Here is a 50,557-nt window from a genome sequence, read left to right as displayed (position 1 = left end):
TTTGGACAAATTCTAGTGCTTTTTTACAACTCATTGTAAATAATCCTTTTTAAATAACGATAGTATCGAACTTAGCTTAAGTTTTCAGCAACCCATTTTTTTCATTAAGCCTTAATTTATAAAATAAATTTTTAGTTTAGTTTAGTTTAAACTATTTTTAGTTTTTTAATTTTTCCAAATTTCTTTCTTTCATAGAATATACTTGCTTATTAGCAAATTCAAAAGTTATATTATTTATGGAATTAACATTTTCTTTTGTAGCAATAAGAATTTTATTTTGATGCTTTTCAAATACACCAATAAAAGCTAAATATTTTGAAATTGGGAATATTACTTCTGTATTTTCTGTTCCAAAACCGATTCCGTAAGGATTAGATTTAACTGAAGAAATTAAAGATACTGGATAATCTGAAGTAATAAATTCACCAATACTCTCATTTGATACTATTAGATACCAATTTCGTTGGAGTAAAATATAATTTAGACAATCTAATGTATTTAATTCACTTTGAATATGCACTTCTTGGTTAATTTCTAAATTATATCTATTTTTATCTTCTGTAAATGCTTTTTGTTTTTCATAAGGGATAATATATCCTTCTTTGATAGCAGCTTGACGGCACTGGTCTAAATATATCTCTTCTGAACTCATTGTCATTTCAATGAAATTATCGGCTATTTTTTTATAAAAATCATCAAATAAGCTTCTCGTTTTTGGATTACGAAGTGATACAAGTGTTATAAAATAAATGATATGATTGAATTGTTTTTCATCTGGATAAGATTTACTTTCGATAATTTCTCTAAAACTTATAGATAATTGACCTTCAATTTTTGCTAGTTCATCTTCAATAATATTTGGATTTTCTGTGTTAGAAATACGATTAAAATCTCTTTGTGAAGCTATATTTCTTGAGTTAGATTTAAAACATTTATTAAGTGTTTTATCATAAACATATAAATTTTGTTTTGCTCCATCAGACTTTGTAAATCCTTTTAAATAAAATTGTGAAATATAATGATGGTTTCTAGTAACAGACATTTTATAATCATTTCGTTTTATATAATAATTTATTATATTAAAGATAATATCTAAAAAGTATTAAAAATTATGATAACCTATTATTTCTTAGTTTCAAACTCTTTTTTTAACTCTTTCAAATCATCAAGATTTTTTTCTGATTTCTCAATAATCTCTTCAACCATAAGTCCAAGCATAACAGTTTTATATAAATTTGGTCTATCTTTTTTCCAGTTATAAATAGTTTTTGTGTTAATTCCTAAATATCCAGCTATATCTCTTATTGTCATTTTCATAAATAAAATCCTTTTTTAGGGATTAATCTACAAAATACAACAATGATAAAACAACATAGTAATATTTATAACAAATATATATTATTTAAGTAAATGTTACAACAAATTAAAATACAATGTTGTAATTATTCTATGATTATATATAAAAACAAGGAATATTTATAAAACAAGGAGATAAAAATGCATATAACAAAAAGGACTAAAATATCATTAGCTCAACTTTTAGATAAATTAGATAAATCAGATTTAAAATTATTATTTGAAAAATATGAGATGGATAATGATTTCATAAATGTAGATGATATAAAAAATATAGTTTTATCATCTACTGATTTAAGTGAATTGATAAAAGAAGTTATTGAAAGAAAACAAACTTTTAGAAATAAAATAATTACGAAATATCCTTTTGATGATAGATTTTCAGATTTTGAAAAATATCTATTTTTGGATGGATATAAAATTGAAAATAATTCAATAATACAAATTGAGCCAACTATTGATGGTGTTGTTGCTTTTGAAGATGAATTAACAAAAGAAATAGATAATTCAACTTTTTCAAAAAAAGATGAAATAAAAAGATTGATAAATGAGTCAGCTGAGGCATTTAAAAATAGTGATTTTAACGGTTGTTTATCAAAAGCAAGAATATCTTTAGAAACTATTGTAAGAACAATTGCTATTGATAAATATAGTAATACAGATGATAGATGGGCTAATGCTTTAATTAATTTAAAAACAAATGGTTTTTTAGCTCAAAAAGAGGAAGAATTATTTGCTAAAGTTTATAAATTTATAATTGATGCTTCACATATTCATTTAGGATTTACAGATAAAGAATATGCAAGATATGGTAGAAACTTAGCTATGTCTAAATGCTATTACATTATTAAAATCTACAAACAAAATTTTTAAGGATAAAAATTGAGAAGTATAAAATATATTTTGGTATCTACTTTAGGTATCTTTATTTTTAGTGGTTGTAGCAGTAAATATCCTATAACATATAATACTAATCCAACGGGAGCAACAGTTATGTGCAATAATGTGAATAAGGGATATTCTCCAGTAACATTATATTATGAATTAGATGATGATAGTAAAAAATATAAATCAATGAGAACTGTACCTTGTACTGCATATTGGGTAAGTGGAGTAGAAAAAGATTTTTCAAATATATGGGATTTAGATGAATTTCCATCAGGAGTAATGGAAACATTAGAAAGAGGAAGAGGAGAAGGTTATGATAGAGATGTGCAATTCTCATTACAAGTTCAACAGATGAAAGCTCAACAAGCCCAAGCAGAAGCTTTACAAAGACAAGCAAACTCACAATCTTTACAACAAGGATTACAAAATTTTAATAATTCTTTAAATCAAATGAACCAACAATCAAATCAGATTTATAATAATTCAATGCAACAAATGAATGATGCTAATAGAAATTTCAATAATTCAAATCAAAAGAAATACTACTATATGCACCAAATGGCACCAAATTTATACTATGTAAAATAATCTAGCTATTTTTAGCTAGATTATAAAAATATCAATTGTGAAGCATTGATAAAAAAATATAATTTGCTATAATCGTACTTATTTTAATGGCAGGAGTTTTAGATGCATACAATTAAATTAAAAGTAGGCGATAGTATTTATAATCACTTGATGTTTTTTTTGAAAAATCTTAAAACAAATGAATTAGAAATCATAGAAGATACACAAAGTAAAAAAGATAATGAACTTTGTGATATATCAAAACTTTCAAACAAATCTCTTGAGAATATATGGGAAAATAAAGAGGATAAGGTTTATGATAAGTATAATTTAGCTTAGGCTTGATTTTTTAAAACCAGTTTTGCAACACAGCCATTTTTTCCATCTTTTCTATTTTTTATAGATATTTCACCATTTAAAGCATCACTTGCAATTTTTGCCAAATAAAGCCCAAGTCCAACACCATTTTTAGAACCCATTTTCTTAAACGGAGCGAAAACATCTACACTTTCATCTATTCCGCTTCCCTCATCAATAACTTTTATAACTATTTTTGCATCTGTTTTTTTTAGTTTGATTAGTATTTTATGGTTATCTGGAGTAAATTTTATAGCATTTTGCACAAAATTTTGTAAAATCTGATTTAAAAGAGTTACTCTTATTGAAGTATTTAAAGTAGAGACATTTGAAGTAAAAATAGTATCTATTCCTCTTTGATTCGATAGCATTTTATAATCATTTGTTTTTCTTTTTATATAATCAACCAAATCTATTTCGCAAGGACTCTCAAATTGAGCTCCTTCAGTTCTTCCAATATCCAAAATAGAGCTAATCATTATATTCATATCATCTATTTGTTTTATTGTAAGTCGCAAAGCTTCTTCATATTCTTCTTTGCTTCTCTCTTTTTTTAGCATTAAATCATTTTTTAGTTTCATAACTGCAAGTGGAGTTTTAAGCTCATGAGCAATTCCCACAAAAAGCTCTTTTTTAAACTTCACATAAGTAGCTATTCTATTTGTAAGTGAGTTTATAGAGTTTGCAAGAGTCAAAAATTCATCTGGTAAATCTTTTGTGCTTATTGGAGATAGTGTTTTTTCATCCATATTTGATAGTTTTTTATTTATTTGCATAATTGGTTTTAAAAGAGATTTTGAAACAATCAAAGAGTATAAAAGCATCAAAATAAACCCTGGAATTGCTAAAAGAAAAAGGTTTTTAAAAATAATCGAATATAAAAGATTTCTCTCAAGTGTTATATCTTTTGTAATTTGTAAGGCTGAATTATCTTCAAATGGATATATTATTCTTAAATAATGCTCATCATTTTTTGTAAAATTTGAAAACTCTATTTTTGTTTTTAGAGTATAAATAATCTCAATAGATTGAGATTGAGTTTTTACTGGCTTAAACTCATCTTTTATATAACTTTGTTTAATTTTTTTTGCTTGATAAATTAAATTTTCTTGGATATTGTCATAAAAAGAGTTTTTTGCATATTCATAAAAGATAAAAGATAGGATAATGATAAATAAAGAAGAAGCAACTATAAGTTTTCTATAAAACTGTTTATAAATGCTTCTACTTTCCATTATTTGTTTAGTTTAAAGATTATTTGTCTTCTGCTTGATTTGGATAACAAAATCTATAACCTCTTCTTCTAATTGTTTCAATAGTTGAAATATTTAGAGGTTTATCCATTTTTTGTCTAATTTGGTTGATTGCAACTTCAATAACATTTGGAGTTACAAGTTCTGGTTCTTCCCAAATTGCATCAAGTAGTTGTTCTTTACTTACGATTTGGTCTCTATGTCTAGCTAAGTGAGTTAAAACTTCAAAAGGTTTACCTTTTAACTCTATCTCTTCTCCAGCATATTCAATTTTTTCTTCATCTGGATTAATGATTAAATCATCAATCTCAATGATATTTGTTCCACCAAATCTTAATCTTGCTTCAATTCTTGCTAATAAAATATCAAAATCAAAAGGTTTTTTGATAAAGTCATCTGCACCAGATTTTAGAGCTTCAATTTCGCTCTCTTTGTCGTCTCTTGCTGAGATTATTACAACAGCAGTTCTTGAACTTCTATTCTTTACAATTTTACAAAGCTCTATCCCGTCTCCGTCAGGAAGCATCCAATCTGTTAAAACTAGGTCGTAGTTTCTAATATCTATAAAATACTCAGCATCTTTGTAATTTTCAGCAGTATCAACTTGATAACCAAAATCAGTTAATCCTTCTTGTAAAGTTCTGTTTAAAGTAATCTCATCTTCAATAATTAAAATTCTCATAAAAATCCTTAAGTTAAATTTAATCTTAAATTTGTTCGCAAGTATATCATAAAAATTTCAAAATTTAAAGCTTTTTTAAGTTAAATGTTAAAAAATGTAAATATCTTTAAAAATATATATTTAAAAGCTGGTTAAATAAACTATTTATTAACTCAAAATAGATAAAATACCGCAAATTAATTTCTAAGGAACAAAATGAAAAAAATAGTTACAAGCTTTGTAGCATCGTTGGCTCTATTCTCAGCTTTAAATGCTGCAGATATTTATGCAACTGTTGATGGGGAAAATATTACAAAACAAGATATTGAGATGATTATTCAAGACCCAAGAGTAGATCTTGATAAAATTCCAGCAGAAGCTAGAACACAAATTGTTGATCAAGCTATCAACAAAAAATTATTAGCAAAAAAAGCAATAAAAGATGGAATTGAAAAAGATCCACAATATGCAGAAGCTATGGGAAAAATCAAAGAAGATTTAGCATTTCAAGTTTGGCAAAAAAATGAGGTTGATAAACTAAAATTTAGTGATGCTGATAAAAAAGATTTTTATGAAAAAAATAAAGAATCATTCAACATTCCAGAAATGTTCGAAGCAAGTCATATTTTAGTTGATAGTGAAGCTGAAGCTCAATCAATTATTAATGATTTAAATAAAGCTTCAAATAAAGAGGCAAAATTTGCAGAATTAGCAAAAGTTAAATCAAAAGACCCTTCAAAAGCAAATGGTGGATATTTAGGTAAATTTGCAGCTGAACAAATGGTTCCAGAGTTTGCAAATGCAGTTAAACTTTTAACAAAAGGTGGATACTCAAAATCTCCTGTAAAATCTCAATTTGGTTACCATGTAATTTTATTAAAAGACAAAACAGCAGGAAAAGTTTTATCTTATAATGAAGTTGAAGGAGAAATAAATCAAATTCTTATAGGAAATAGCTTTGGTAAAAAAGTAAAAGAGCTTATTGATAGTTTAAGAAAAGATGCAAAAATCGTAATTAAATAAGGAGATTAAATGGGTGTTTTAAATGTTGTAAATGCTGGGGTTTTAAGTGGAAGCGAAGCAAAAAAACTTTTCTCTTATGCAAAAGAGCAAGGTTTTGCAATACCTGCAGTAAATGTTGTAGGAACTGATTCAGTTAATGCTGTACTTGAAGTTGCAGCAAAAGTAAAATCTCCTGTGATTATTCAGTTTTCAAACGGTGGAGCAGGATTTTATGCAGGTAAGGGTTTAAAATCTAGCGATGCAGCCGTTTTAGGAGCTATTAGTGGAGCTAACCATGTTCACACTATGGCAAAAGCTTATGGAATACCTGTTATTTTACATACAGACCACGCAGCTAGAAAACTTCTTCCTTGGATTGATGGGCTTTTAGAAGCTGGAAAAGAGCATTTTGCAAAAACTGGAAAACCACTTTTTACTTCTCATATGTTAGATTTAAGTGAAGAGAGTCTTGAAGAAAATATTCAAACATGTGCTTCTTATTTCAAAGTTATGAAAGAGCTTGATATGATGATTGAAATTGAGCTTGGAATTACTGGTGGAGAAGAAGATGGAGTTGATAACTCAAATGTAGATAACTCTTTACTTTATACACAACCAAGTGAAGTGGCTTATGCTTATGAAGAACTTAGTAAAGTTGGAGAGAATTTCACAATAGCTGCAAGTTTTGGAAATGTTCACGGTGTTTATAAACCAGGAAATGTTGTACTTAGTCCAAAAATCCTAGATAACTCTCAAAAATATATTGAAGAAAAATATAAAACAGCTTCAAAACCTGTTGATTTTGTTTTCCATGGTGGAAGTGGATCTGATTTAAAAGATATTAGAGATGCTATCTCTTATGGTGTTATTAAAATGAATATTGATACAGATACACAATGGGCATTTTGGGATGGTGTAAGAGCTTATGAGGCGAAAAATCACGGATATTTACAAGGTCAAATTGGAAATCCTGAGGGTGATGATAAACCAAATAAAAACTACTATGACCCAAGAAAATGGTTAAGAGCAGGGCAAGAAACTATGATAGCTAGACTTGAAACTGCATTTAGTGATTTATTAGCACTTAATAAAAATTAATAGACAAACTTAAAACATTTTTGTATCTATTTGTTACAAATAGATACAAAAAACTTCAAATAAAACCTCCTTTGTATAGATGTTACTATAATGCTACCTTCTTAAGTTAAAGTTTTGATACTTAATATCAAAAAGGAGTTATTATGATTTATGAAAGACCAAAATATCAAGATAAATATGAAAATTTTATAGGTGGACAATGGATTGCACCAATAAGTGGCGAATATGTTGAGAATATCTCTCCAGTTGATGGAAAATTACTTACAAAAATTCCAAGATCAAATGAAAAAGATGTAGATTTAGCAATCGAAGCTGCAAAAAAAGGTTTTGAAGAGTATAAACACTATTCTGTTGCACAAAGAAGTGCTTTATTAAATAAAATTGCCGATATTGTCGAAGCAAATCTTGAAACTCTTGCAGTTGCAGAAACTTTGGATAATGGAAAAGCAGTTAGAGAGACTTTAAATGCCGATTTACCACTATTTATAGACCATTTTAGATACTTTGCATCAGTAATTAGAGGTGAAGCTGGAACAGTTGCTGATTTAGATGAAAATACAATTTCACAAGAGATTTATGAACCTTATGGAGTTGTTGCACAAATTATTCCGTGGAATTTCCCACTATTAATGGCTGCTTGGAAACTAGCACCTGCAATTGCTGCTGGAAATTGTGTGATTTTAAAACCAGCTAGTTCTACACCACTTTCAATATTACTATTTTTAGATTTAATCAAAGATGTATTACCAAAAGGTGTTATAAATGTAATTAATGGAGCAGGTGGAAAAATAGGAAAATATCTAGTAACAAATCCAGATATTAAAAAAGTTGCATTTACGGGAGAAACAAGCACTGGTCAAGAGATTATGAGATATGCAACGCAAAATATTATCCCATCAACACTAGAACTTGGTGGAAAATCTCCAAATATTTTCTTTAAATCAATTATGGATGCAGATGATGAATTTTTTGATAAAGCAATTGAAGGTTTAGTTCTGTTTGCATTTAATAGTGGTGAAGTTTGTACTTGTCCATCAAGAGCACTAATTGATGAAGAAATTTATGAGCCATTTATGAAAAGAGTAATTGAAAGAGTTAAAGCTATAAAAGTTGGAAATCCACTTGATACAGAAAATACAATGGGAGCACAAAATTCTCTTGCACAAAAAGAGAAAATTGCAAAATATTTAGGTATTGCAAAAGAGGATGGGGCTGAGTGCTTAGTTGGTGGAAATATCTTTAATTCAAAAATAAACCCAGATGGTTTTTATATAGAGCCAACTATTTTTAAAGGGCATAATAAGATGAGAATTTTCCAAGAAGAGATTTTTGGACCAGTTTTATCTGTAACTACATTTAAAGATGAAAAAGAGGCAATTGAAATAGCAAATGATACTATTTATGGGCTTGGTGCTGGTGTTTGGTCAAGAGATGCACATCAAATTCATAGAGTTTCAAGAGCTGTTCAAGCTGGAAGAATTTGGGTAAATTGCTACCATTTATACCCAGCACATGCATCTTTTGGTGGATATAAAAAATCTGGAATTGGAAGAGAAACTCATATGATGATGTTAAATAATTATAGACAAACTAAAAATATTTTAACTTCATTTAACACAAAAGCTTTAGGGTTTTTTTAGAATTTTAAAATAAATAGGGGCTTTTTGCCTCTATTTTAATTTTTGAAAAACAAATAAGTGTTCGTGCATAATTAATAAAAAATTTGCTTCTTTACTTTTATTTACCCAAAATCCAGTAGCTTTGCAGTTATGTTGGTGTTTTATAATATCTTCTTTTAAAGTAAATCCATTTTGTAAAAATCTTTGCATTACCATAAAAGCTAGTGGTTGATACATTTTATTTCTTCTTGTATCGCCTATTAAAATTGCACAATATCTGTTTGGTTTTAAAACTCTAAAAAGCTCTTTTATAACTTTTTCATACTCATCACAAAACTTTTCTAAATCGTGAATATTTGATAAATCCTCAGCTATTTGTTTTTCGCTGTATTTTATAATATCTGCATAAGGTGGGTGGTTTAGTATAAAATCTATGCTTTCATCTTTTAGTATAGATAAATTTCTACTATCATTTAGCAAAACTTTTATTTTTGGATTATGTTCGCACTCAAAATTTAAGGCTTTATTTGTAAGTTCTATTGCATTTGGATTTATATCAAGAGCTAGTAAATTTCTATTTAAAAGTTTGCATTCAATTGCAGTCGTTCCGCCACCAATCATAGGATCTAGTAGATAGTCATTTTCATTTGAATATCTTAAAATCAGATTTCTTACAACTTCGGGCGACCAATTTCCTCTATATTTTGAGTTGTGAGTTGCCCAATTTCCCCGTCTTCTAAAACTCCAAACTGTTGTACACTCTTGCTCGAAATTTTCTGGGTTTAATAGTTTTATTTTAGCCATTATTATCTACCAAAACAAAATACTTATTTATATCTTTTTCTAAAATATGTTCAATAGAGTAGTCAATTATATTTTTTGAGTTATTTTTTAGATAAGTTTCAAACTCTTCTTTATTTTGAAAATCAACTAAAAGAATATTTGAAAATTCACTAATCTCAATGTCATTTAATTTTTTGGAAAAATACATATCCCAATTTTTGCTACCTTGAAAAACAAAATTTTCTGTTTGCTCAAACTCTATATTAAGAAATTCATCAACTGGTAAAGAGTAGAGATTTTTAAATGCTGTTTTACTCACGATTAATCCTTTGATTTTAGTGAAATTGATATTTCCAAATTTAGATAATCCAATATCTTTAACAATGTTTTATTTGTCAAATTTGTACTTCTAATTGCTTGATAAAAATGAGCCCTTTCCAAATTTAAAGCTTTATAAACATCACTTGGTTTTAGCTCTTTTTTTATTAGTTCAATTTTAATATCTTTTTCTAGCATAATTATATCTCATTTTTTATTAATTGTAAATAATTTTATATACAAAGTATATTCTTTTATTTACAAATTTCATTTAAAATACCATTTTTTAGCATTTCAAGATTTATTACATAATCATTGTGATTAAAGGTTTCTTCCAAAGAACTTTTTGCCTTATTCCAACCTAAACCATCTGTTATCCAAATAAATGTTATATTTTGTGCTTTTAAAAAATTATGTAAACTTACATACTCTCCAGCAGTAGCTTTAAGTTTCGAACCACCACCACTATAATAGTTTACTTCAATTAAATATAGTTTGTTTATATTTTTGTCATATAGTGCAAAATCAAATCTTCTACTATTTTTATCAATTTCTATATCATAGTTAAAAAACTCTTTTATTCGTTTTTGTGTTGCTTGAGAAATAAATGAGAAGTTTTTATTTTTGTTACAAAATGTATTAAGATATTTTTCAACTAAATTTTCCATTAAATCGCCAGTTCGATTTTTTCTTGCATTTGTGTCAAATCCTACTTCAACACCTATGCAATAATCAACTAGATTTTTTACAGATTTATTTTCAAAAAAATCTTTTAAACCACTTTCATTGAAAAATATGAGTAACTCTTTTTTTATATTTTCATTTAACTCATCATTAAAAATATAGTGTTTGTTTTGTGGAATTAAAGTTTCCATATCTGTAATAATTGGAGTAGTTGATAATTTATCACTTCTAATTGCAACTAAAATAGGAAGTATTTTCCTAACCTTTGGATACTCTTCTAGCAAAGATAAAAACTCTTCTTCTATGTTTTCTTTGCCTAAGAGATAGTTTAGTAAATTTAACTCTTTTTCTATTTTTTTTACATTTATTTTTACTTTTTCAAAATCTGTAAAATAGTTCCAAGTAAAAATAGAATTTTGCAAAGTATTTACTAGGGTTCCAAAATTAGACATTTAAAATACCTTGATATAACATCTCTCTACCAGCACCAGACCAATAAGTTAAATCTTGCTCAATAAAAAACCATCTAAGCAGTTTAAGTAACAATTCATATTCTAATCCTACAATAGGTAAATTAGATGTATAAAGTAATGAATTATTATAATTTTTGCAATTAAAAATTACTTCGATAGCATTAAGTAAGTTATTCCATTCTTGTATGCTTAAACTTTGTTTTTTGGAAATTAAATCATTAAAAATAAATTCATGTGCAGGTGGTCTATCATTTCCATTACCCCATAAAAATTGATTTTCTATATAAATTACAAAATCACAACCCTTATTTAATCTTCCTGGTCTCTCTAAATATATTCTATCGCCATTATTTAATGTTTCAACAAAGTATCTATATTTCGTTGCAATTTTTTCTGAAGACCAAATTTGTAACAAAAATTGTCTAATACTACTTCTTGTTGTATAATTTTCTATGTTATATAAATTAACATCTAGTGAATTATCATTTCTTATCATAAATTATTCCTCCAAAATTTTAATTATAATCTCACTAATCTTTCCACGACCTTCACTTTTGCTATTTATAAATCTATTTGCAAGAATCTCAACTATTTCAAAATCTTTGTACAAGTTTTTTATAAACTCTGTATCAGAATTACTGTGCATTACATTACACCCGATCATACTCAAATTTTTAAAAACTTCAAAGAGTTCTTTTTGCTCTTTTTCCAAAAAATCAAACTCACTATAAGATGTAAAACTAGAAGTTTGTGTAAGTGGATAGTAAGGTGGATCAAAATAAACAAAATCGCCTTTTGAAGCATGTTTTAAAACCTCTCTATAACTAGTATTTAAAATAGTTACATTTTTTAAAGCAAAACTTGCATTTAAAATTACTTCATAATCGCAAATATTTGGTTCTTTATAACTTCCAATTGGAACATTGTTTTGATTTTTTTTATTTACTCTATAAAGCCCGTTAAAACAAGTTTTGTTTAGATATATAAATCTTGAAGCTCTTTGTACATCGCTTCTTTTTAAAAAATCTTCTTCTCTATCCCAAGCCCTAATTTCATAGTACTGTTCTTTTGAGTGATTTTGTTTTAAAATTTCAAGCTCTTTTATAAGTTGAGTTGGGCTATTTTTTACAACATTATAAGCATTTATAAGTTCACTATTTATATCAAATAAAAAAACCTCTTTATTCTTTAAAAGTCCCAAAGAGTAAAGCTCAAAAAACAAAGCTCCACCACCAACAAAGGGTTCAAAATAGTTATTGAATTTTTTTGGTAAAAGTGGAATAATTTGAGATAAAAGTCCTCTTTTCCCACCTACCCATTTTACAAATGGTTGAAAAGTTCTATTTTTTATTACTGGACTTGTCATTTTTTCTCTTCATTAGTAACTAAAGCTAGATTATTTAAGCTATATTTTTGAAGTAAATCAAGAACTTTTACAACTCTTTCGTAAGGTACTTTTTTATCAATTCTTACTATTATAGCATTATCTTTGTTTTTTATCTCTTTTAGATTATCTTCCAAGGATTCAAAAGAGACTTCAATCCCTTTGATTGCTAATTTATTGCTACTTAGTTCGATAAAAACTTGTTCAGATTTTATCTGTATCTCTTTTGCATTTGAACTTGGTAAATCAAGCATAAGAGCAATTTCCTCTTTTTTGAAAACACTTGTAACCAAAAAGAATATAAGTAGGATAAAAACAACATCAATAACAGGTGTTAAATCAAGACCTAATGGCTCTCTTCTTTTCATCTATTCTTCTTTCCCAACTAACTCTTTTTTAGCCAAAACTTCAATCGTATCAATCATAGAAATAAAGTGATTATAGGCAATTTGATGAGGAATAGATACGATAATTCCAGCAATTGTTGTAATTAAAGCAACAGCAATTCCACCTGAAAATATTGTTGGGTCTCCCAAACCTTTTGCTGTTATATCTTCAAATGAGATATAAATCCCAACAACAGTTCCCAAAAGACCTAAAAGTGGTGATATGATAGCAATATTTTTTATAATTGTAAGTCCTGTTTCTAATTTCTTTATTTCATACTCTATTTGAGCAGAAGTGGAATTATTTGGTTTTATTTTTTGTTTGATTCTTGCTATGATTTGGTGTTTTCTAGGAACAGTAAAGAATTTCCAAATTATTATTGTAAAACCAATGATATTTAAAAATATCAAAATATATACTATTACTCCACCTTTATCAGCATACTCTAAAAAATTCATTTAAAACCTTTATAAAAAATTCTGATATTATATTGAAACTTTAATTAATATGGTGATTTATGGATTTTTTAAACTCAAAAATATCTGAAGTTTTTTTAAACAATCAAAAATATTTTATAAAAAGAGATGATTTATTGCATAGTGATTTCTCTGGAAATAAAGCTAGAAAGCTTTACTACTTTTTAAAAAGTGATTTAAGTTCTTACAAAAAAATCATCTCTTATGGTTCAGCTCAATCAAATGCTATGTACTCTTTATCGGTTTTGTGCAAATTAAAAAATCTAAAATTTGACTACTATATAAAGCATTTGCCAAATTATCTAAAAGATAATCCAAGCGGAAACTATAAAGAAGCATTAGAAAATGGTATGAATTTAAAAATCGGAGAAATTCCTAAAATTTTTAAAGAAAATGAGTTATTTATTGTTGAAGGTGGAGCAGTAAAAGAGGCAAAATTTGGAATAGAGCTTCTAGCCAATGAGATAAAAATTTGGGCAAAAGAGAAAAATATACAAGAGCAAAATCTAAAAATCTTTTTGCCAAGTGGAACAGGCACAACTGCACTATATTTGCAACAAAATTTACCTTTTGAAGTTCTTACATGTTCTTGTGTAGGAGATGATGAGTATCTTAAAAAGCAGTTTTTAGAGCTTGAAATTGAAAATTTTCCAAGAATTTTAGAAAAAAACAAAAAATACCATTTTGGAAAACTTTATAGTGAATTTTATCTTAAGCATTTAGAATTAAAAGACCAAACAAATATAGAGTTTGACCTACTTTATGATAGTTTAGGTTGGATTGTTTTTGAAGGCTATGTAAAAGGTCTAAAAGAAAAAGTTGAAAATATAGATGATTACATATTTTTATATATTCATCAAGGTGGAGTTTTGGGTAATGCTACTATGATAGAAAGATACAAAAGAAAATTTACTAATATTTAGATATAATCCTCGAACTATTGAAAAAAAAGATTGAGAAATGAAAAAAAATAATATTATTTTAATTGGATTTATGGGTGTTGGAAAAGGAACACTAGCACGAGCTTTGGTAAAAAAAAGCAACTATTTTGCTATTGATACTGATGATTTAATCGAAAGTATGGAAAATAGAAGAATTAAAAAAATCTTTGAGAGGGATGGCGAAGCTTACTTTAGAAACTTAGAGAAAAAAACAGCTCTTTGGCTTGAAGAGAGTGTAGAAAACACTATTATTTCAACAGGTGGTGGCTTTTATAAACAAGAAAATATCCAAAATATTGGAACTGTAATTTATCTAAAATCATCTTTTGAAGGGGTTTTAACAAGAATAAAAAAAGCTCCTAATGCAAAGGCAAAGATTAAAAAAAGACCACTTTTAAAAAATAAAAAAGAGGCTTTAAAGTTATATAATCAAAGAAGTGTAGAGTATGAAAAAGTTGCAAATATTATTGTAGATGTTGAAAATAGAGATATAGATTTAGTAGTAAATGAAATTTTAGGAAGAATAGATGAAAATAATTAATTCACAAGATAAAAACTTTGCTTTAGAGTTTGATACTATTTTAAGCAGAGCAAAAAGCGATATAAAAGGTGTTTCACAAATAGTGCAAACTATTATTGACGAGATTATTGAAAATGGAAATGAAGCTTTAAAAACACATATTCAAAAATTTGATAAATGGGAAGTAAAAAGTGATGATGAACTTTTAATCTCGCAAGAAGATATGAAAAAAGCATACGAAAATATTGATGAAAACCTAAGAGCTTCACTTCACACAGCACACGATAGAATAAAAGCATATCACGAAAAACAACTTCCAAAATCGTGGCTTGATTTTGAAGACAACGGTACAATATTAGGGCAAAAAGTAACTCCTGTTGATAGAGCAGGGCTTTATATTCCAGGTGGAAAAGCAGCATATCCAAGTAGCCTTTTAATGAATGCAATTCCAGCAAAGGTTGCAGGAGTTAAAGAGATAGTTGTTTGTACTCCAACTCCAAATAATGAAGTAAATGAACTTTTACTTGCAGCTTGTCACTTATGTGGAGTTTCGAAAGTTTATAAAGTTGGTGGGGCTTCAGCAGTCGCTGCTATGGCTTATGGAACACAAACTATAAAAAAAGTTGATGTAATAACAGGGCCTGGAAATATTTTTGTAGCAACAGCAAAAAAGATGGTTTTTGGAGAAGTAAATATTGATATGATAGCAGGTCCAAGTGAGATTGGAATATTAGCTGATAGCAGTGCAAATGCAAGATATGTAGCATTTGATTTACTTTCACAAGCAGAACACGATGAGATGGCAAGTTCAATTTTAATTACAACTTGTGAAGAGTTAGCACAAAAAACTAGCTTTGAAGTTGAAGAGATTTTAAAATCTCTAAGCAGAAAAGATATTGCACAAAAATCAATAGATGATAGAGGTGCTATTATTGTGGCTAAAAATATGGAAGAAGCACTAGAACTTATGAATGAAATAGCACCTGAACACCTAGAAGTTATGACACAAAACCCTTTTGAGCTACTACCATATATAAAACATGCAGGTGCAATCTTCTTAGGAGAAAACACACCTGAACCAATTGGTGATTATATAGCTGGTCCAAATCACACACTTCCAACAGGAAGTACAGCTAAGTTTTATAGCCCTTTAAATGTGGAAAACTTTATGAAAAAAAGTTCAATTATTAGTTTTTCAAAAAAAGCAATAGAAGAGCTTGGTGAATCATGTGCTTTATTAGCTGATACTGAAGGTCTTGAAGCACATGCAAAAAGTGTTAGAGTTAGGTTAGAAAAATAATGAGTAAGTTTAAAGATTGGTTTACTGAAGATGATGATGACATCTTTTTTGGAAGCCCAAAATCAAAATTTTTCGATATTATGGAGCAAACACATAGAGATTTACTTGAAGATGAACTTGATAAGGTTTTTGAAAAATTGGCAATTTTAGAACTTATGATTAGTAAGGATAAAGAGGAAGATTTTGATATAAATTTATTTTTACAAGAGTTTAAAAATAAAAATGAAGATGATGTAAACTCTATGAAGAAAGGACTTTATATGGAAATTTCTGGGGAGATTATTAGTAGGTTGGATAGTTAAGTGGAAGTTTTAGAAAAAGTAAAAAAACAAATAAGAAATTTTGTAGAAGTTTGTTCATATCCAAAAGCTTTAGAGTTGCTTGAAAAGCTCTCTACTGGAAAGATGTTAAGATCTAAACTAATTCTTAAAATTGCAGGTGAAAATGAAGAGAGCATAAAACTTTGTGCAGTTGTTGAGATGATTCATGCAGCTTCACTTCTTCACGATGATGTAATAGATGATGCGGACACTAGAAGAGGAAAGCCAAGTGTAAATGCACTTTATGATAATAAAACTTCAATAATGTTTGGAGATATTTTATACTCAAGAGCCTTTACAGAGCTATCTCAAATGGATAAAAGAGTTGCTTACCATGTATCAAATGCAGTTACAGAGCTTAGTATTGGAGAGATGATGGATGTTGATTTAACAAACTCTTTCAATACTTCTTATGATACTTATTTGACTATGATATATAAAAAAACAGCATCACTAATAGAAGCAAGTGCTAGAAGTGCAGCAATTTTAGCAAATCTTGATAGCCAAAAGTTTGCAAATTATGGTAAAAACTTGGGTTTGGCATTTCAAATGATAGATGATATTTTAGATATTACACAAGATGAAAAAACTCTTGGAAAACCAGCAATGCACGATTTTAAAGAGGGAAAAGTAACTATTCCATATTTGTATTTGTATGAAAGAGTTGAAGATAAAGAGTACTTAAAATCTCTATACAAAAAGGATTTAAATTCAAGTGAGATTTTATGGATAAAAGAGCAGTTAAATCTTACAAATGCTTTAGAAGATTCTATAAAAGAGGCTAGAGAAACTGGACTTTTAGCAATTAACTCTATAAAAGATGAGAAAAATAGCAGTGAACTTGTAGCTATTATGAAAGCTATGATAGAAAGAGAGTTTTAAGTATGAGTTATTTAGTAATTAGCTTTTCTCATAAAAATATAGATATAAAACAGAGAGAAAAATTAGCTTTTAATGATGAAGATAAAAAAGATAGATTTATAAAACAACTTTTAGATTTTAACTATACTAATGAAGTTGTTTTACTATCTACTTGTAATAGAGTTGAAATTATTACAAAATCTTCAAATATTAAGCTAAGTAGTAGAGATATTATTGAAAAATTATCAAGTTATGCAAATCTTGATTTTGATTTTTTATATGATAGAGCTGATATTTATGATGGAGATGTAGCTGTTCATCATCTTTTTTCAGTTGCTGCTGCACTTGATTCTTTGGTAATTGGAGAAACACAAATTGTAGGACAACTAAAAGATGCTTTTAGATTTTCTCAAAATAAACACTATTGCAGTGAACATATTAGTCGAGTAATGCACTATGCTTTTAAATGTGCAGCACAAGTACGAACTGCTACAAGTTTAGGAACTGGTTCTGTTTCAGTTGCTTCAACAGCGGTTGCTAAAGCAAAAGAGCTTATAGGAGATACAAAAGGTGTAAGAGCTTTAGTTATTGGAGCTGGTGAGATGAGTGAATTAGCGGTTAAACATCTACTTAGTGCAGGTTTTAGTGTAACTATTATAAGTAGAGATATGAAAAAAGCACAAACTTTAGCTGATACTTTTGATACAAAAGTAGAAGTTGAACCATATTCAAATCTTGAAGATTTACTTGAAACTTCTCCTGTTATGATAACAGCAACATCTGCTCCTTATCCAATCATTACAAGTGAAAACACTCCAAGCTCTAGTATTAGTAGATATTGGTTTGACATAGCAGTTCCAAGAGATATAGATGAAGATATATCAATGTTTGATTTGGAAATTTTTGCTGTTGATGATTTACAAGAGATTGTAAATGCAAATATGACTCAAAGATCTGCTCAAGCAAAAGAGGCTTATACAATAGTAGGAAGGGCTACTTTAGAGTTTTTTGATTGGCTAAAAAACCTTGATGTTGAACCTGTTATAAAAGATTTATACTTAAAAGGTGAACATATAATTGATAAAAAACTTAAAAATGCTATAAAAAAAGGTTATGTTCCAAAAGAGTATGAAGATAATATTAAAAAACTTTGCCAAACAATTTTAACTGAATATCTTCATAATCCATCAAAACAGTTAAAAAATATATCAAAAAACCAGCAATGTGATTTGGTAACTCAAACAATACAAAATATGTTTACAAAAACAGCAAATAACATAGACACTTTAAAGTGTGAACACTTAGCAAAAAATTAAAAAAATATAGGATGATTTAAATGAAATTTAGTAGATTTTTTATTCCAACAACAAAAGAGACTCCAAATGATGCCTCTTTACCATCGCATCAATTTTTAGTAAGAGCTGGATTTGTATCTCAAACTGGAGCTGGAATTTATGATTTTATGCCTTTAGGAAAAATTGTATTAGATAAAATTAGAAAAATTGTAAAAGATGAAATGGACAATGCTGGTGCTTGTGAAGTGCAGTTTGGTTTTGTAACACCACTATCTTTATGGGAAGAATCAGGAAGAGATTTAACAATGGGTTCTGAGATGCTAAGATTTAAAGATAGAAAAGGGACAAACTTTGTTTTAAGTCCTACAAATGAAGAATCAGTTGTAAATATGGTGAAAAATAGAATAACTTCTTATAAAGATTTACCACTTCATCTTTATCAAATAAATACAAAATTTAGAGATGAAGCAAGACCACGATTTGGGCTTATGAGAGGTAGAGAATTTTTAATGAAAGATGGATACTCATTTCATTCTAGTGAAGAAGATTTAGTAAGAGAATTTAATCTTATGGAAGAAACTTACAAAAAAATCTACACAAAACTGGGGCTGGATTTTAGAGTTGTTGAAGCTGATAGTGGTGCAATTGGTGGAAGTGGAAGTAAAGAGTTTCATGTAATTGCAAGTAGTGGAGAAGATACAATTGTTGTTTGTGATAAATGTTCTTATGCAGCAAATATTGAAGCTGCAAAAAGAAGTGCAAAGAAATATGATTTTTCAAATGGAGCTTTAGAAAAAGTAGAGACTCCAAACTGTCAAACAATAGAAGAAGTTGCAACTTTTTTAAATGTAGAAAAAGAGCAAACTATAAAAGCAGTTATAAAAAAAGCTATTTTTAAAGAGGGTTCAAAAATAGTTGTGTTTTTTGTGCGAGGAAGTGATGAACTTGAAGAGACAAAAGCTGTAAATAGTATTGATGCTTTAGAGTTAATAGATGCCACTATTGATGAGATAAAAGATGCTGGTTTATGTGCTGGATATTGTGGGCTTGTAAATTTAGCAAAAGATACACTTTTTGTAATAGATTGTGAACTTGAAAATGCAAACTCTATGGTTTGTGGGGCAAATGAAGAGAATTTTCACTATAAAAACTTTGATTTAAATTCGCTTGAAAATGTTGTTTATAAAGATTTAATAGCAGTTAAAGAGGGCGATTCTTGTTCTTGTTGTGGTGGAAAACTATCATATACAAAAGGAATTGAAGCTGGGCATATTTTCCAACTAGGAGATAAATACTCAAAAGCTATGAATGCAAATTTTTTAGATGAACAAGGAAAAACAAAACCGTTTATTATGGGATGTTATGGAATTGGAGTTTCAAGACTGGTAGCTGCTGTTATTGAGCAAAATCACGATGAAAAAGGTTGTATCTGGACAAAAGAGACAGCTCCATTTATGGTAGATATTATTGTATCAAACTCTAAAAAGGAGGAAGAGGCATTTTTAGGAGAAAAGCTTTATAAAGAGCTAAAAGATGCAAATGTTGAAACAATTTTAGATGATAGAATAAATGCTAGATTTGGTTTCAAAATGGGCGATTTTGAGCTTATTGGTTTCCCTTATGCCATAATTGTAGGAAAAAGAGCTAGTGAAAATATAGTTGAATTAGTAGATAGAAAAACTTTAGAAAAACTAGAAATTAGTGCTAATGAAGTTGTTTCTAAAATTTTAGAATTAATTAAATAAAAAGGTTGTTTATGAATACAGAAGCTAATGTAGAAAAAATTGTTGAACAAAATGTTGAACAAATAACAAGAGATTTTAAATCTCTTATTCCAGATAATATTGTTGAGTTAGCTATAAGCTACTCTATTTCAATTCTTGTTGCACTTTTAATATTTTTTATTGGAAAGTGGTTTTCAAAAAAACTTACTCAACTTTTAGGAAAAGTATTAAGAAAAGTTGATGGAATAGATGAAACTTTAGTTAAGTTTTTAGAAAATATCGTTTATTACTCTCTTATTACAGTTGTAATAATAGCTGCTTTAAATAAATTAGGTGTAGAAACAACTTCATTCTTAGCAATTCTTGGAGCTGCTGGTTTGGCTATTGGTTTAGCTTTGAAAGACTCTTTGGGAAATTTTGCTTCAGGAGTTATGATAGTATTATTTAAGCCATTTAAAGTTGGAGATAGTGTTACAGCTGGTGGAGTTAGTGGAACTATTACAGAAGTTACAATATTTAATACAGTATTTTTAACAGCTGATAATCAAAAAATTATTGTTCCAAATGCTTCTATTACAAGTGGAAGTATCACAAATGTAAATGCAAATAATACAAGAAGAATTGATATTGTTGTTGGAATATCTTATGAAGATAATATAAAACAAGCAAAAGATGTTTTAACAAAAATTATTGGTGAAAATCCTAAAGTTTTAAAAGAACAAGGAGTTGGTATTTCAGTTGCAGATTTAGCTGAAACTTCTGTTAAATTGGGAGTTAATGTTTGGGTTAATACAGGTGATTATGCAAGTACTAAAGCAGAACTTTTAGAAGATATTAAAACAAAATTTGATGAAGTTGGAATTACAATTCCATATCCAAAAAATGTATATCAACAAATCCAAAATTGATATACCAGAAATTCTAATTAACATCTTAACAGCACTACAAAATAGTGGTTATAAACCATATCTTGTAGGTGGTTGTGTAAGAGATTTTTATTTAAATAAAGAGATTAAAGATTTTGATATTGAGATTTTTAATCTAAACTCACTTGATAGCTTAAGCTATATTTTAAAAGATTTTGGAAAATTAAATTTTGTTGGCAAATCTTTTGGAGTTTTAAAATTAAGTACTAAAGATTTTGAATTTGATTTATCTCTTCCTAGAACTGAGCAAAAAATAGGAAAAACTCATAAAGATTTTTTAGTAAAAACAGACTCAAATCTCACTTTTAAAGAGGCTTCAAAAAGAAGAGATTTTACTATAAATGCAATATATTATGACTACTTTACAAATTCATTTATTGACCCATTTTTTGGACTTCGAGATTTAGAAGATAGAAAAATAAAACATATAGATGATAATACTTTTGTAGAAGATAGTTTAAGAGTTTATAGAGCTATAGGTTTTGCTTCAAGATTTGATTTTGAACTTTGTGCAGATACAAAAAAATTATGTAAAAAAATGGTAGAAAATGTTGAATTAAACTTTCTTCCAAAAGAGCGAGTTTTTGAAGAGTTAAAAAAGTTGTTTTTAAAATCACAAAAACCAAGTATTGGATTGAAGCTTCTTGATTATTTTGAAATATTTTCTATAAATTTTAAAAACTTTTATAAAAGTATTGATAATCTAGCAGAAATTTTAAGAGAAAAAAATATTGAAGATTTTAGGAAACTATATCTTTTTTTTACAATGATTTTAAAAAATAGAGAAGAAAAAGAGATATTTGATTTTCTAAATAAGATTACAAATGATAAAAAATTTATAAATAATATTTTAATTTTATGGAAAAACTCTACAAGCTTAGATGAAAAAAGTTTAAAAAGATTATCCTTAGTTTTAAATTTAGAAGATTTAATTTTTATTGAAGAGGCTTTGGAAACAAATAAAATTCAAGATATAAAAAAATTAGCAAAAGATTTGGATATATATTCAAAGCCTTTAAAACTTTTTATTTGTGGAAAAGATTTAATAAATCTTGGATTGAAAGAGTCAAAAGAGTTTAAAGATATTTTAAATTATTCTTTAGATTTACAAATAGAAAATAAGCTAAACAAAGAAGAAATAATAAAAATACTTATAAATAAGTACAAAATTAAAAGCTTTTAAAGTTAAATATCTATAGAATCATAGACTTTCAAAAAAGGAGATAAATATGAAAAAAATTCTTTCAGTTGTTGCAGCTTTAGGTTTAGCAACATCACTTTATGCAAATCAAAATACAGGTTGTGGACTTGGTTCTATAGTAATTAAAAACCAAAATTCAACAGTATTACAAGTACTTGCAGCAACAACAAATGGAACTTCAGGAACTCAAACTTTTGGTATTACAAGTGGAACTTCAAATTGTAGTAAACCAAATAATTTTGTTTCAAATGATAAACTTCACAAATTTGTAAATGAAAATATGGATGAGTTGGCTATGGATATTTCAACTGGTAAAGGTGAAACTTTAAATACTCTTGCAGCTTTAATGAATATCGAAAATAAAGATGAGTTTGCTTCAAAATTACAAGCAAATTTTGCAGATATTTATTCAAGTGAAAAAGTAAGTTCAGCAGAAGTTATAGATAGCATTGCAAAACATATCTAATTTTATAAAATTGGGGTTTAAATTTTTTATATTTAAACTCCTTTTTTTTAGCTCTCTTTTTTCAAGTAATATTGAAAACTTTATTGAAGAAAATAAAATCTTTGAAAACTCTTATTGGTCAAAACTTTTGCACTATCGTAATGGCGAAAGCCAGATAGATTCAAGTAATTTTTTTGCATCGCAAAACGGAAAAAATGATTTAAAAAAAGAGTTACTTGAGACTATAAAATCTTTGAAAACTGGTAAAAATAATATACTTTGTAGATTTCCTCTTAGAGTTTCTTGGTTAAAAGAGCAAATTCCTGAATTAGAAAAAAACATAAATACTTATACTTGTGAAGATTTAGATAAATATTTAGAAGTTACAAATGCAAAATATGTAACTTTAGTTTTTCCAACTTCTCATATAAACTCTCCAGCTTCTATGTATGGACATACTTTTTTGAAAATTTCAAGCGATAAGAATACTCCACTTATCTCAAATGCTATAAATTATGCAGCAAAAACAGATGAAAAGAATGGACTTATTTATGCTTATAAAGGACTTTTTGGGGAGTATGAAGGACGATACTCAATTTTGCCTTATTATGAAAAGATAAAAGAGTACAATAATCTTGAACAAAGAGATGTTTGGGAGTATGATTTAAATTTAAATGAAGATGAAATTAGAAAATTAACACTTCATGCATGGGAGTTAAAAGACTCTTATGCTGACTATTTTTTCTTTAAGGAAAACTGCTCTTATGCTATTTTATGGCTTTTAGAAGTTGCAAGACCAAGTCTTGATTTGGTAAACAATTTTTTATTTAAAACAATTCCTCTTGATACAATAAAGCTAATTTCAAAAAACAGTTTAATAGAAAGTTCAAATTATAGATATTCAAATATGAAAAAAATGAAATATATTCTGGATGAAAAGATAGAAAATAAAGAGTTTGTAAATGAGTTTTTAAAAGAAGATAAAAGCTTAGAAGAGAGCTTAAGTAGAAGTGATAAAATTTCATATTTGGATTTAAAAAGTACTTACTTGCAATATGAAAGAGCCGAAAATAAATTGGAAAAAGATGAATATACAAAGAGATATTTAAATATTTTGAAACAAAGAAGTAAGTTTAAAGAGCCATCAAATTTTGATATTAAAGAGCCAATAAATCCACTAAATTCTCACGATTCTGCAAGAATAAGTCTATTTTATACTTCAAATGATAGTTTTTTATTTGGTATAAAACCTGCATATAATGATATTTACGATATAGAAAATGGCTATTTAGAAGGTGCTTATATAGATTTTTTTGATTTAAATTTAAAAAAAGAGAAAAATAAGGATTTAAAATTAGATAGATTTACTCTTTTGAAAATCAAATCATTAGCATCCCAAGACCTACTTTTTAAACCAATATCATGGGGAATAGATGCTTCTTTTGAGAGATTTGATAATGAACTATTTTTTAAGATAAAACCAGAAGTAGGGCTTTCATATACTCTATTTAATACAATTTTTTACTCAAACTTAGCAACAAATATTTTATATAAAGCAAAAGAACAATATATCTCTCTTGGTTCTACTATAGGTTTTGTAACAAATAGTCTTGAAAAGATAAAATTTGGAAGTTCTTTTTCTTATGATAAATACGATAAAAGGTTTGAAAATAGAGTTTTTGAAGCTTTTTCAACTTATAGTTTAGATAGAAACATTGCTTTAAATCTAAATTATAAAAATGATAATTTAGAAAAAAAACAAGATATTCTTAAATTTGGTATTTTTTACTATTTTTAAGGTTTATATATACTGTTTTTACTTCCATTTACAATATGAAAAATCATAACTTTGTATTTTTTTGAGTAATATTTTAGTAGTAAATGTTGTAAAGTTGGTTCAATAGATGGAATAAACCAAGCATTATTTGATATTGCTATCATATATTTTGTATCGTTTAGGTTTTCAAAAATTTTATCTGTTGTTGCTTCATAGCAAATAGCATTTCTAAACTTTTCTCCTTTTACTATAAAATCTGTTGGCATACTAGCTTTGCTATAATCACTCGCACCACCATAAAAAATATTATTTATAATATCAACAATAAATTTTGGAAATGGTATCTCTTCTCCAAAAGGAACAAGAACAACTTTTTTTGCCACTTCATAATTTCCTCCAAAAAAGTGATAAGAAGCATTAAAAATCTCCTTGTTTTCTACATATAAAGAGCCTACAATAATATCTATATTGTAAGAAAGTTCCAATAATCTCTCCAAAATTTCTGATTTTCTATTTAAAATAAATGCAAATGCAGTTTCAGGTAAAACAACCAAATCTTTTTTCTCATTTATAGCATTTTCTATTATTTTAAAATTATTTTCTATTAAATCATTTACATACTCTTTTTGCCATTTTAAATCCTGATTTATCATCATTTGAGGCATTTGTATATTTATTTTTGGTTCTTCTAAATTGATACTTCTTGAAAAATCAAAAGCAAAAACTAGTAAAAAAAGAGGAGCAAATCTGAATTTTTTTAGGTAAATAAAAAGTCCTAAAGAGCAAACTATCAATAAAAAAGCTATTTTAGAAGTGCTAAAATAAGAGTCCACAAAGAGAAGTTCAAATTTCATCCAATTAAATCCAAATGGTGAAATAAAAGTAAAAATAAAAATAGCAATACTTCTAAAAATTAGATTATCAAAGAGAGCAAAAAGATAAAAAATTATTGCAAAAACTATTCCAATTCCTAAAAGAACAAGTGGAAAAATATATGTCAAATCATAGTATTGAAGGCTTACAGCCATCCAGTTGCACCAAAAAATTCCTGAAAAAAATCCAGTAGCTAGTAGAGCTTTTTTGGGAATAGTCAAAAGTAAATAGATAGCAAGAATACCCAAAACTGAATTTATTATTTTTATTTCAAAACCAAAATGGCTTAAATAGATAAAAGCAGAGAGCATAAAAGCTGTTATGAAGCCTTTTATTATATTAATTTTGTTAGAATAATAGGTTTTTAATAAAAACATTATAAACTACTTTTTAAAAGGAATTTTAATGGATCAAAGTGCAGATATTTTAAGCTCATTGTTACCTCTTGTTGCATTATTTGCAATTTTTTACTTTTTAATTATTAGACCACAGCAAAAACAAGCAAAAGCTCATAAAGATATGATAGCTGGTCTTAAAAAAGGTGATAAGATTGTAACAAATGGTGGCTTAATGGTTGAAGTTGTTAAGGTTGAAGAGACTTACTTTTTAATCAAAAACAGCGATAATTCAGAGATGAGACTAGCTAAAGAGTTCGTTGCTAGATTAGTAACTGAATAAATTAAAATAAGATATGATTTTTCATATCTTATACTTACAAATCTCTTATTTTAAGGATTAAAATTGAAAATTTTTAATTTCAAACTCGTTATTTTTATAATTAGTATTATTTTTGGTGTTATTTTTGCTCTTCCTTCTTTACTTCAAACAGATTATGGAAAGAAAGTAAATCTAGGGCTTGACCTTCAAGGTGGATTGCATATGCTTTTAGGTGTAAACACTGATGAAGCAGTAACTTCAAAAATGAAATCAATAGCAACAGCAGTTAAATATTTTAGTGATGATGAAGAACTTTTAATTGATGGATTAACTGTTGAAAATTCAAATGTTGTTTTCTCCGTTTTAGATAAAGATGAGATGCCTAAAATGGATAAAATGTTAAGTGAAATTAGTGGTTTAGAAATCTCTAAAGATAACTTAGATTATAAAGTTAAACTTTCAGATGAAGAGGTTTTAAAAACAAAAGATTATGCAGTTGCTCAAGCTGTTGAGACTATTAGAAATAGACTTGACCAATTTGGGCTTTCTGAACCAACTGTTTTAAGACAAGGTGAAGCTGATATTGTTGTTCAATTACCTGGTATTAAAACGGCTGAAGAAGAAAAAGCAGCAAGGGATTTAATCTCAAAACCTGCAAATTTAGAGTTAATGGCAGTTGATGAAGATAAAATGGATCAAGTTTATCAAATGACTAGTTCACAAGCTTCATCTTATGGTAATTTAATACTAGAAGATATAAATGATTCTAATAGAAAATATTTAGTTAAAGAGATACCAATTTTAGATGGAAATCAAATAGTGGATGCTCAAGTTGCTTTTAGCCAATCAAATCAACCAATTATTAACTTTACACTAAATAGTGCAGGAGCTAGAATCTTTGGTGATTTTACTGGTAAAAATGTAGGAAAAAGACTTGCAATTGTACTAGATGGTAAAGTTTACTCAGCTCCAAATATAAATGAGAGAATTGGTGGTGGAAGTGGGCAAATTAGTGGAGGATTTACAGTACAAGAAGCTGGAAATGTAGCTATTGCTTTAAGAAGTGGAGCATTATTAGCAAGTGTTAATTTACTTGAAAAAAGAAGTGTTGGACCATCTTTGGGAGCTGATAGTATAAAAGCTTCTATGATAGCTTTAATCTCTGGAACAGCTTTAATATTTTTATTTATGATAGCTTATTATAGAAGAGCAGGAGTTATTGCAAATATTGCTTTAATAGCAAATATTTTTATTCTTTTAGCGGTAATCGCCCTTTTTGGTGCAACTTTGACACTTCCAGGTATGGCTGGAATTATTCTTACAATGGGTATGGCAATTGACTCCAATGTTATTATTAATGAAAGAATAAGAGAAGTGTTAAGAACAGGTGCAAGTGTTCATAAAGCAATTGAAGATGGATACTCAAATGCTCTAAGAGCTATTGTAGATGCCAATGTTACAACACTTTTGGTTGCAATTGTTTTATATGCTTATGGAAGTGGTGCTATAAAAGGTTTTGCAGTTACTATTTCTATTGGAGTTTTAACTTCAATGCTTACTTCAATAGTTGGAACTCACGGTATTTATCAAGCAATTTTACCAAAAATCGCAAAAGATAAAAACAATAAAAAATGGTTTGGAGTAGCTTAATGGAAATTTTTAATAATAGTAAAACCTATGATTTTATGAGTAAAAAAGTGCCTTTTCTGGCTATTTCTGGAATTTTAATTATAGCTTCTATTTTTTTATTGCTAACAAGAGGTTTGAATTATGGAATAGACTTTGTTGGTGGAACTATAGTTCAAGTTAAATATGAGCAAACAGCTCCAGTTGATAAAATTAGAGAAGTTTTAGAAGGTACTAGATATTCAAGTTCAACTGTAACAGAGTTTGGTGGACCTTCTGAGGTAACTATTAGATTTACAGGAAGTTCGAGTGATGTTACAAATGATATTAGTGATGATATGAATAAAATTTTAGTTCCAACAGGAAATTTTGAGATTAGAAAAATTGATATGGTTGGGGCAAAAGTTGGAGCAGAACTTAGAGAAAAAGGGATTATGGCACTTTCTATGGCTCTTTTATCTATGCTTATTTATATTGCTATAAGATTTGAGTGGAGATTTGCTGTTGCTTCTATAATAGGTCTTATTCATGATGTTATCATTACTTTAGGACTTATTAGCCTATTTAAAGTTGATGTAAACCTTGATATGATAGCAGCGATTTTAACTGTTGTTGGATATACAATCAATGATACTATTATTGTAAATGATAGAATTAGAGAGACTTTACAAACAACAAAAGAGAAAAATTTTGATTTACTTATAAATGATTCAGTTAGTAGAACTTTATCAAGAACAATACTAACATCTTTAACAACACTTTTTGTTGTTACAACTATGCTTATTTTTGGTGGAGAGATTATTTATGCCTTCTCATTTGCCTTATTTGTTGGTATTATTATAGGAACTTATTCATCTATTTTTGTAGTTTCACCATTTATTAAGTTTTTAGGATTTAATACAGATAATTATAGAAGTAAAGAAGCACAAAAAGATGCTAATAAAAAAGAGAAAGAGAAACTTAGAGCTATGTATGAACAAGGAAGAGTTTAAATTTAAACTCTAGCCTTAAAATTAAAAAAAGGAGATAAAATATGAATTCTATAAAAGGACTATTGTCAATATTGATAGTTTTATTAATACTTACAATTATCGTATTTATACAGATTTTATCTCCCAAAAAAGAGCCAAGGGAGATAAATAAAAACCCTAGCTCTATTCAAGATAGAAAGAATGCTCTAAAAGAGGTTTTTAAATAGTCTCTTTTTTGAGTAAAAGAAAACAAAAATATGCACCAAAAAAACTAATAGGCGAAACAGCATATTTATAAATAATATCTTCATGACCCATATAAGCTATAAAACTAACTAAGAAAATAAAAATCATAATCTTCAAAGATATATCTATGTAATTATTTAAAATATCTATTTTTAAATATTCAAGTTTTGTTAAAACTACAACTAAAAAATATAAATTAATAAGCAAAGATATAAAAGAAGCTTCATAGTTTATATTGTTTATAATATTTATTATTTGTATTCCAATAAATATTAAAACAACCGAAATTGAGCCATATTTGGCTAAAAATTCTAGTTCAAAAAACTTCTTTAAACAACACTTTGAAGTTGGCCAAAGAAGTCTAAATTTCTTATCTTTCATCTCTTATCTTATCAAAAATAGATTCAATATCAAGCTCACCAGCTTCTTCAAAGTTTTTCATAGTACGAAGTTCAAATACAACAACTTTTTTATCTCTTAAATTTGAAGAGTTACTTGAACCATATCCAGAAGAAAATAGTTTATTTTTTGGTATATTGAGTCTTACTAGTTCTCTAATTACATTATTTGCTCTTGCAGTTGATAAGTCTAAAGCATCTTGATATTTTGATTTTTTAACTTCGTTTTCATCTGCATAACCTTTTACATTTATCTCCGTATCACTTGGAAGAGTTTCAAAAAGCTTCGCTAATCTTCTTAAAAATGCAGGAGCATGTTCATTTGAAATATCAGCTCTTCCTGAATCAAAAACTAATTGAGCAGGAATTGTCATAACAGTTCCTTCTGAAGACTCTATAATGTGACCACCCTTAATTTTTTTATTTTCAAGCTCATCAAGTTTAGAATAAGCTTCTAATATCATCTTTTGACCCTCTTCTGGATCATCATTAGGATCATCTGTTTTTGACTTCTCAGTTTGTTCACTATCTTTTAAAGTATCAGCAGCAGCATTAAAGTTATAAATCTTAATAAACTCATCTTTTAATGCTTGTTGTTTTTCAATATTAGCTGATGCAAGGGCATATAAAGCAATAAATAATGCTAGTAAAAGACTTAAAAAGTCTGCATAAGGAACGGCCCACTTCTCTCCACTAGGACATTCACATTTAGCCTTTTTTTTAGCCATTTTATCCCCTAAATGGCATTGCAGTTATCATTTTTGTAAGTTTAAGTTTTAACTCACCTGGTGCATCACCTCTTGCCATTCCTTTAACAGCAGCCAAAATTAGCTGTTGCTCTTTTATTACTAAGTGAGCTTTCGCTTTTAGTTTAAATCCCCAAGGACCTAAGAATAAATATGAACCACCAATTCCCATAACCGTTGCAGTAAATGCTCCAGCAATTCCAGCTGCCATGGCTGGAGGATTATCAAGCTGTTGTAAAGCACCAATAAGACCAAAAACCGCTCCAACAAGTCCAATTGTAGGAGAAGTCTCACCTGCATGAATCCAATAGTGTGAAGCTCCGTGGTAGTAGTGTTCAGTCTCTTCAATAATAGGTTCTAAACTCTCTTCTATTTGCTCCTCTTTACTACCATCTACAACCATACTTAAAGCCTCTTTTAAGAACTCATGGTTGATATTTTGAATATCTTTTTCCAAAGCTAAAACACCTTGCTTTTTTACAACAATAGCATACTCAATCAGCTCATCAATTCTTGTTTCAAAGTTTATAGGTAATTTTTTAAATATGAATTTAAACTCTTTAAAAGCAGCTTTTACAAAATGTGCTTCAGTTGCTGTTACAGCTGCTAACATAGCAGTTGGAATAACGATGATAAATGAGGCAATATGAAGAACCGCAGCAGGATTTCCTCCCTCTAAAATAACCCCTATTGAAATAGAGCTTAAAGATCCTATTAAACCAATTAGTACAGATATATCCATATAATTTCCTAAAAAAAAATTGTATAGATAATATCTAAAAGAAATTAAAAAATAGCTGTAAGAAATTAACTAAATTAAGCAAAGAGATTTTTTATCATTTTTTGGCTAATATGTTTACCTTAATTTGGAAAACAGATATAAAAAAGGATGCAAAATGAATTGGGGAAAAGTTACTTTTATTTTCTTTACTTTAATGTCTCTTACAACAACAGCTGGTTTTTTGTATGAACAAAATGTAATAGCTTTATTTGTAGCAGCAGGTGTTAATTTAATCTCTACAATTTTAAAAGTGGGTGTTAAAAATCTTTTGTCAGCTGAACTTTTGGCTAGTTCTTTAGTTGCAGATTTACATCTAATTCCTGCATTTTTGGTATTTGTATTTTCTGGAAATTTAAAAATAGTAATAGCTTTAGCAATTGGTGCAATAATTGCAAACTTATTTTCAGTTGCATTAACTTTGATAGAGAGTGCTAAAAGTAAAGAGAAGGAAGAGTATTAATGGAATATAACTCAAAAAATATTGAAAAAAAATGGCAAAATTTTTGGCAAGAAAATGGCTCTTTTGAACCAAGTGAAGATTACAAAAAAGATAAAAAATATATTTTAAGTATGTTTCCATATCCAAGTGGAAGAATTCATATGGGTCATGTTAGAAACTACTGTTTAGGCGATGCTTTTGCAAGGCATTTTAGAAAAAATAACTTTAATGTTTTACACCCAATTGGTTGGGATAGTTTTGGAATGCCAGCTGAAAATGCAGCTATTAAAAATAAGCTTCATCCAAAAAAATGGACTTATGAAAATATTGATTATATGAGAGAAGAGCTTAGAGCTTTAGGATTGTCTTTTAGTAAAAATCAAGAGTTTGCAACAAGTGATGAGCTTTATACAAAATGGGAACAAGAGTTTATTATTAAAATGTATGAAGCAGGAATTGTATATAGAAAAAATGCAACTGTAAATTGGTGTAATGATTGTCAAACAGTTTTAGCAAACGAGCAAGTAGAAGATGGTTGTTGTTGGAGATGTGATAATGAAGTTGTTCCAAAAGATATGCCAGGATATTATATAGCTATTACAAAATATGCTCAAGAGCTACTTGATGATTTAAAAACTTTGGAAAATTCATGGCCATCACAAGTTTTAACTATGCAAGAAAACTGGATAGGTAGAAGTGAAGGATTAGAGTTTAAATTTGAGTTATCAATGGATTCAAGAGTAAAATTAAATAGAGTATTTACAAAATATTTTGTATTTACTACAAGACCTGATACTATTTATGGTGTTTCATATTCAGCTCTTGCACCTGAACATCCAATTGTAAAATATATAGTTGAAAATGAACTTTTACCAAAAAACAAAATAAATGCAATTAAAAATATGCAAAAAATTCCTGAAAGAGATAGAGGAACTTTAGAAAAAGAGGGAATTGACCTTGAAATTGAGGCAGTTCATCCATTAACTGGGCAAACTATTCCAGTTTGGGTTGCAAATTTTGTTTTAAGTTCTTATGGAGAAGGTGCTGTTATGGCAGTTCCAGCACATGATCAAAGAGATTTTGAATTTGCAAAAAAATATGATTTACCAATAAAACAAGTAATTGTAGGAGTTGATGGTTTAATAGAAAAACAGACTGAAGCTTATACAGATGATGGAGTTTTAATTGATAGTGAGAGTTTTTCTGGACTTAAAAATTCTGATGCAAAACAAGCTATTATTTACCATTTTGAACAAAACTCTTTTGGTATCAAAAAAGTAAACTACAAATTAAGAGATTGGGGAGTTTCAAGACAAAGATATTGGGGAGCTCCAATTCCTTTTGTTCATTGTGAAGATTGTGGATTAGTTCCTGAAAAAATAGAAAATCTTCCTGTAGCACTTCCAGAAGATGTTGAAATAACAGGAGAAGGAAATCCGCTAGAGCTTCATCCTACTTGGAAAAATTGTTCTTGTCCTGAGTGTGGGAAAGAAGCAAGAAGGGAGACTGATACACTAGATACTTTTGTTCAATCTTCTTGGTATTTTTTAAGATATGCAACAAATTATAAAAAGTGGAAAAAAGAGGGAATTTCTGAGAGCGATAGTTCATATTGGATGGATGTTGACCAATATATAGGTGGAATAGAACATGCAATTTTACACCTTTTATATGCAAGATTTTTTACAAAAGCCTTAAAAGATTTAGGATATACACAATCTAGTGAGCCATTTAAAAGACTTTTAACACAAGGTATGGTTTTAAAAGATGGTGCAAAAATGTCTAAATCAAAAGGAAATGTTGTAGATCCTGATATGATTGTTGATAAATATGGAGCTGATACTGCAAGATTGTTTATTTTATTTGCAGCACCACCAACAAAAGAGCTAGAGTGGAATGATAGTGCAGTTGAAGGTGCTTATAAATTTATAAAAAGATTTTATGAAAGAGCAAATAATGTAACAAAATCTGGAGTTGGAAACTTTAGAAATATTGAACAAAGTTCTTTAAATAAAGAGGAAAAAGAAGCAAGAAGAAAAGTTTATGAAGCTCTTGTAAAATCAAATGAAGTATTTAATAAAACTTATGCTTTTAATACTTTAATTGCATCTTGTATGGAGGCTTTAAATGCACTTTCAACTCAACAAAATGAGGCTGTTTGGGCTGAAGCTTACTATATTTTAACAAATATTTTAGAACCAATAATTCCTCATGCTTGTTGGGAATTATCAAATAGATATTTTGAACTTAAAAATTTTGAGAACTCTTTAGATATAAAAGATGAAGTTTTCACAAAAGATAGCATTATTCTAGCTGTTACAATAAATGGTAAGAAAAGAGCTGAAATTGAAGTAAATCCAAACTTATCAAATGAAGAGATTTTAGCTTTTGCAAAAGAGAGTTCAAAAAAATGGCTTGAAAATGCAACAATAATTAAAGAGATTGTTGTTCCAAATAAGCTTGTAAATTTTGTAATCAAAGGATAAAAAATGAGAGTTTATAGTGGTTTTTTAGTTTTAGTTTTTACAATAATTATTGGATTGACTTTTAATGCTTGTGGATATAGACCAAGTGCAAATTATGCCAAGCAAGAGATGAGAGGAAATGTTTTTGTAAAACTAGATGTTAGTTTAGAAGACCCTAAAAACTCTGTTTTAGTAAAAGATGCTGTTACAAAAATCTTAATTCAGAAAATTGGTTCACAAATGGTTGATAATGAAAATGATGCTGATGTAGTAATGAACTTAGGTATAAATAGTGTATCTATGAGTGTTTTAAGCTATTCTGGTGGATTTAATCAGCAATATAATGCAACTGTTTCTATTGGTGTAAAATATTTTAGAAAGGATAATAACAATAAGGTAAAATCTTTTACAGTTATTGGAGAACATGATTTTGCTATTGAAAGGGGAGCTAGTATAAATGACTCTCATAGATTTAGTGCAATTACAAAAGCAAGTGATAAAGCTGTAACAGAGATTTTATCAAGAATTGCTGTATCTTCTTTTAAATAATATGAGTTTAAAAGAGTTAAATTTAAAAGAGTTTTTGGAACATAAAACTCTTTACTATGATAAAATTGATTATAGTTATATAAAAAAATCTGCTGATATTTTACTTTCGCACATAAAACTTCCTTTTACTATTCATATTGTTGGAACAAATGGAAAAGGAAGTACGGGAAGATTTTTAGCTTTTTATTTGTATAAAAATGGCTATAAAACCCTACATTATAGCTCTCCACATATAAAAGAGTTCAATGAAAGAATTTGGTTAAATGGAGCTGATATTTCAAATGAAAGCTTAGAAATAGCTCACAAATTTCTACAAAATATTTATGATATAGAACTTTTAGAGAAACTTACATATTTTGAATATACAACTCTTTTGGCTTTTTTTATAAGTAAAGATTGCGATTATTTAGTGCTTGAAGCTGGGCTTGGTGGAGAGTTTGATGCTACAAATGTAGTAAAAAATGATTTAAGTTTAGTTACAACTATAGGACTTGATCATATCTCTTTTTTGGGTGATACTCTTGAGAAAATCGCAAGAACAAAGATGCGTTCAGTTGATACAAATATGATTATAGGTTTTCAAGAGTTTGATGAGGTTTATGAAACTGCTTTAAAAGTAAAAGATGAGCTAAAAAAAGAGTTTAATAGAAATATAGAGATTCTAAAAGTTGAAGATTTTAAAATAGATTATGAATTTACTTTTGCTAACTATTTAAAAAGAAATTTAAGCCTTGTTTTAAAGGCTTTAGATGAGTTAAATATAGATATAAATCTTGAGATTTTTAATCAAACTCCACTTTTTGGAAGATGCCAAAAAATAGGAAATAATTTAACTATTGATGTAGGACACAATCCACTTGCAGCAAAGGTTTTGTTAAAAGAGTTTGAAAATAAAAAGATAAATTTAATCTATAACTCTTATGCAGATAAGGATTATAAAGAGGTTCTTACAATTTTAAAACCTATTATAAAATCAATATTTATAATAGATTTAGAAGATAAGAGAATTGTAGAAAAAGAGAAATTAATAGAAGTAATAACAAATCTAAACTTAGAAATTAAGAGTAGTTTTGAAATAAAAGAAGATGAAGAGTATTTAGCTTTTGGATCTTTTTTGGTAGTTGAAAAAGTTTTGGAATTGCAAGGCTCATGAAAACTCTTGAAGAAGAATTAAAAGAGCTATATTTACAAAAACAAGAGATAGAATCCAAAATTCTACTGCTAGAAAACTCTATAAAAAATGAAGCAAGAATAGAGCAAAAAGAGTTCACAAAACAAGAAAAAATTGAGATTTTTAGAGAACTTTTTGTAAGTCGTTTTGATATATATGCAAAAAAATGGAAAAATAAAGATGGTACAAAAGAGGGTTTTAGCCCTGTAACTGCTACTTTTATGGGAGAAGATTTTTTACCACTTACAAATAAAGAGTTAGAAGAACATTTAAGAGGAAATATTTTTTTAGCTTCATATTTAATAAACAAAAATCAAGAGTGTAAATATGTAGTTTTGGAGCTAAATAGTGAAGATGTTTTCAAACTTCAAAGAGCTTTGCATGAGTTAAATATTCCTGTTTCTTTCTCTCTTAGCTCTTATAATTCCGTTTTTGCTTGGATATTTTTTGAAGATAGTATTAGCTCAAAAATCTCATATAGTTTTTTATACTTTTTACAAAAAAAAGCAAATATTAGTGCAAAGTTTTATCCAAATAGTGAGTTTGCAACAAGAGAAAAACTAGGAAATTATATAGAACTTCCTTTACAGCTTCTTTTTAGAAATAAAAATCGTACAGTTTTTTTGGATATTAATACAAAAAAAATCTACAATGACCAGTGGAACTATTTGGCAAATGTAAAAAAAGCCTCAAAAGAGCAAGTATATAGTTTTGCACAAGTTATTAGCTCTAAAAATGTACAAAGAGATTTGAAAAATATAGATTTTCCTATAAATAACTTTTTTGTAGAGCTTGAAAGTGGAATAAAAATAGATATTAGCAATTTCTCAAAAAGTTTTATATCTAAGTTAAAATCCTTTGCAAGTTTTGAAAATCCACAAGTAAAACTTCTACTATCTTTGAGAAAACCACTATATAATACTCCAAAATACCTAAAAGGATATGAAGAGAATGCAGGTTTTTTAACTCTTCCAAGAGGTGTAAAAGATGAGCTTTTTTCCTATTTTAAAGAGAATTTACTAAATTTTTCTATAAAAGATAAAAGGGTTTGTGAAAAAATAGAGACAAAAGAGGTTTTATACACTTTAAGACCTGAGCAAGAAGATTCTATAAATGAGATTTTAAAATATGATAGTTCTATTTGTGTAGCACCACCAGGGTTTGGAAAAACTCTAATTGGAGCAAAGATTTTTGAAAAAAGAGCTGTAAAAACTTTGATAATAGTAAATAAAAATATGTTGCTAGACCAGTGGATTAGTCGTTTTGTGGACTATTTTGGATATAAAAAAACAGATATTGGATTTTTAGGAAAAAGCAAAAATACTTTAAATAAAAATATAGATGTAGCTACAATGCAAAGTCTTAACAACTCTTTTGAGCTTATAAAAGAGTACTCACAAGTAATCGTTGATGAGTGCCATCATATTCCAGCTCTTACTTTTGAGCAGATAATTAAAAACTTCAAAGGACGATATATCTTAGGGCTTAGTGCAACTCCAAAAAGAAAAGATGAGCTAGACCCGATTTTATATCAACAATTAGGAAATATCTCTTATGAATACAAAAAGCCAAAAACTCATACAAATAGGCTTTTGGTTGTAAGGACAGAGTTTACAAGTAGTGCAGATAACTACTCGGCAATTATAAATGAACTTGTAATAAATGAAGAGAGAAATAAGCAAATAGTTGAAACTATAAAGCAAAATATAAATAGGAAAATTCTTCTTTTAAGTGATAGAATAGAGCATTTAAATATTTTAGAAAATATGCTAAGAAATGAGAATATACCTTTTGTAGCAATTCATGGAAGCCAAAATAAAAAAGAGCAAGTAGAAAATATGCAAAAGGTAAAATCTAGCTCTTTAATACTTGCAACTAGCTCATTTTTTGGTGAAGGGATAGATTTTCCACACCTAAATACAATTATTTTTGCAACTCCTATATCTTTTTATGGAAGATTAATACAATACTTAGGAAGAGTTGGAAGAGGAAATCAAGAGTGTTTGGCAATAGATTTTTTAGATAGTAAAAACCCTATGCTAAACTCAACTTATAAAAAAAGGCTAGAAGGCTACAGAAATATGCACTATAAATAATAATTAATTATAATAAAAATAAAACTCTTATATATAAATATTTATTATATTTTAATACTCTTTTTTATACACTAAAAATATTTTTTTATTTAGGAGATTATTATGAAATTAGGAAAAATTTTACTTGCAAGTTCTTTACTTTTTAGCTCAGTTTTTGCAGCTGAATTTATAGGATATGATGCTTTAAGTAAAAATTTAAAAGCACAAGAAAAAAAAGATGGAAATCTTGCAACTACTCAAGAAGTTAAAGATGCTTTAGCTTCAAAAGATTGGGCTGTTGTTGATGTAAGAACAATGGAAGAGTGGGCTGCTGGTTCTATTGCTGGAAGTATGAGAGTTGGAAGAGAAGCACCTGAAAAAGCTCTTGAAAATATAGTTTTAGATGATGATGATAAATTTGTAAAAACAAAATTGATTGTTGTTTGTAATACGGCAAGTAGAGCGGTTATAAATGCTCAAACTTTTAGACAAATGGGTTTTTCTGATGTTAAAGTTTACGGAATAAATCAATGGATTGATGAGTGTAATCCTGTTGTTACAAAATATAGTGCTGCTGAAAATAAAGAGGGTAAAAAAACTAAATTTGGTGGATACTATGCAGAACACTGCAAAAAATAGATAATTTTTTAATCTTATAAATTTTATGATAAAATCTCCTTAAATAAGGCTAAGGAGGTTTTATGAATAAGTCTGACATTACAAATATAATCACAATTTTAATTATGGCATATGGTTATTCAAATGATAATAATATCATTTTTATGGTTGGTCTTTTTGCTTTTAGTGGAGCAATTACAAATACTTTAGCAATTCATATGCTTTTTGAAAAAGTTCCTTTTTTATATGGAAGCGGTGTAATTGAGAGTAAATTTAAAGAGTTTAAACTCTCTATAAAAAACCTTTTGATGGAGCAATTTTTCACAAAAGAGAGATTAAATAATTTTTTTCAAGATGAATTAAATAGTGCAAAAACAAATATTAATTTTGAAAAAATATTACAAAATACAGATTTTTCACCAGCTTTTGAGAGTTTAAAAGCTTCTGTTATTGAATCTCCTTTTGGAGCAATGTTAGGAATGTTTGGTGGAGCTTCAGCTTTAGAACCTTTAAAAGAACCATTTGTATCAAAATTACAAAATTCAATAATTGAAATATCAAAAACAGAAACTTTTCAAGCAACATTAAATGAAGCCCTAAAAAATGAAGAGTTTACAAATGATATTTATAATAAATTATCTTTGATTGTTGAATCAAGACTAGAAGAATTAACACCTAAAATGGTTAAAGATATTGTACAAAATATGATAAAAGAACATATGTTTTGGTTAGTTGTTTGGGGAGCTGTTTTTGGTGGATTAATAGGACTTATTGGGGCTTTAGTTTAATAAAAAAAGATAAAGTTTTTATGTGTAATATGTAAAAACTTTATCTTGAGTATTATTTTCTTCATCTTTTGTAGAATTTTTTAGTTCTTCAAGCTCTTTTTCTAAGTTATTTTTTTCATCTTCAAGTTTTCTTATTACAGCTTTTAAAGTTGCAATTTCATTGTGTAAAATATCATTTCTTTTTTTTAAAATAAAGGCTTCAGTTTTTGATTTTTCAGCATCTTCCATGGCAAGACGACTTAATAATTCATAGTTCATTCTAAAAATCCTTATTAAATAATAAAGATTATACAATAAATAGCCAATTTTTGCTAGTAATTGGGCATAAAACTTTTATATGTTAAAATCTAATAATTTTTTTTAAGGTTTTATAATGGATACAATTGATGTTTTAGTTTTGTTGGATGTTGTTGGTTTAGAAGATGTAGAAAAGTTTGAAAAACTTGTAAAAAGAAAGAGTTTTAAAGCGGTTGAAGGAGAAGATTTTGTATATACATCTAGCTCTACAACTACACTTATTACAACAAAGACTTTTATTTTACAAATTTTTAAAGAAGCTTTGGAAAAAGCAGGATTTGAAAGTGCCTCTTTGGTTTTCTTACTAAATGAAACACCCTATCCAGCGTATACTTATGATAAAACTACAAATGATTTTGAGCTAATAGAAAATAAAAAATAGAAAAGAAGAATAGTGAAAAATATATATGAATTTTTAAAAGATTTAAAAGAGCAAAAAAAACTAAAAGATTGCCAACTTTTAATAGTAAATGATGATGCCCAAGCCCAAACAGCTTCAAATATAGTCTCTTTTTTAGGTTTTAAGCCTTTTATTCTAAGTGATTTTAGAGCAAATTTCAAAGATGATTTGCTCTCTTTTAGTGATGAATTGCAAGATATTACAAAAGCTTTACAAGATTTTTACACTTATAAAAAAGAGGATAAAATCCTTATTTCACCTTTACGAACTATCTCATTTCCTATGCCGAAAAAAGAGTGTTTTGATGAGTTTAAAATCTCTTTTGCAGATAAATTAAATCTACAAGATTTTAAACAAAAACTCTACTCTTGGGGTTACTATTTTGTAGATATTGTAACAAGTGCAGGAGAAGTGTCTCTAAGAGGTGATATTTTTGATATTGCACCACTTGGAAGTGATTTTGGTTATCGTGTTAGTTTATTTGATGATGAAGTTGAAAGTATTAGAATTTTTGATATTGAAGATCAAAAATCGCAAAAAGAAGAGCTAGAAAGTTTTACAATAACTCCAGCTTTTTTAGCTTTAAGTGAAGATAGCTTTGAAGATATAAGTTCTAAAATAGAGTTAAGTTCTAGTGATGCTTTTGTAAAAGATATTCACTCTTTGGGATTTTGGTATTTAGATAATTTAGCACACTACTTGCCACAAAATATGAACTCTTTTATTACTCAAGAAGCCTTAAATGAGCTGGATGAAGCCTATATTTTTGAAGAAAAAAGACTAAACAAGGATAAATTTCTAACTCTTCCTCAAATTTATTCAAGTAAAAATTATAAAGAGATAAGTCCTTCAAATATAAAAGAGTTTATAAGTTTTCATAAAGATAAAAAAATTACTTTAATCTCTACTAGCGAAGCAAGATTAAAGGCTCTTGATATTCCACTTGATGACAAAGCTATAAAATACCACTTTAGCGATGAGATAATAAATTTAATGAGTGGTGATGAACTAATAATTTCTCTAAACAAAGAGGTAAAGAAAAAAAGAAAAAAAAGAGTTAAACTGGTTGTTGATGAGCTTGTACTTAATGATTTTGTAGTTCACGAAAAACATGGAATTGGAATTTATAAAGGAATAGAACCAGTTACTATTATGGGTGCAGTTAGAGATTTTGTGGTAATTCACTATCAAGGAGAAGATAGGCTTTTAATTCCTGTTGAAAATATTGATACTATTGATAGATATGTTGCAGATGGCGAAAGCTATGCTATTGTTGATAAATTGGGTCGAGGAAGTTTTACAAAACTCAAGGAAAAAGTAAAAGATAGACTTTTTGAAATCGCAAATGATATTATAAGACTTGCAGCTGCAAGAGAGCTTGTAAATGGAATTAAGATTTTTATAGATGAAAATCTAATGCAAAAATTCAAAAATAGCTCTGGTTTTTCTTACACGAAAGATCAAACAAGAAGTGTAAATGAGATTTTTGCTGATATAAGTAGTGGAAAAGTTATGGATAGGCTTTTGTCTGGAGATGTTGGTTTTGGGAAAACTGAAGTTGCTATGAATGCTCTACTTGCAACTATAAATGCAGGTTATCAAGCTGTTTTTGTATGTCCTACAACACTTTTGGCATCGCAACACTATCATAGTATAAGCAAAAGATTTAAAGAATTTGGAATAGATGTTTTCAAACTAGATGGAAAAACAAGTGCAAAAGAGAAAACTACTATAAAAAAAGGTTTGGAAAGTGGAGATATAAAACTTGTTATTGGAACTCACTCTCTTTTGGATATAAAAAGTGATAATTTAGCACTTGTAATAGTTGATGAAGAGCATAAGTTTGGAGTAAAACAAAAAGAGAAATTAAAAGGTCTTAGAGAAGATGTGCATATTTTCTCTATGAGTGCAACTCCAATTCCAAGAACTCTTAACCTAGCACTATCAAAACTAAAAGGAATGAGTAGCTTACTTACACCTCCTAGTGAGAGATTAGGAGTGCGAACTTTTGTAAAAGAGTATAGTGATGCACTTATAAAAGAGATAATCTTAAGAGAAAAAAGAAGGGGTGGGCAACTTTTCTATGTTCACAACAATATAGCTTCAATTGAAGCAAAGAAAAAAGATTTACTTGAAATAATGCCAAATATCAAAATAGAGATTATTCACTCTCAAATTAAAGCAAATGATACTGAAAAAATAATTGAAGCTTTTGAAAACAAAGAGTTTGATATTTTACTTGCAACTTCAATAGTTGAAAGTGGAATCCACCTTCCAAATGCAAACTCTATAATAATCGACGGAGCAGATAGATTTGGAATAGCAGACCTTCACCAGCTAAGAGGAAGAGTTGGAAGAAGCAACAAAGAGGGATATTGCTACTATGTGGTGGAAGACAAAAGCAAAATCACACCAGAAGCTATAAAAAGGCTTGTTGCACTTGAATCAAACTCATATTTAGGAAGTGGTACGGCTCTTGCTCATCAGGATTTGGAAATAAGAGGTGGTGGAAATATAATTGGAGCTGAACAAAGTGGACATATAAAACAAATTGGATATGGTTTGTATCTTAAAATGCTTGAAGATACTTTGGCAGTACTAAGTGGTGAGACAAAATCAAATGAGAAAAATATTGATATAAAACTAACAATTTCTGCTTATATTTCTGAAGATTATATAAGTGAAGATAGAATAAGACTAGAGCTTTATAGAAGATTAAGTCGTGCTTCAAGTAAAGAAGGCTTATATGAAATTGAAGAGGAGATGGAAGATAGATTTGGAAAGCTTGATACTCCCACAAAACAGTTTTTGGATTTGATTTTGATAAAAATTTTAGCTTTACAAAAAAATATAACTCAAATTAGCTCTTATGAGATGAATATCACTTTTGTAAAAGATGATGGAACAAAAGAGAGTATAAAATCAAGAAGTAAAGATGATGACGATATTATAAATGCTACTTTGGAGTATTTAAGAAAGTAAAAGATAAAGGAAAAAAATGCAAGATTTAGAGTTCCTTGAGTGTCAAAAAGATGATATAAAAGAGGTAGTAAATATAGTAAATGAAGCTTATAGAGGTGAAAAACCAAGCAAAGCTTGGACTGGAGAGGCTCATTTATTAGGTGGAAAAAGATTGGATGATGAAATGCTAGAAGAGATTTTAAAACAAAAAGATACAAAAACTTATGTAGCAAAATTGCAAAATAAAATAATAGCAACAATTCAAACAAAACTAGAAGAAAACAAAATTCATATAGGGCTTTTTGCAGTTGAGCCAAATGTCCAAGCAAGTGGAGTAGGAAAAAAACTTTTAGAGTTTGCAGAAAAAACATCTTCAAAACTTTGGAATAAAAATAACTTTATTATGGAAGTAATATCTAGCAGAATAGAGCTAATAGAGTACTACAATAGAAGAGGTTATGAAAGCACAAATACCTATATAGATTTCCCAAAATCAGAGCTTTGGATAGTTAAATCAAATGAAGATTTAAAACTTTTAGTGTTAAAAAAGGTAAAAAATAGTATATAAAATGCCATATATTTTTCTTCTTATACTATTTTTATCACTAAACCTTTTTGCAAAAGATATAAAAACTATTGATTTCCAAGGCGATATAGATTTGCTTTTAGGAGATTTCTCTAAAAAAAACTTAGAAAAGGTTTGTAGTATTTCATATCCAGTATTTTATAAATTTTGGAAAGAAGACCCAATTTACAATAAAAATGATATAAAGGTTTGTGAAAGCTTACTAGAAGATTATTTTGCTAGTTTTGGTTTTTATAAAGCTTTAATCTCTTCAAAAATAGAGAATGAAAAAGCTACTTTTGATATTAAAAAAAATGAAGCTATAAAAATAGACTCAATAGAAATTGTTGATGAGTATAAAAATATTATTGAAGTAAAAAAAGATGATATTTTTGTAGCTTCAAATTTTACAAATTCAAAGAAAAATATTTATAAATACTTGGGTGAAAAAGGCTATATAAAAGCAGAATTAGATGCAAAAGCTTATGTTGATTTGGATTTATATAAAGTAGATTTAGTATATAAAGTTACAAAAAACGAACTTCAATATTTTGGTGATATAAATATAAAAAATAGTGCAAAAGTGGATAGTTCTTTACTTGAAAAAAATATTGCTTTTTTAAAAGGAGATGTTTATAGCACGACAAAAGTGGATAAAACTTATGAAAATCTATACAATTTTGGAATATATAAATATATTTCAATAGAGCCAAATTTAGATACAAATAACAATATTGTACCTATAAATATAAATTTAGTGCAAGGTGATTATAGAGAGACAAGCTACGGTTTTGGTTATGATACAGATACAAAATTTAGAATTAAAGCACAATACAAAAATGAGAACTTTTTAGGAAATCTAAAGCAATTTACCATTGGAGCAAAGGCAAATAGTGAAGGTTATGAAATTTATAATAATCTTTACAATCCATATTTTATAAGAGATGATATATCTTTTAATAATGATATTTCTTATGAAGATAAAGATTATAAAAGTTACTCTCAAGATAAATTAGAGGAACAATTATCTTTTTCAAAAGAGTTTTTAGATTTTAAACATACAGCTGGTGTTTTGCTTCAATACTCAAAAATAAAATCTAATTTACAAGAGTATAAAAGTGGGAATTATCTTTTAAACTCTGTTTTTTATGAAGCTATTTTAGATGAAAGGGACGATATTTTAAACCCAAAAAACGGATATTATCTCTCTTTTTATATAGAAAGAGGAACAAAAGCACTAGCTAGTGAGATTGATTATATAAAAACTTTAAGTGAATTTAGATACCTAAAAACTTTTGATAAATTCTCAAGCTCTTTTAAAACAAAAATAGGAACTTTAAATAAAGATTTACCAATATTTAAGCACTTCTTTGCAGGTGGAGATTATAGCAATCGTGGATATTCTTATCAAAAAGTTGGAAAGAAAGACCCAGATGATAAGCCTTATGGTGGGCTTTCTATGATTGATAGTAGTATTGAGTTTGAGTATGCTTTAAAAAAAGATTTGGGTATTGTAACTTTCTTTGACTCAACAATGCTAAGTTTAGAAACAAATAAATTTAGTGATACATTTTACAACTCTTACGGTGCTGGAATTAGGTATTATACACCAATTGGACCACTTAGAGTTGATTTTGGAGTTCCAATAAAAGATGGTGGTTTTGTATTTCACATAGGAATAGGGCAGGTATTTTGAGAGGTCTAAGAACTTTAAAATATATATTTTTTACGATAAGTATTATCTTTATTTTTGCCTTTTTGTATATTATAAATTCAAAAGAATTGACTAAAAAAGCATTTGAATATGCTAGTTTAGAACTTCCAATAAAATATAGCAAGATAGAAGGAAGCTTATATACAGGAATAAAGCTTGAAAATTTAAACTATGATGATATGATTGAAATAGAGAGTTTTTATATAAAACCTAGTCTTATATCACTTTTAGTAAAAGAGATTTATATCTATGATTTAAAAATAGAAAAAATAACTTTAGAAGATAAATTATTTTCTTTTATAAATGAAGAAAAAGAGGAAGAAAACCAAGAAAAAGATAGCAATTTTAATATTCCATTTTCTCTATTTATAAAAAACCTTAATGCAACACTTTATGATTTTAACTATGAAGGACAAAATTTAGAGAAAATTGAATTAAAAGTAAAAAATATTAGTTCAAATCTCAAAGATACTATAAGTGCAGATATTTTTGCAAATATAAAATCAAATTTAGCAAATATGCAAGTAGATATAAATTTATCAAAAAATATCTATAAAATAGAGTCAAAAATAGATTTAAAAGAGTTTATTCAAACAAAATTGCTATTAAAAGCAAACGGGGATTTTGAAAAAATAGATTTTAATATAAATTCTGAAGCTTTAGATTTAAAAGATATTGATAATAATTTAGATATAAAAAATTTAAATCTTATAGGAAATTATGATATTAAAAACTCAAATCTTGAGATTTCCACTCTAAATTCAGATTTAAAGTACAAAGAAATATCTTCAAAAATTGAAGCAAAAGCACAAATGCCAAACAGTGATATAAATACCTTAACTTTTAATATAAATGTAGATACTTCTATAAAAAAGATTGTTTTTGAGGCTTTAAATAGAGATTTACAAATAAAGTCAAATTTTAGTGGAAATTTAAAAGAGATAAAATTTACAAACTCTTTAGGAAATAACTCTATAAATATTGATAAAAATATTTTTAAACTAGACTCTTCTTCTTTAAATGGAAAGATAAAAATAGATAATAAAAACTTAGATATTTTAGCAAATCTATATCTACAAGAGTTTGGAAATATAAAGATAAATAGTTCGTATAAAAAAGATATTTTTAAACTAGATTTAGAGTCAAAAATAGCAAATTTAAAGCTCGACAGTAAAGAGTTCAATAAAGTTATTTTTGATTTAGATATAAAAGATTTAAATCCAAATAACTTTTATGAACTTGATAAAAGTATAAAAATCTCTAAGATTAATGGAAAAATAAAAGGGGAGTTTGAAGAAAATCTTTTTTTGAATGCAGATTTAATTTTAAATGATAATTTCATTTTAACTTCAACTTTCAAAACAAAAAAGGCTAGTTTTGAAGCTAGTTTAAAAAATAGTTCAATTATTGCAAATATAGAGAAAAATGGTGAATTTACAAATATAAAAGCAAATATCAAAGAGCTTAAAAATCTCGAAATTGAGTTAAATAAAATTTTAGAACTTCCTTCTTTAAATCTTTCAGGTTTAGTTGAGTTAGATTTAAATATTTTACAAAATAATATAAATTTTGAACTATCTAGTCCAAAAATAGCCTTAGAAAATGAGAGTTTAGAAAAGCTTAGTATAAAAGGAGATTTCAGAAATAATAATATTAATTTTGATAAATTAAATTTTAATATAGATGAAATTTATGATATAAAATTACAAAAGAAATTTACTCTTTTAAAACCTGCTTTTTTTAATATTGAAAATTTTGATGGAGATTTTAAGTTTGAAAATATCTCTTTAAAAACTTCAAAACTTGATAAAAATATACTTTTAAATATAGAAACAAAAAAATTATTTTTGGAACATATTTCTTATGGAAATACAAATTTAGATTCAAATATAACAATAAAAATAGATGAAAATAGTAAGGTTTCAATACAAGGAGATATAAAAGCTAATAAATTAAATGCTTTTTACGATATTCCAGCTTTGAGTATTAGTAAAGATAAAGATATTATTATTGTTTCAAAAGATAAAAATATAGTAGAAAAAGATTATTTTCTTGAAAATGTATCTTTGGAACTTCTGATTTTTGCAGATGATATAAAATATAGTGTTAAAAATATAGATTTAAAGGCAAATACTATTTTAAATATCAAAAAAGAGTTTTCAAAAAACCTTAGAATTTATGGTTCTGTTCATGATGTAATAGGAAGTGTTGATGAGCTAGGAAAAACATATACTATTGATAAGTCAAGTATCTATTTTAGGGGATTAGAGCAAGTTGATCCAATTTTAGATATAAGAGCTAGTACAAAGGTTGATGATATAGAGATTAATATTGTTATTGGTGGTACTTTAAATAATCCAAAACTTAATCTAAATTCAAACCCGATGATGAGTCAAAAGGATATTTTATCTTATCTTATTTTTGGAACAAATTTTGCAAATGATTCAAAAAACTCTCAAACGAAACAGTCTCAAGCTTCACTATTTTTATTAAATGAACTCTCAAAAGATTATGCAAAAGAGTTGGGAGTTGATAGTATATATTTTCAATATGACCCAACGACTCAATATATAGAGACTCATATAGGTAAAAAAATAGGTGAGAAAAATAAAGTAATTTTAAAAAATAAATCTCAAGGTGGACAAATAGTCTTGATGAGAGAGCTTACCAAACTTTGGAATATTGAACTAGGTTTTGAGGAAAAAACACAAAGTTTAGATTTGATTTATAAAAGAAGATATTGATTTTAATATTTTTATATCTATATGTGATTAAACTTATATATTTGTAATTAACTACTATTTTATGATATTATTACAAATATATATGAATAAAGGCTTTATATGCAAATAGTTTCAATTAATATTTTTGGAAAACATATAGCAAATATGTATGAAGATAAAGATAGAGTATATTTAAAACAACTCGATGATATGTGTTATAAAGTAAGTCCTATAATGCTTTCAAATAGTAAAAAAGAGATTGATACTACAAATTTAGTACATTTAGAAAAAGTTGCTGGGTTTATTAGTGATTCTTTACCTGGTAATTTTGGAAATATTATACTTCAAAACTTTTTCTTAAAACAATTAAATAAATATCCAACTGTTAGTGATAAGCTACTTTTTATAGGAAATAAAGGGCTTGGAGCAGTAACATTTGAACCGTCTTTAGAAAATAAAAGCAATGAAATTGAACATACTTTAAAGTTAAAAGAGATGTTTGAGAAATCAAAAGATCTTATAAAAAATGGTAATTATAAATCTTTACAAGATGCTTTTTTGGTTTCTGCTCACTCTTTTGTAGGAGGTGCTAGAAGCAAAGCTGTATGTACTATAAATCTTGAAAGCAAAGAAGTTTTTTTGGGAGATAGAACAAAGCCTTTAAGAGATGGATTTATTCACTCAATTATAAAGTATGATGATACTCAAAACAATGATGAAAATAAATCAACTTACTCAAAGCTAGAGTATATCTACTATTTATTGGCTAGAAAATCTGGCTTAGATATGATGGATAGCTATTTACTAGAAACAAATAATAAATTTCACTTTGTTACAAAACGATTTGATATAGATGAAAATGCAAAGAGATACCATATTCACTCACTAGCAGGTCTTTTACATTTGGACTATAATATTCCTAGAACAATAGGATATGAAGATTTATTAAGAACTTCTGTAAAACTAGGAGCAACAAATAGTTTAAAACAACTATTTTTACAAATGCTTTTTAACTATATGTTTGTAAATCAAGATGACCATAGTAGAAACTTCTCTTTTATGTGTGATGAAGATTTTAAATATAAAGCAACTCCTGCTTATGATTTGACTTTTTCAAAAGGCGAAAAACAAACAGTTGAGCATCAACTTTCATTATATGGAAAAGCATTATCTCAAATAAATATAGATGATATTGTAAAACTTGCAACTGAATTTTCAATTGATTTGGAGTTTGTAGCTGCTTCTTTGCAAACTTTGAAAACTTTAAGAGAAAATGAACTTCCAGTTTTACTAAAAGAGTTTAATATACAAATAGATAAACAAAAAAGAGTATTACTAGAAACTTCAAAAAGAACTCTACAAGGAGCATTATAATGAGTAGCGAACTTTTAAGAAAACTGCAAAAAGCACAAAAAAATATTAAAAAAGATAGAAAAGAAAATCTAAATATAAATAGCTCTTTTGGAACTTTAACAGATGAAGAGATAGCTTTAGTTTTAAGTCTAAGAGCAAAAGAATTAAGAATATCACAAAATAAAAAGCAAGTAGAGTTTAGCAATGAAGCAAATTTAAGCTCTCCTACAACCTACTCAAATTTTGAGCAAAAAGGAAATATATCTATCCTGAATTTTATAAAAGTTATAAGAAATTTTGGAAGATTAGATGAATTAGAAAAACTACTACTTCCTACACCAAAAGAGATGATTGAAAAGTTTGAAAAAAGTGATAAAAAAAGAGTTAGATAGATATTAGAAGTTTTAGGCTTCGGAAAGTAAATCTTTTGAATTTAAATGAACTAAAAACTCTTGATGAATTAGGCATTACAAGTATAAATCTAAAAGCAACTTCAACATTTACTCAAAATAGTTTTATAAAATTTATTTAAAAAATTAGTTCACAAACAACTTGTGCATGGTCACTTTGCTTTAGGCTTCCATTTTGATTTTTTTGTAAATGCTCATCAAAAACTGTATGCTTTATCACAGAATTTTTTAGCTCTTTTGATACAAAGATAAAATCAAGAGTATTTCCTTTTCCTATAAAATAGCTTGTAGGAGTTCTTACAAAGCCTTTAAATTCAGGGTGTGGGTTATAAATATTTTTTGGAGCGAAATCATAACTATCAAAAAGAATAAAATCATCTTTTTTTAGCTCTTTTATATAAAATCTTCTGTTTGTCAAAGCTTCAACTGTTACTGAAAACTCTCTATCATTTAAATCACAAACCAAAATAGCTGGAATTTTTGAAGCTTTTATATCAAAATGTAGAGTTTTTGCTTCATTTATTCTTTGTTTTAATGAAAGAGAATAGTTGTTTTTCAAAGCAGTATCAAGTTTTGCTTTTTTCTCTTCAAGAGTTGAATCTTTTGTAAATCTATACTCAAACTCATTTAATCTATTTGATTTTAAATGAGCTACATAAAAGGCTATTTCTAAACTATCATTTAAAGAGATAATAGCTTTTATAGGCTCTCTAGCAAAAATAAAATTATCTTTTCTTGATACTTTTTCTATAGATTTTATAGGAAATTTACTAGCCAAGGCAACAGTTGTAGTTTTAAAAGTTTGAGTTTTTTCTTCTATTATTGGTTTATCAACAACTACAAAATCTTTAAATCCACATTCATAAACCAAATATTTTAACTCATCTTGAGAAAAAACCTCTTGAAAACCTATAATATCGCAATTCATTTTTAATAATTGCTCTTTTATCCAAAGCTTTTTATCTTCCCAATCTTTTTGGTTAAACTTCTCTTTTTTTGTATAAAATGAGAAATTCCAAGAACAAAACTGGAAGAGGTTAAATGTTGCTACTTTTATTTTCATTTGCGAATATTAGCTAAATAGCATTAAGAATTTGTTAAGATTAAATTAAAAG

Annotated in this window: 53 protein-coding genes; 35 read left to right on the top strand and 18 right to left on the bottom strand. The window is 27.4% G+C overall.

What is annotated here, in order from left to right; translation table 11 throughout:
• Positions 1–157 precede the first annotated feature (157 nt).
• Positions 158–1,042, bottom strand: a complete 885-nt coding sequence (locus tag IQC44_RS06065; RefSeq protein ID WP_198305457.1) for a DUF4238 domain-containing protein — start codon at positions 1,040–1,042, stop codon at positions 158–160.
• A gap of 80 nt (positions 1,043–1,122) precedes the next feature.
• On the bottom strand, positions 1,123–1,317 hold the full coding sequence (locus IQC44_RS06060; RefSeq protein WP_198305456.1) for a terminase gpP N-terminus-related DNA-binding protein: 195 nt from the start codon (positions 1,315–1,317) through the stop codon (positions 1,123–1,125).
• A gap of 180 nt (positions 1,318–1,497) precedes the next feature.
• Between IQC44_RS06060 and IQC44_RS06055 the strand changes: the two genes are divergently transcribed.
• The 3 genes from IQC44_RS06055 to IQC44_RS06045 all read left to right on the top strand — a co-directional run bounded on the left by IQC44_RS06055 (position 1,498) and on the right by IQC44_RS06045 (position 3,150).
• Complete coding sequence (locus IQC44_RS06055) at positions 1,498–2,229, top strand: hypothetical protein (RefSeq protein WP_198305455.1); 732 nt, start codon at positions 1,498–1,500, stop codon at positions 2,227–2,229.
• A gap of 9 nt (positions 2,230–2,238) precedes the next feature.
• Positions 2,239–2,832, top strand: a complete 594-nt coding sequence (locus IQC44_RS06050) for a hypothetical protein (RefSeq protein WP_198305454.1) — start codon at positions 2,239–2,241, stop codon at positions 2,830–2,832.
• Positions 2,833–2,934: 102 nt separating this feature from the next.
• Positions 2,935–3,150 carry a hypothetical protein gene (locus tag IQC44_RS06045; protein ID WP_198305453.1) on the top strand — a complete coding sequence of 72 codons (216 nt, stop codon included), beginning with the start codon at positions 2,935–2,937 and terminating at the stop codon, positions 3,148–3,150.
• Here the strand turns inward: IQC44_RS06045 and IQC44_RS06040 are convergent.
• The gene (locus tag IQC44_RS06040; RefSeq protein ID WP_198305452.1) at positions 3,147–4,403 is read right to left on the bottom strand and encodes a sensor histidine kinase; all 1,257 of its coding nucleotides are present in this window, start codon (positions 4,401–4,403) and stop codon (positions 3,147–3,149) included. The two genes, IQC44_RS06045 and IQC44_RS06040, sit on opposite strands and share 4 nt — an antisense overlap.
• A gap of 19 nt (positions 4,404–4,422) precedes the next feature.
• Entirely contained in the window at positions 4,423–5,103 is a 681-nt protein-coding gene (hsrA, locus tag IQC44_RS06035; RefSeq protein ID WP_198305451.1) for a homeostatic response regulator transcription factor HsrA, read from the bottom strand.
• A 195-nt stretch (positions 5,104–5,298) separates the two neighbouring features.
• On the opposite strand from hsrA, the gene IQC44_RS06030 reads away from it, so the two are divergent.
• The 3 genes from IQC44_RS06030 (at position 5,299) to IQC44_RS06020 (ending at position 8,822) form a co-directional block, all read left to right on the top strand.
• Positions 5,299–6,105, top strand: a complete 807-nt coding sequence (locus tag IQC44_RS06030) for a peptidylprolyl isomerase (protein ID WP_198305450.1) — start codon at positions 5,299–5,301, stop codon at positions 6,103–6,105.
• Between the two features lie 9 nt (positions 6,106–6,114).
• Positions 6,115–7,182 (top strand): class II fructose-bisphosphate aldolase, encoded by a 1,068-nt coding sequence (gene fbaA / locus IQC44_RS06025; RefSeq protein ID WP_198305449.1) that lies wholly within the window; start codon positions 6,115–6,117, stop codon positions 7,180–7,182.
• A 143-nt stretch (positions 7,183–7,325) separates the two neighbouring features.
• On the top strand, positions 7,326–8,822 hold the full coding sequence (locus IQC44_RS06020) for an aldehyde dehydrogenase family protein (protein ID WP_198305448.1): 1,497 nt from the start codon (positions 7,326–7,328) through the stop codon (positions 8,820–8,822).
• A gap of 30 nt (positions 8,823–8,852) precedes the next feature.
• Here the strand turns inward: IQC44_RS06020 and IQC44_RS06015 are convergent, their stop codons facing one another.
• Genes IQC44_RS06015 through IQC44_RS05980 form a run of 8 tightly spaced genes read right to left on the bottom strand, consistent with a single transcriptional unit; the run spans position 8,853 to position 13,288 of the window.
• Positions 8,853–9,605 carry a TRM11 family SAM-dependent methyltransferase gene (locus tag IQC44_RS06015; RefSeq protein ID WP_198305447.1) on the bottom strand — a complete coding sequence of 251 codons (753 nt, stop codon included), beginning with the start codon at positions 9,603–9,605 and terminating at the stop codon, positions 8,853–8,855.
• A complete protein-coding gene (locus IQC44_RS06010) occupies positions 9,598–9,903 on the bottom strand; it encodes a hypothetical protein (RefSeq protein WP_198305446.1) in 306 nt (101 codons plus the stop codon). Before IQC44_RS06010 ends, IQC44_RS06015 begins: the two co-directional genes overlap by 8 nt.
• 2 nt (positions 9,904–9,905) lie before the next feature.
• Positions 9,906–10,100, bottom strand: coding sequence for a helix-turn-helix domain-containing protein (locus IQC44_RS06005; RefSeq protein WP_198305445.1), 195 nt, complete (start codon positions 10,098–10,100; stop codon positions 9,906–9,908).
• Positions 10,101–10,156: 56 nt separating this feature from the next.
• The gene (locus IQC44_RS06000; RefSeq protein ID WP_198305444.1) at positions 10,157–11,038 is read right to left on the bottom strand and encodes a type II restriction endonuclease; all 882 of its coding nucleotides are present in this window, start codon (positions 11,036–11,038) and stop codon (positions 10,157–10,159) included.
• Complete coding sequence (locus IQC44_RS05995) at positions 11,031–11,555, bottom strand: hypothetical protein (protein WP_198305443.1); 525 nt, start codon at positions 11,553–11,555, stop codon at positions 11,031–11,033. Before IQC44_RS05995 ends, IQC44_RS06000 begins: the two co-directional genes overlap by 8 nt.
• A gap of 3 nt (positions 11,556–11,558) precedes the next feature.
• Positions 11,559–12,425, bottom strand: a complete 867-nt coding sequence (locus IQC44_RS05990) for a DNA adenine methylase (RefSeq protein WP_198305442.1) — start codon at positions 12,423–12,425, stop codon at positions 11,559–11,561.
• Positions 12,422–12,811, bottom strand: a complete 390-nt coding sequence (locus tag IQC44_RS05985; protein WP_198305441.1) for an ExbD/TolR family protein — start codon at positions 12,809–12,811, stop codon at positions 12,422–12,424. Before IQC44_RS05985 ends, IQC44_RS05990 begins: the two co-directional genes overlap by 4 nt.
• Positions 12,812–13,288, bottom strand: a complete 477-nt coding sequence (locus IQC44_RS05980) for a MotA/TolQ/ExbB proton channel family protein (protein ID WP_198305440.1) — start codon at positions 13,286–13,288, stop codon at positions 12,812–12,814.
• Between the two features lie 59 nt (positions 13,289–13,347).
• Between IQC44_RS05980 and IQC44_RS05975 the strand changes: the two genes are divergently transcribed.
• The 11 genes from IQC44_RS05975 to IQC44_RS05925 are packed head-to-tail and all read left to right on the top strand — an operon-like array spanning position 13,348 to position 24,637.
• Positions 13,348–14,229, top strand: coding sequence for a 1-aminocyclopropane-1-carboxylate deaminase (locus tag IQC44_RS05975; RefSeq protein WP_198305439.1), 882 nt, complete (start codon positions 13,348–13,350; stop codon positions 14,227–14,229).
• A gap of 37 nt (positions 14,230–14,266) precedes the next feature.
• Positions 14,267–14,788 (top strand): shikimate kinase, encoded by a 522-nt coding sequence (locus tag IQC44_RS05970; protein ID WP_198305438.1) that lies wholly within the window; start codon positions 14,267–14,269, stop codon positions 14,786–14,788.
• Positions 14,775–16,067, top strand: coding sequence for a histidinol dehydrogenase (gene hisD / locus IQC44_RS05965; protein ID WP_198305437.1), 1,293 nt, complete (start codon positions 14,775–14,777; stop codon positions 16,065–16,067). Before IQC44_RS05970 ends, hisD begins: the two co-directional genes overlap by 14 nt.
• Positions 16,067–16,369, top strand: a complete 303-nt coding sequence (locus IQC44_RS05960) for a DUF2018 family protein (RefSeq protein WP_198305436.1) — start codon at positions 16,067–16,069, stop codon at positions 16,367–16,369. Before hisD ends, IQC44_RS05960 begins: the two co-directional genes overlap by 1 nt.
• Positions 16,370–17,269, top strand: a complete 900-nt coding sequence (locus tag IQC44_RS05955) for a polyprenyl synthetase family protein (RefSeq protein ID WP_198305435.1) — start codon at positions 16,370–16,372, stop codon at positions 17,267–17,269.
• A 2-nt stretch (positions 17,270–17,271) separates the two neighbouring features.
• The gene (hemA, locus tag IQC44_RS05950) at positions 17,272–18,564 is read left to right on the top strand and encodes a glutamyl-tRNA reductase (protein ID WP_198305434.1); all 1,293 of its coding nucleotides are present in this window, start codon (positions 17,272–17,274) and stop codon (positions 18,562–18,564) included.
• A 20-nt stretch (positions 18,565–18,584) separates the two neighbouring features.
• The gene (locus IQC44_RS05945) at positions 18,585–20,288 is read left to right on the top strand and encodes a proline--tRNA ligase (protein WP_198305433.1); all 1,704 of its coding nucleotides are present in this window, start codon (positions 18,585–18,587) and stop codon (positions 20,286–20,288) included.
• A gap of 11 nt (positions 20,289–20,299) precedes the next feature.
• Positions 20,300–21,175, top strand: coding sequence for a mechanosensitive ion channel family protein (locus IQC44_RS05940; protein WP_198305432.1), 876 nt, complete (start codon positions 20,300–20,302; stop codon positions 21,173–21,175).
• Positions 21,150–22,376: a CCA tRNA nucleotidyltransferase gene (locus IQC44_RS05935; RefSeq protein WP_198305431.1), complete on the top strand. Its 1,227-nt coding sequence runs from the start codon at positions 21,150–21,152 to the stop codon at positions 22,374–22,376. Before IQC44_RS05940 ends, IQC44_RS05935 begins: the two co-directional genes overlap by 26 nt.
• Before the next feature lie 46 nt (positions 22,377–22,422).
• Positions 22,423–22,860 (top strand): DUF3015 family protein, encoded by a 438-nt coding sequence (locus IQC44_RS05930; RefSeq protein ID WP_198305430.1) that lies wholly within the window; start codon positions 22,423–22,425, stop codon positions 22,858–22,860.
• On the top strand, positions 22,844–24,637 hold the full coding sequence (locus tag IQC44_RS05925; protein WP_198305429.1) for an Lnb N-terminal periplasmic domain-containing protein: 1,794 nt from the start codon (positions 22,844–22,846) through the stop codon (positions 24,635–24,637). The genes IQC44_RS05930 and IQC44_RS05925 overlap by 17 nt, the downstream gene beginning before the upstream one ends.
• Here the strand turns inward: IQC44_RS05925 and IQC44_RS05920 are convergent.
• Positions 24,634–25,866 carry an apolipoprotein N-acyltransferase gene (locus IQC44_RS05920; RefSeq protein ID WP_198305428.1) on the bottom strand — a complete coding sequence of 411 codons (1,233 nt, stop codon included), beginning with the start codon at positions 25,864–25,866 and terminating at the stop codon, positions 24,634–24,636. The genes IQC44_RS05925 and IQC44_RS05920 overlap by 4 nt on opposite strands.
• A gap of 28 nt (positions 25,867–25,894) precedes the next feature.
• Between IQC44_RS05920 and yajC the strand changes: the two genes are divergently transcribed.
• The 4 genes from yajC (at position 25,895) to IQC44_RS05900 (ending at position 28,970) form a co-directional block, all read left to right on the top strand.
• Entirely contained in the window at positions 25,895–26,167 is a 273-nt protein-coding gene (gene yajC, locus IQC44_RS05915; protein ID WP_198305427.1) for a preprotein translocase subunit YajC, read from the top strand.
• Positions 26,168–26,230: 63 nt separating this feature from the next.
• Positions 26,231–27,796, top strand: coding sequence for a protein translocase subunit SecD (secD, locus tag IQC44_RS05910; protein ID WP_198305426.1), 1,566 nt, complete (start codon positions 26,231–26,233; stop codon positions 27,794–27,796).
• Entirely contained in the window at positions 27,796–28,764 is a 969-nt protein-coding gene (gene secF, locus IQC44_RS05905; protein ID WP_198305425.1) for a protein translocase subunit SecF, read from the top strand. The genes secD and secF overlap by 1 nt, the downstream gene beginning before the upstream one ends.
• A gap of 41 nt (positions 28,765–28,805) precedes the next feature.
• A complete protein-coding gene (locus IQC44_RS05900) occupies positions 28,806–28,970 on the top strand; it encodes a hypothetical protein (protein WP_198305424.1) in 165 nt (54 codons plus the stop codon).
• Here the strand turns inward: IQC44_RS05900 and IQC44_RS05895 are convergent.
• From IQC44_RS05895 to motA, 3 genes are read right to left on the bottom strand one after another with little or no spacing between them, the layout of a single operon-like run.
• Entirely contained in the window at positions 28,963–29,370 is a 408-nt protein-coding gene (locus tag IQC44_RS05895) for a hypothetical protein (protein ID WP_198305423.1), read from the bottom strand. The genes IQC44_RS05900 and IQC44_RS05895 overlap by 8 nt on opposite strands.
• The gene (gene motB, locus IQC44_RS05890) at positions 29,360–30,115 is read right to left on the bottom strand and encodes a flagellar motor protein MotB (RefSeq protein WP_198305422.1); all 756 of its coding nucleotides are present in this window, start codon (positions 30,113–30,115) and stop codon (positions 29,360–29,362) included. The genes IQC44_RS05895 and motB overlap by 11 nt, the downstream gene beginning before the upstream one ends.
• A gap of 1 nt (position 30,116) precedes the next feature.
• The gene (gene motA, locus IQC44_RS05885; RefSeq protein WP_198305421.1) at positions 30,117–30,875 is read right to left on the bottom strand and encodes a flagellar motor stator protein MotA; all 759 of its coding nucleotides are present in this window, start codon (positions 30,873–30,875) and stop codon (positions 30,117–30,119) included.
• A gap of 154 nt (positions 30,876–31,029) precedes the next feature.
• Between motA and IQC44_RS05880 the strand changes: the two genes are divergently transcribed.
• The 7 genes from IQC44_RS05880 (at position 31,030) to IQC44_RS05850 (ending at position 39,019) form a co-directional block, all read left to right on the top strand.
• Complete coding sequence (locus tag IQC44_RS05880; protein ID WP_198305420.1) at positions 31,030–31,374, top strand: DUF6394 family protein; 345 nt, start codon at positions 31,030–31,032, stop codon at positions 31,372–31,374.
• On the top strand, positions 31,374–33,839 hold the full coding sequence (leuS, locus tag IQC44_RS05875; RefSeq protein ID WP_198305419.1) for a leucine--tRNA ligase: 2,466 nt from the start codon (positions 31,374–31,376) through the stop codon (positions 33,837–33,839). Before IQC44_RS05880 ends, leuS begins: the two co-directional genes overlap by 1 nt.
• Positions 33,840–33,842: 3 nt before the next feature.
• The gene (gene lptE, locus IQC44_RS05870) at positions 33,843–34,367 is read left to right on the top strand and encodes an LPS assembly lipoprotein LptE (RefSeq protein ID WP_198305418.1); all 525 of its coding nucleotides are present in this window, start codon (positions 33,843–33,845) and stop codon (positions 34,365–34,367) included.
• A 1-nt stretch (position 34,368) separates the two neighbouring features.
• Positions 34,369–35,520: a bifunctional folylpolyglutamate synthase/dihydrofolate synthase gene (locus IQC44_RS05865; RefSeq protein ID WP_198305417.1), complete on the top strand. Its 1,152-nt coding sequence runs from the start codon at positions 34,369–34,371 to the stop codon at positions 35,518–35,520.
• Positions 35,517–37,634 (top strand): DEAD/DEAH box helicase, encoded by a 2,118-nt coding sequence (locus tag IQC44_RS05860; RefSeq protein ID WP_198305416.1) that lies wholly within the window; start codon positions 35,517–35,519, stop codon positions 37,632–37,634. The genes IQC44_RS05865 and IQC44_RS05860 overlap by 4 nt, the downstream gene beginning before the upstream one ends.
• Before the next feature lie 102 nt (positions 37,635–37,736).
• Positions 37,737–38,252, top strand: a complete 516-nt coding sequence (locus tag IQC44_RS05855) for a rhodanese-like domain-containing protein (RefSeq protein ID WP_198305415.1) — start codon at positions 37,737–37,739, stop codon at positions 38,250–38,252.
• 62 nt (positions 38,253–38,314) lie between these two features.
• Entirely contained in the window at positions 38,315–39,019 is a 705-nt protein-coding gene (locus IQC44_RS05850; RefSeq protein ID WP_198305414.1) for a DUF445 domain-containing protein, read from the top strand.
• Positions 39,020–39,037: 18 nt separating this feature from the next.
• Here the strand turns inward: IQC44_RS05850 and IQC44_RS05845 are convergent, their stop codons facing one another.
• Positions 39,038–39,277, bottom strand: coding sequence for a hypothetical protein (locus tag IQC44_RS05845; RefSeq protein WP_198305413.1), 240 nt, complete (start codon positions 39,275–39,277; stop codon positions 39,038–39,040).
• A 115-nt stretch (positions 39,278–39,392) separates the two neighbouring features.
• On the opposite strand from IQC44_RS05845, the gene IQC44_RS05840 reads away from it, so the two are divergent.
• From IQC44_RS05840 to IQC44_RS05810, 7 genes are all read left to right on the top strand, one after another.
• The gene (locus IQC44_RS05840) at positions 39,393–39,698 is read left to right on the top strand and encodes a hypothetical protein (protein WP_198305412.1); all 306 of its coding nucleotides are present in this window, start codon (positions 39,393–39,395) and stop codon (positions 39,696–39,698) included.
• Positions 39,699–39,710: 12 nt separating this feature from the next.
• Positions 39,711–42,698 carry a transcription-repair coupling factor gene (mfd, locus tag IQC44_RS05835; RefSeq protein WP_198305411.1) on the top strand — a complete coding sequence of 996 codons (2,988 nt, stop codon included), beginning with the start codon at positions 39,711–39,713 and terminating at the stop codon, positions 42,696–42,698.
• A gap of 16 nt (positions 42,699–42,714) precedes the next feature.
• Positions 42,715–43,245 (top strand): GNAT family N-acetyltransferase, encoded by a 531-nt coding sequence (locus tag IQC44_RS05830; protein ID WP_198305410.1) that lies wholly within the window; start codon positions 42,715–42,717, stop codon positions 43,243–43,245.
• A gap of 1 nt (position 43,246) precedes the next feature.
• On the top strand, positions 43,247–44,938 hold the full coding sequence (locus IQC44_RS05825; protein WP_198305409.1) for an autotransporter assembly complex protein TamA: 1,692 nt from the start codon (positions 43,247–43,249) through the stop codon (positions 44,936–44,938).
• A gap of 86 nt (positions 44,939–45,024) precedes the next feature.
• Positions 45,025–47,700 (top strand): translocation/assembly module TamB domain-containing protein, encoded by a 2,676-nt coding sequence (locus IQC44_RS05820; protein WP_198305408.1) that lies wholly within the window; start codon positions 45,025–45,027, stop codon positions 47,698–47,700.
• 99 nt (positions 47,701–47,799) lie between these two features.
• Positions 47,800–49,053 (top strand): type II toxin-antitoxin system HipA family toxin, encoded by a 1,254-nt coding sequence (locus IQC44_RS05815; protein ID WP_198305407.1) that lies wholly within the window; start codon positions 47,800–47,802, stop codon positions 49,051–49,053.
• Positions 49,053–49,424 carry a hypothetical protein gene (locus tag IQC44_RS05810; RefSeq protein ID WP_198305406.1) on the top strand — a complete coding sequence of 124 codons (372 nt, stop codon included), beginning with the start codon at positions 49,053–49,055 and terminating at the stop codon, positions 49,422–49,424. Before IQC44_RS05815 ends, IQC44_RS05810 begins: the two co-directional genes overlap by 1 nt.
• Positions 49,425–49,560: 136 nt before the next feature.
• Here the strand turns inward: IQC44_RS05810 and IQC44_RS05805 are convergent, their stop codons facing one another.
• Positions 49,561–50,505 (bottom strand): endonuclease/exonuclease/phosphatase family protein, encoded by a 945-nt coding sequence (locus tag IQC44_RS05805; protein WP_198305405.1) that lies wholly within the window; start codon positions 50,503–50,505, stop codon positions 49,561–49,563.
• Positions 50,506–50,557: the final 52 nt, after the last annotated feature.

The organism is Arcobacter vandammei (genome assembly GCF_016106035.1).
In the GTDB taxonomy this organism is placed as follows: domain Bacteria; phylum Campylobacterota; class Campylobacteria; order Campylobacterales; family Arcobacteraceae; genus Aliarcobacter; species Aliarcobacter vandammei.
This window is presented reverse-complemented; position numbering and strand designations above follow the sequence as displayed.

Bases quoted from the DNA above. Each gene is read 5' to 3' on its own strand.
- IQC44_RS05840 (WP_198305412.1), top strand. From the start codon at position 39,393: ATGGATACAATTGATGTTTTAGTTTTGTTGGATGTTGTTGGTTTAGAA.
- IQC44_RS05845 (WP_198305413.1), bottom strand. From the start codon at position 39,277: ATGAACTATGAATTATTAAGTCGTCTTGCCATGGAAGATGCTGAAAAA.
- IQC44_RS05940 (WP_198305432.1), top strand. From the start codon at position 20,300: ATGAATACAGAAGCTAATGTAGAAAAAATTGTTGAACAAAATGTTGAA.
- IQC44_RS05825 (WP_198305409.1), top strand. From the start codon at position 43,247: ATGCCATATATTTTTCTTCTTATACTATTTTTATCACTAAACCTTTTT.
- IQC44_RS05855 (WP_198305415.1), top strand. From the start codon at position 37,737: ATGAAATTAGGAAAAATTTTACTTGCAAGTTCTTTACTTTTTAGCTCA.
- hsrA (WP_198305451.1), bottom strand. From the start codon at position 5,103: ATGAGAATTTTAATTATTGAAGATGAGATTACTTTAAACAGAACTTTA.
- IQC44_RS05860 (WP_198305416.1), top strand. From the start codon at position 35,517: ATGAAAACTCTTGAAGAAGAATTAAAAGAGCTATATTTACAAAAACAA.
- fbaA (WP_198305449.1), top strand. From the start codon at position 6,115: ATGGGTGTTTTAAATGTTGTAAATGCTGGGGTTTTAAGTGGAAGCGAA.
- IQC44_RS05920 (WP_198305428.1), bottom strand. From the start codon at position 25,866: ATGTTTTTATTAAAAACCTATTATTCTAACAAAATTAATATAATAAAA.
- IQC44_RS06040 (WP_198305452.1), bottom strand. From the start codon at position 4,403: ATGGAAAGTAGAAGCATTTATAAACAGTTTTATAGAAAACTTATAGTT.
- IQC44_RS06015 (WP_198305447.1), bottom strand. From the start codon at position 9,605: ATGGCTAAAATAAAACTATTAAACCCAGAAAATTTCGAGCAAGAGTGT.
- hisD (WP_198305437.1), top strand. From the start codon at position 14,775: ATGAAAATAATTAATTCACAAGATAAAAACTTTGCTTTAGAGTTTGAT.
- secF (WP_198305425.1), top strand. From the start codon at position 27,796: ATGGAAATTTTTAATAATAGTAAAACCTATGATTTTATGAGTAAAAAA.
- IQC44_RS06000 (WP_198305444.1), bottom strand. From the start codon at position 11,038: ATGTCTAATTTTGGAACCCTAGTAAATACTTTGCAAAATTCTATTTTT.
- IQC44_RS05945 (WP_198305433.1), top strand. From the start codon at position 18,585: ATGAAATTTAGTAGATTTTTTATTCCAACAACAAAAGAGACTCCAAAT.
- IQC44_RS05895 (WP_198305423.1), bottom strand. From the start codon at position 29,370: ATGAAAGATAAGAAATTTAGACTTCTTTGGCCAACTTCAAAGTGTTGT.
- IQC44_RS05985 (WP_198305441.1), bottom strand. From the start codon at position 12,811: ATGAAAAGAAGAGAGCCATTAGGTCTTGATTTAACACCTGTTATTGAT.
- yajC (WP_198305427.1), top strand. From the start codon at position 25,895: ATGGATCAAAGTGCAGATATTTTAAGCTCATTGTTACCTCTTGTTGCA.
- IQC44_RS05995 (WP_198305443.1), bottom strand. From the start codon at position 11,555: ATGATAAGAAATGATAATTCACTAGATGTTAATTTATATAACATAGAA.
- IQC44_RS05935 (WP_198305431.1), top strand. From the start codon at position 21,150: ATGTATATCAACAAATCCAAAATTGATATACCAGAAATTCTAATTAAC.
- IQC44_RS06055 (WP_198305455.1), top strand. From the start codon at position 1,498: ATGCATATAACAAAAAGGACTAAAATATCATTAGCTCAACTTTTAGAT.
- IQC44_RS05970 (WP_198305438.1), top strand. From the start codon at position 14,267: ATGAAAAAAAATAATATTATTTTAATTGGATTTATGGGTGTTGGAAAA.
- IQC44_RS05990 (WP_198305442.1), bottom strand. From the start codon at position 12,425: ATGACAAGTCCAGTAATAAAAAATAGAACTTTTCAACCATTTGTAAAA.
- lptE (WP_198305418.1), top strand. From the start codon at position 33,843: ATGAGAGTTTATAGTGGTTTTTTAGTTTTAGTTTTTACAATAATTATT.
- IQC44_RS06065 (WP_198305457.1), bottom strand. From the start codon at position 1,042: ATGTCTGTTACTAGAAACCATCATTATATTTCACAATTTTATTTAAAA.
- motB (WP_198305422.1), bottom strand. From the start codon at position 30,115: ATGGCTAAAAAAAAGGCTAAATGTGAATGTCCTAGTGGAGAGAAGTGG.
- IQC44_RS05810 (WP_198305406.1), top strand. From the start codon at position 49,053: ATGAGTAGCGAACTTTTAAGAAAACTGCAAAAAGCACAAAAAAATATT.
- IQC44_RS05880 (WP_198305420.1), top strand. From the start codon at position 31,030: ATGAATTGGGGAAAAGTTACTTTTATTTTCTTTACTTTAATGTCTCTT.
- IQC44_RS05815 (WP_198305407.1), top strand. From the start codon at position 47,800: ATGCAAATAGTTTCAATTAATATTTTTGGAAAACATATAGCAAATATG.
- hemA (WP_198305434.1), top strand. From the start codon at position 17,272: ATGAGTTATTTAGTAATTAGCTTTTCTCATAAAAATATAGATATAAAA.
- leuS (WP_198305419.1), top strand. From the start codon at position 31,374: ATGGAATATAACTCAAAAAATATTGAAAAAAAATGGCAAAATTTTTGG.
- IQC44_RS06020 (WP_198305448.1), top strand. From the start codon at position 7,326: ATGATTTATGAAAGACCAAAATATCAAGATAAATATGAAAATTTTATA.
- IQC44_RS05805 (WP_198305405.1), bottom strand. From the start codon at position 50,505: ATGAAAATAAAAGTAGCAACATTTAACCTCTTCCAGTTTTGTTCTTGG.
- IQC44_RS05865 (WP_198305417.1), top strand. From the start codon at position 34,369: ATGAGTTTAAAAGAGTTAAATTTAAAAGAGTTTTTGGAACATAAAACT.
- IQC44_RS05900 (WP_198305424.1), top strand. From the start codon at position 28,806: ATGAATTCTATAAAAGGACTATTGTCAATATTGATAGTTTTATTAATA.
- IQC44_RS05960 (WP_198305436.1), top strand. From the start codon at position 16,067: ATGAGTAAGTTTAAAGATTGGTTTACTGAAGATGATGATGACATCTTT.
- IQC44_RS05830 (WP_198305410.1), top strand. From the start codon at position 42,715: ATGCAAGATTTAGAGTTCCTTGAGTGTCAAAAAGATGATATAAAAGAG.
- IQC44_RS05930 (WP_198305430.1), top strand. From the start codon at position 22,423: ATGAAAAAAATTCTTTCAGTTGTTGCAGCTTTAGGTTTAGCAACATCA.
- IQC44_RS05850 (WP_198305414.1), top strand. From the start codon at position 38,315: ATGAATAAGTCTGACATTACAAATATAATCACAATTTTAATTATGGCA.
- IQC44_RS06045 (WP_198305453.1), top strand. From the start codon at position 2,935: ATGCATACAATTAAATTAAAAGTAGGCGATAGTATTTATAATCACTTG.
- IQC44_RS05975 (WP_198305439.1), top strand. From the start codon at position 13,348: ATGGATTTTTTAAACTCAAAAATATCTGAAGTTTTTTTAAACAATCAA.
- IQC44_RS06060 (WP_198305456.1), bottom strand. From the start codon at position 1,317: ATGAAAATGACAATAAGAGATATAGCTGGATATTTAGGAATTAACACA.
- motA (WP_198305421.1), bottom strand. From the start codon at position 30,875: ATGGATATATCTGTACTAATTGGTTTAATAGGATCTTTAAGCTCTATT.
- IQC44_RS06030 (WP_198305450.1), top strand. From the start codon at position 5,299: ATGAAAAAAATAGTTACAAGCTTTGTAGCATCGTTGGCTCTATTCTCA.
- IQC44_RS06005 (WP_198305445.1), bottom strand. From the start codon at position 10,100: ATGCTAGAAAAAGATATTAAAATTGAACTAATAAAAAAAGAGCTAAAA.
- IQC44_RS05980 (WP_198305440.1), bottom strand. From the start codon at position 13,288: ATGAATTTTTTAGAGTATGCTGATAAAGGTGGAGTAATAGTATATATT.